Origin of the sequence: Arthrobacter sp. E44 (assembly GCF_041877125.1) — a bacterium.
Lineage (GTDB): Bacteria > Actinomycetota > Actinomycetes > Actinomycetales > Micrococcaceae > Arthrobacter.
The window spans coordinates 1-57,671 of sequence record NZ_JBHDJA010000019.1; the positions used below are offsets into that span (position 1 = coordinate 1).

Genomic DNA, 57,671 nt, shown 5'->3' on the forward strand with positions numbered 1-57,671 from the left:
TCGATCAAGGCTCGTAGCTCCTGACTTGATGAATGCGTAGAGAACATCCATCACAGCAGGGCTACGAGCCCTTCAGCTTTCAAGACACGAACCTGTTTCACCATCAACCACGAAGAGCCGCTAAACCCGGGAGCAAAAAAGCCCAGATAGAAAAAGCCTGCTCCCACAACCAGCGCCATTACTCCAAAAACGCGCACAAAAAACATCGAAGCCAGCAAGGACTTGGAGTAATCCACACCAAAGGGGTGGTAATTCTTAATGCCCTCCACTAACCCGCTGGCAGCCCCGTTGATGTTGGCGATCACGCACAGGCCCAACAGGAATAGGACGACGCCCATGCTGCCAGACGTCCAGCGGACGTATTCAACAAGTTTGAAGGCCACGGCAATCATGTTCACGATGAAAACCAGGAAAAACACGAGGTATAGGCTTTTCAGTGGTTGGGGCAGGGCCCCAATGAACTCCCGCATCGCTCCCCCGTTACCTTCGCGCCGGTTTCTCCAAAGAATAGGGGAATTAGCGTCGAGGAAGAAGCATTATGTTGCGCGGCTGTCGCCCAGCCCACCCGAACCCCGCCAGAGGCACGCGTCCACGTCGAACGGCAGCAGCTGATCCTGCTGCGCCATTAGGGACGCACCGTGCGCCGTGACCCGCCGCATGAAGTGGCGCCGGCACAGCGTCTCGTATCCCACCACCGGAAGGTGCCCGGCCTCCGGGGCGGCGGCCTCGACCACCATGTCCACGTCGCCAACCACCACCTGCGCGCCCTCGGTGACCATGACGCCGTCCACCGTCCTGGCATTGTGTGTGGCCCTGCGGCCACACCAGCACAGCGCCTCCACTTGAAGCACCTGCACCCGGTCGGCGAGCTCTATCAGGCGCTGCGAACCCGGGAACAACCGGGTTCGGAAGTCGGCGGTGATGCCGAAAGCGAAGACGTCCACATCGATCTCGTCCACCACCTTGGCCAACTGCTCCACCTGCTCGGGAGTATAGAACTGGGCTTCGTCGCAGATCAGGTAGTCAACCCGCTGGCCTTGCGTGCGCCGGACCATGACTTCCTCCCAGAAGTCCGTGCTGTCCAGCACCTCCACGGCATCCGTCTCCAGGCCGAGGCGGCTTGAGATCCGGGACTCGCCGGCGCGGTCGTTGCGGCTGAACCGTACGCCGCCGCGCCCGCGGGCCCGGTGGTTGTAGTCCATCTGCAGGGCCAGGGTGGATTTGCCGCAATCCATGGTGCCGGAGAAGAAGATCAGCTCAGCCACGACGGTTCCTTCCCTGGGCGGTAAAGCAGAGCAGCGGAACCTCCCGCTCGGCCTTCGTCAGCGAGCCGTGCTGGCCCACCACTTCCATAGCCGTGGGTCGCATGCGCCGGCCGTCGTAAAGCGCGACGGCGTCACGCGCCGCGATCATGACGTCACCGATCCTGCCTTCAACAGCAGGCCGCACGTCGCCAAAGAGCCCACCGGCAACGGCCTCCTCCTTGGTGAAGGCCCACACCCGGTCACCGAACCGGGCTTTCCACGCGGCCAGGAGCCGGTCGCGGGCACCGGCGGCGGACTCCACGTACCCCTCGTCGAGGTACAGGTGCACCATGCGCGGTTCACCGGCCGTGTGGCGGACTCCGTCCACCAAATCCGGATCCTTGGAGAAATCAATACGCTGCGACTCGGGGACGTCCAGCATCCCGTGGTCCGCAGTCAGCAGGATGGTGGTGCCGGCTGGCAGGGAGGAGCTAAGCCGCTTGACGGTGGCGTCGAGCTCTTCCAGCTGGTGTTCCCACTGTTCGGACTTGCAGCCGTAGCGGTGCCCTGCCTTGTCGAGTTCATTGACGTAGAAATACATCAGGGACCGGCCGGAGCCGGCCATGGCCTCTGCCGCTGCGGCGGTACGCGCGTGGGAGGTTGTCCCGGAGATGAACCTGCCGCCCCGAAGCGCTGCCCGTGTCATGGGCGAACTGTCGAACTGGGCAAGGCTGACCGTGCTGACATCCACCTCTTCGGCGATCCGTTCAAAGACCGTGGGGAAAGGCTGCCACGTCGACGGATCGACACCCGGATCCCAGTTTCCCAGCAGGTTGACCACCTTGTCCTGGTCCGGGTCCAGCACGTCATAGCCCACCATGCCGTGCTGGCCGGCCGGAAGACCGGTCCCAAAGCTCGACAATGCCGCGGCGGTGGTGGAGGGAAAGGCGGAGTCCAGCCACACCGGAACCTCGCCCTGTCCCGCCTGCACCACCGAGCGCAGGAAGGGTGTGTGCGCGGCCTTTTGCTTCAGGAGGTTCCGGCCCAGGCCATCCGCGAGCACAACGCAGATTTTGGCGGCGGAGGGGAGGCCGAGGGTGTTGGCGAAGCTGTCCACGCCAAGGCTGGCTGCCGCGCTGGTGAGCACTTCGGCGATGGAGCGGTGCCCATAGGCGGGAGCGGGCGGAAGGTCGGGGGCTTGTACTGAGTGGTTGGGGTCTTCCGGCATCTCAGCGCTGCTGGTGCCCGCGGCTGAGCCGGTTGCCAAACACTCCGGAGCGCGTCCGGGGGCCCATGGACTGCACATGCGGGACCGGCGCGGCGGAGCCGGTATTGACTGCCCGCAGGGCCCGGGCAAACAGCTTGGCGTCCTGCACGGCCTGAAGGCCATCCGCCTCGGCGCTGATGCGGAGCACGATGTCTTCCTGCGCGATGGTTCCTGTGTAGCCGTGGTCCGCTTCGCACTGCGGATCGCCGCAGCTGGCCGGCCCCATGTCCAGCCGTTGGCCGCCGGACCACGCGATGGACAGGGTCAGTTCGCGGACGGGGTCCGACGGCTTGTAGTTCTGCGGCTGGGCGTACATGTAGCTCAGGACCACGGACCGGATTTGGGCCACGGGAACGGACTCGGTGGAGATCTGGGCGACGATCTGCTCCCCCGCCTCGTCCAGTTGCTGGTCGTCCACGTGGGTGATCACCAGCATGTCCGCAGTGAGGACCAGCACGGTGATGTGGCGGCGGACCTCGGCCCGGTCGAAGTGGGTCTCCAGGTGCACCAGGTGGGCCACGCAGTCCCGGCCGTCCAGTGCGTCGTCGACGACGTCCGAGACAAGGCGCGGGTAGAACCCTGCCTTCTGCAGTGCGTCTTCCAGGCTCTGGCCCTGCACTCCGTGGTTGTGTGAGCTGTGGTGGCGGACGGCCTGGTTTTCATTGCCGGGCGTTTCGGGCGCCGACGCGGGAGGCTGGAAGCTCATGCCCCCATTTTCACAGATCGCCCGGTCACTTGCTAACCGCGTCAGCCCAGCATGGCCCGTCGCGCGCTGTCCGTGCGCTGCGCGGCGTTGCCGATCCGCACGTCGGCGGCGAGAATGGTCACCCCGGTGGTGCCGCACAAAACCGGGTTAAACTCCACCAGCGCGATCTCCGGATGGTTGTCCTTCATCCAGGCCAGCCGCCCGGCAAGGTCCTCCAGGGCAGCGACATCAACGGGCGGCAGGCCCTGGTAGCCGAAGAGCTTTCGGGACGCCCGGGGGGAACGGATGAAGTCGTGCACGTCGGCGGCGGAGAGCGGCGGGACGCGGTGCGCCCAGTCGTCGAGCAGGTTGACGGCGTCACCGGCAAGGCCGAACGAGATGACGGGGCCCAGCAGCGGATCCTCGATGGCACGGAAGGTGCACGCCTGCCCCACCGGCGCCATCGCCTGCACTTCGAGCGCAGGGTCTCCGTAGGCTGCGAGCGCCCGCCGCATCTGCACCACGTTTTGGCGCAGCGACTGTTCATCCTCGATGCCCAGGCGCACCCCGCCAAGATCCAGGCGGTGGCGGAGGGCCGGGGCGGTGGTCTTCAGCACCACCGGCCAGCCCAGTGCGTCAGCGGCCGCCACGGCCTCATCAGGGGTGCTGAAGGGCAGGGAGGGCAGGACCGAGATGCCGTAGTGCCCCAGCAGGGAAGCAGTCGCCGCCGGTTCCAGCTGCTTGAGCTGGTCACCGGTGACGTCCCGCAGCAGTTCGTCGAGCTCAGCCTCGGCCTGCCGCGGGTCGCAGCCTGCGGGTTCCACAAACTGCCCCTGGTCGCGGGCGGCCCACTCCGCGTACCGCACCACGGCGGCGAGCGCGGCGACGGCGGCTCCGGGGTTGGAATAGCAGGGGACGGTGCAGCCGTCCGCCCCCAACAGGCCTTCCACATTGATGGCCGGGTCCAGGATGCCGGTGAAAGCGGCCACCACCGGTTTGCGGGCGCTGGCCGAACATTCGGCCAGGACCTGCGCCACGGCATCGGGTGTCAGTCCGCGGGCCGGCAGCAGGGCAGCGACGGCGGCATGCACGGCATCGGAGGCCAGGGCATCGAGGAGGGCCTTCCGCAGTGCGGGAAGTGCCACCGACTGGCCGGCGTCGAGGTCCAGTCCGGAGACCACCTGCGCCACCCCCAGCCCGTGGGCCACAGCACTGTCCGCCACCACATTGCCCAGCGCCTGGGAGTTGCTGAAGATGGCAACATCCGGTCCCGCGGGAAGCGGCCGGCCGGAGACCACCTGCGCCACGTCCACCAGCTGCTCCACGGTTTCCACCCGGATCACGCCCGATTGCCGGAGCATGGCATCCAGCGCCCCGGCCGGTGCCTGGGTGGTCCGGACGGCATGGCCGGGCGGCAGCCGCAGGCCCATGGTGTCCGACTTCGCCACGATCACGGGCTTGGTGCGGGCCAGCCGGCGGGCGATGCGGGAGAACTTGCGGGGGTTGCCGATCGACTCAAGGTACAGGCCCACGGCGGAGGTATCGGCGTCGTCCTCCCAGTACTGCATCATGTCATTGCCCGAAACGTCCGCCCGGTTGCCTGCCGAGAGCAGGCTGGACACTCCCACCCGGCGCCGGCTGGAGGCGGCGTAAAGCGAGACGCCGATGGCCGCGGACTGGCTGAACAGGCCCAGGCCGCCGCGCAGCGGCATGGTGGGGGCCATGGAGGCGTTCAACGCCACGTCGGGGTGGGTGTTGGCGATGCCGAGCGACGCCGGCCCGATCACCCGCATGCCGTTCGCCCTGGCCTGGCGCACCAGGGCGCGCTGCCGCAGCAGGCCGCGTTCGCCGTCGTCCGCGAAGCCTGCCGAGGCGATCACGACGCCCTTAACGCCCGCAGCGGCGCACTCCGCCACAACCCCGGCCACCTCCTCGTAGGGGACGGCGATGATGGCCAGCTGGACGGGTTCGGGGACCTCTGAGAGCTTGCCGTAGGACATCATGCCCGCGAGCTCCAGCGCTTCCGGGTTGATGGCGTAGACGGAGCCGTGGAAGCCGCCCTCGATGATGTGTTCCAGCAGCTGGTACCCCACGGTCCCCCACCTGCGGCTGGCACCGATTACAGCAACGGACGACGGCGCCAGCAGCTCCCGGACGCTTCTCGCCTCTGCGCGGTGCTCGCGGGATTCCATGACGGCCCGCGATTTTTCGGTGGGGTCGATGTTGAACTCGAGGCTCACGACGCCGTCGTCGAAGTGGCGCTTGACGTCGTAGCCGGCGTCGGAGAAGACCATCAGCATCTTCCGGTTTTCCGGCAGCACCTCTGCGGTGAACTTCCGGATCCCGTTTTCGTGCGCAGCTGCGGCCAGGTGTTCGAGCAGGATGGAGCCGATGCCCCTTCCCTGGTGGGCGTCGGCGATGTTGAAGGCGACCTCGGCCTCAGTGGGGTTGGGGAGGCGGTCGTAGCGTCCGATGCCGATGATTTCCCCGTGGATGGTGATGACGAACGCCACGCGGTCCTTGTAGTCCACCTCGGTGAAGCGCTTGAGCTCCTTGGCGGACAGCCTGGCCTTGAAGGCGAAGAAGCGCATGTAGATTGAATTCTGCGACTGCCCGGTATGGAAGGCCTGGACAGCATCCTCGTCCGACGGGTGGATGGGCCGCAAATGCGCTGTTCCGCCGTCCCGCAGGACGACATCGGCTTCCCAATGTTCCGGATATTCGCCGTCCCCGGGCTGATCCACCATAGGCTTAGCCTAGCCAAAAACTCCCGCAGCACACCCCAACGGCTGCGCAGTAACCCCAGAAGGATTCACCACACCCCATGGCCCGCCGCCAAAGTCCAGCCCCGATCGCAGACGAGAACTACACGGAAAACATCGTCGATATCGATGTCACCTCCGAGATGCAGGGCTCGTTCCTGGAGTACGCGTACTCAGTGATCTACTCGCGCGCGCTCCCGGACGCCCGTGACGGGCTCAAGCCAGTGCAGCGGCGGATCCTCTACATGATGAGCGACATGGGCCTGCGCCCCGACCGCGGCCACGTCAAGAGCGCCCGGGTGGTGGGCGAGGTCATGGGAAAGCTGCACCCGCACGGCGACGCCGCCATTTACGACGCCATGGTGCGCATGGCGCAGGACTTCTCGCTGCGCCTCCCCCTGATTGACGGGCACGGCAACTTCGGCTCGCTCGACGACGGCCCCGCAGCACCGCGGTACACGGAAGCGAGGCTGGCGGCGGCCGCCCTCACGCTCACCAACCACCTCGACGAAGACGTGGTGGACTTCGTCCCGAACTACGACAACCAGCTCACCCAGCCGGACGTCCTGCCTGCCGCTTTCCCCAACCTGCTGGTCAACGGCGCCACCGGCATCGCCGTCGGCATGGCCACCAACATGGCCCCGCACAACCTGGTGGAAGTCATCTCCGCCGCCCGGCACCTGATCGCCAACCCGGACGCCACCCTGGATGACCTCATGCGGTTCGTTCCGGGCCCGGACCTGCCCAGCGGCGGCCGGATCGTCGGCCTGGACGGCATCCGCGACGCCTACGCCACCGGCCGTGGATCCTTCAAGACCCGCGCCAAGGTGGAGATCGAACAACTTTCCGCGCGCCGCACCGGCCTGGTGGTCACGGAACTGCCGTACATGGTGGGCCCGGAAAAGGTGATCGAAAAGATCAAGGACGCGGTCAACGCCAAGAAGCTGACCGGCATCAGCGACATCGTGGACCTGACCGACCGCAAGCACGGGCTCCGGCTGGTCATCGAGCTCAAGAACGGCTTCAACCCCAACGCCGTGCTGCAGCAGCTTTACCGGTACACGCCGATGGAGGACTCCTTCGGCATCAACAACGTCACCCTGGTGGACGGCCAGCCGCAGACTCTGGGCTTGGTGGACCTCTTGTCCGTCTACGTCAACCACCGCATCAACGTGGTCCGCCGCCGGACCGTGTTCCGCCTGGGGAAGAAGAAGGACCGGCTGCACCTGGTGGAGGGCCTCCTCATCGCCATCGTGGACATCGACGAGGTCATCCAGATCATCCGGTCCTCGGACGAGGCTGCTGCGGCCCGTGAACGGCTGATGTCCATCTACGACCTCACCGAGGTCCAGGCCAACTACATCCTGGAACTGCGCCTGCGCCAGCTCACCAAGTACTCCCGGATCGAGCTGGAAAAGGAACAGGACGAACTGCGCCGCGAGATCGCCGAGCTGCAGGCAATCCTGGACTCCGAGGAACTGCTGCGCACGGTGGTCTCCGACGAACTCGGCGCCATCGCCGAGGAGCACGGTACGCCCCGCAGGACCGTCCTGCTGGAATCCGAGGCCGTCTCCCCCACCGTGGCCGCCGAACTTGCCGGGGCCAACGGGAAGAAGGGCAAGCCCACTCCACTGTCCCTGGAGATTGCGGACGACCCCTGCTGGGCCATCCTCACAGCCTCCGGGCAGGTGGCCCGCACCAGCAACCAGGAACCGCTGGCCGAGGCCGGTCCCCGCAGCAAGCACGACGTCTACACCTCGGTGGTGAAGACGTCGGCCCGGGGCGAGATTGCGGCCGTCACCTCGCTGGGCCGCATGCTCCGGCTGCAGGTCATGGACATGCCCGTGCTCGCGCCCATGGCCGGGCTGCCCAACCTCGCCGGCGGCGTTCCGGCCAAGGAGTTCCTCACCCTGGTGAAGGGCGAGTCCCTGGTGGCGTTCGTGCGCCTGGACGAGGTCCTGGCCATCGGCACCGCCCAGGGCGTGGTGAAACGCGTCCAGCCGGACTATCCGCTGAACCGCGAGGACTGGGAAGTCATCACCCTCAAGGACAAGGACTTCGTGGTGGGCGTGGCTCCGGCCAGCGCAGACGACGTCGACCTGGTGTTCCTCACCCGGGAGGCCCAGCTGCTGAAGTTCCCCGCATCCGCCGTCCGTCCCCAGGGGCGTACCGCCGGCGGCGTGGCGGGAATCAAACTGGCCGCGGGTGACCAGGTGATCTTCTTCGGTGCCGTGCAGCCCAAGGACGAGGCCGCCGTCGTGGTAACCATCGCCGGGACCAACGGCGCCCTCCCTGGCACGGCTCCAGGCACGGCGAAGGTCACCGCCTTCTCCGAATACCCGGCCAAGGGACGCGCCACCGCCGGGGTTCGGTCACACCGTTTCCTGAAAGGCGAGGACATGCTGCTGCTCGCCTGGGCAGGACACGGCCCGGCGAAGGCGTCATCCGCCGCCGGCGTGGCAAGGTCCCTGCCCCAGGAGCACGGCCGCCGTGACGGATCGGGCGTCCCGCTCTCCCAGGCCGTGGAAGCGGTGGGCCCGGCCATGGCCTGGCCGGACGGAGCATCCGAGGACGACTAGTGCGGGCGGGACTGAGGCGCGGCCGCCTCCAACAGTGCAGCTGCGCTCAACCCGCCACGTCCCTGCGCCGAAAGCCCGCGACGGCGAGCGCCAACAGCACCGCAATGGTGAGGGCGGACACCAGCACGCTGTCCCACGCGGGCCCCTGCCGCAACGGGTCCTGGCCAACGTACTGGTAGAACGGTGAGGCCTTTTGGATCCGGCGGAAGGCTTCCACCAGCGGTGCAAGCGCGTTGACGATGTAGGCAAGAACCGCCAGCACCGCGGGGATTCCGCGGCTGAGGCCGGTCCGCCCTGTGGACGCCGACAAGGCGAGGGCCAGGGATCCGAAAACCACGCCCAGCAGTGCCAGGTGCAGCATGGCGGCAGCCACCTTGTCCGGCGGCAGGACAAGGTCCGCCATGTTGCCCTCAATCACCAGCGACAGCCCCATGACGGCGGCCAGCAGGAAGGTGCCCAGCACCATGGCGAAGAACTTGTCCACCACCACCCTGCCCCGGCCCACCGGGTTGGCAAGCAGCAGGTCCATGGTGTCCCGGTCCTCTTCCCCGCCAATCGACCCGGCCCCGGCGCTGATGGCGTAGATCAGCACGGCGATCGGCCCCATGAAGGACAGCAGCTCCACCTGGATATAGCCCGTGGGAGTGGACATGTCGGCGCTGGATGTGGCGAACAGCGACCGGAACGCCTCCGGCATTTGGTCGATGAAGTCACTCATGGACGGCTGCGACTTCACGGACGGCCAGATGGCTGCGTACGTGGCCACAATCAGCGCCAGGGAGACGGCCCATGCCAGCAGCACCCTCCCCTGGTCCCGGAGCGTCTTCAGCAGGACGTTAACCAGCATGGCCCACCGCCGTTCCGGACACGCTTTCCGTCTCGGCGGCGGACGTATGGCCGGGTTGCTGGTCAATCCCGTAGTAGCTCAGGAACATCTCCTCCAGCGGGGCTTCGGAACATTCGAAGTCCTCCACTTCCCTGGCGCTGACCAGCTTGAGCAGTGCATCCAGGGCAGCCTGCGGGGCGTTGCAGCTCAACGTGCGGCCGTCAACCTGCAGATCCCGCACCCCGGGAACACCGGCAAACTCCGCCGCAGAGACCCCGTCGGTGAAACGGGCCCTCACCCGGTGCAGGGAGCGGGCGGCAAGGTCCTGCAACCGTTCCACCGCCACCAGTTTTCCACCGCGCACCACTCCGATTCGGTCCGCCACACGCTCCGCCTCGCCCAGGACGTGGGAGGAGAACAAGGCTGAACCGCCGTCGGCAGTGTGCTCACGCAGGATGGAATGGAAAACCTGCTGCACCAGCGGATCGATTCCGCTCGTTGGTTCGTCCAGCACCAGCAGCCGTGGCCGCGACATCACGGCCAGGACCACGGCGAGCTTCTGGCGGTTCCCGCGCGACAACGTGCGGGCCGGCCGGTCCAGGTCCAGGTCCAGCCGGACCGCGACCTCCGCTGCCCGTTTCCGGTCATCGCGGTGCCGCAGGTGGGAGCAGTAGGCGACGTGCTGGTTGCCGGTGAGGCGGTCGTACAGCGCCGGCTCGCCGGGCACGTAGCCCACCAGGCGGTGGACGTCCCGCGACTGCCGCCAGGCATCCAGTCCCAGTACGGCCGCTGTTCCCGCAGAAGGCCGCAGCATCCCCACCAGGAGCCGGATGGTGGTGGTTTTGCCTGCCCCGTTCGGGCCCAGGTAGCCAAACACCTCGCCTGGCCCGATGGTGAGGCTGACGTCGTCGAGCGCTGCGTTCCGGCCAAACCGCTTGGTCAGGCCGGCCAGCCGCACCATGCTTTCCCCGTCCGTGCTTTGCGCGCCCATGCTCGTTTCCGGGCTCATGCTGCGACGCTAGCCGGGCCGCTGCGTCCATCCCAGAGTCTTTTGGCCCGCACCGCTTAGACTGCTCCCATGCCTATCGTTCCCGATGCCAAGGACTGGACCTGGGTCCTGTCCCGCCCCTGCCCGGAATGCTCCTTCAACGCCTCCTCAGCCACACCGGCAACGGTCCCGGGCAGCATCGAAAGCATGATTCCGCGATGGCTGGCCGTCCTGCGCCGGCCGGACGCGACCCAGCGCCCCAACGACGACACCTGGTCCGCGGTTGAGTACGCCTGCCACGTGCGGGACGTCTTCACCCTGTTCGTCCAGCGGCTGAACCTGATGCTCACGGCGGATGATGCCCGCTTCGCGGACTGGGACCAGGACCGGACAGCGGTCGAAAAGGACTACGCCAACGCCGACCCGTCGGAAGTGGGCCCGGAACTGGCGGCAGAAGGACACGAGGCGGCCGAGTCGTTCGCCGGCGTCCCCGAAGAGGACTGGGGACGCAAGGGGCTGCGCAGCAACGGCTCGGAGTTCACCGTCCTGACGCTCTCCCAATACTTCCTGCACGACGTCTTCCATCACCTGCACGACGTCAACGGCTAGGGATACAGGCTTCCCGGCCCCTTTCCGGCTTTAACGGGAGGGGCGTCAGCGCAAACGCGCCAGCGGTGCCCGCGCCTGTCCCGAGAATTCCGACAGGTCAAGGCGCCCGTCACCGGCCTGGATGTCCGCCGGGTTGTGGGTGACCAGCACCACCGTGCGGTCCCGCAGCCCGGAACGCAGGTCCGCGAGCATGGCGGCGGCGGACTCCGCGTCCAGGTGGGCGGTGGGCTCATCCAGCAGGATCACCTCCGCACCGGTCAGCAGGGTCCGGGCCACAGCCAGGCGCTGGCGCTCGCCGCCGCTCAGGAAAGCACCCCCCGGGCCGATCCGCGTGTCCAGCCCCGCCGGCAGCCGGCCAACCAGCCCGGCCAGTCCGACGGCGGCCAGGACGGCGTCCAGCTCTTCGTCACGTCCCGCAGAGGCGCCGCCGGTGGACGGCCTGCCCAGCAGCAGGTTGCCGCGGATGGTGGAGTCGAACAGGTGTGCATCCTGCGGGCACCACGCCGCCCGGCCGGTCACCCTCACCTGGCCGGAAGCGGGCGGCAGGAAACCCAGCAGCACCGAGAGCAGCGTGGATTTGCCGGAGCCTGAGGGTCCGGTGACCGCCAGCCAGCGCCCGGGTGCTGCCTCCGCATCCACGCCCGAGAAGACCGGGGAGCCACCCGGCCAGGCCGCAGCCAGGTCCACCAGTTCGATGCCTGGCGCACCGCCGGCCCTGGCGGGAACGGGCTGCAACCCGTCGGACGCGTCGCCGCCTTCTTCAAGCGCCCCCGACTCCCCCACCCGGCGCATGACGGCACGGAGCGCCGGGAACTGGCGCACCGCCGTCGTCATTGCTGCGAAGGGTTCCACCAGCGCCAGCAGCAGGAGGACCACCACGGCCGCGATGGCCGGGGCAACCCTGGCTGCAAGGACTTCGGGCCCGGCCAGCCAGGCTGCAGCCAACGCGGCAGCACCGCAGGCGGCCGTGGCGACGGCGTGTCCCAGCCCGTCGGCCCAGGCGGACCGTTGGGAGGCGCGGGTGGCGTCCCGGTCCTCGGCCAGCAATGCGTCAAGGACGCGGGGCGCCACACCGTTGGCGTGCAGTTCGGCCCGTGCGTCCAGGGCTGCCGTGACGCGGCGCAGGACGCCGGAGCGCAGGGCCTGCTCGGCACTGGCGGACTTCCGGTCACCCCACAGGGCGGCTGCGGGCGCCAGCAGCAGGCCACTGACCGCTGCCCCAACCACTGCGGGAAGGGCGGCCGGCACCAAGGTTCCGGTGGCGGCCACGGCAAGGACGGACACCGCAAGCGCCGTGACCGGCGGCAGGACCACGCGCGGCAGGAGGTCGCGGACGGTGTCGACGTCGTCGATCACCGTACCCAGCACGTTGCCGCCCTGCAGGAGCCGGCGCAGCGACAGCGCCCTGCGGCTCAGGGACTCCCACAGCCGTCCGCGCAGGCGGGTCAGGGCGGCGAACACGGCATCGTGCAGCAGCAGCCGCTCCCAATAGCGGAACACGGCGCGGCCGATGCCAAAGAACCGGACGCCGACAATGGCCGTCAGGAGGTAGAGGATGGGCGGCTGCTCGCTGGCGCGGATGATGAGCCAGCCAGACAGGCCGGAAAGCGCGACGGCGAAGACGGCCGCCAGGGTGCCGACGAAGGCCGCCGCCGCGAACTTGCCCCGGACCGGTGCCAGGAGTGCGGCCAGGAGGCGCGCGGCCCGGGGATCGGCGCCAGGAGCGGCACTGCGGGCGGGGCGGACGGGCCTGGCGCGCCTGGCGTCCGTTCCGCCGTCGGCACCGGTGTCTGTGGCGGGCGTGCCATTCGACCTTGTGCTGCCGGCGGTGCCGGCGTCATCTGCCAGGAGCGCGGAAATGCCGGCACGCGGTACCTCCGGTGTCGTGCCGGCAGGGCCGACCGGCACCAGGACGTCTGCCAACTGCCGGGTGCGCTGGTTGTGGGCCACCAGGATCACGGTGACCTCGCCGCGGAGCCGCCGGATGGCGTTCTCGACGATGACGGCCGAGGCGTCGTCCAGGTGCGCCGTGGGCTCGTCCAGCAGCAGGAGGGTGGCACCCGCGTCGATCCGGGCCAGGCCTCGGGCCAGTGCCACGCGCCGCAGCTCACCCGGGCTCAGCTCCGCCTGGTGCTTCCCGGCGAGGTGGCCGGCTCCTGCGCGTTCCAGGCAGCCGCGGGCGGCGCTTTCGGCCGTGAACCGGTCCGGGCCGTGGCCGGCGTCCGGTGAGAGGTACAGCAGCACCTCGTCCAGGACCTTTCCGGCGACCATGACCGGATGCTGCGGCACCCAGGCCACGGCGCCACGGTCCAGGCCGTTGATGTACCCGGTAATGCTGGTTCCTGCCGCATCCGGTTCGCCGCCGTTGCCGATGGTGCCGGCCAGTACACCCAGGACGGTGCTCTTGCCGGCGCCGCTGGGGCCGTCCAGGGCGGTGATCCTGTCCTGGGGTGCGGTGAAGGAGAGGGGTCCTACGGCGGCTCCGGACCGCCCGGGATAGGTCACCGTGAGGGCGGTGACCTCCAGCGGGGCGCCCGGCCTGCCGGCCTTGGCGGCCGGCAACGGCGCCGGTTCAGGCGCATCCGTCACGGCGGCTGTTTCCGCGAGCGCCACCCGGCCGTCGTCGCTGGCGTGGTGGGCGGTGCCCAGTTCCCGCAGCGGAAGGTAGCAGTCCGGGGCCAGGAGGAGTGCCAGCAGGCCCGCCTCCAGCGGCATGCCGCCGTGGACCAGCCGGACGCCAATGAAGACCGCCACCACGGCCACCGAGATGGTGGCGATGAGTTCCAGGGCCAGGGCGGACAGGAACGCGGTCCGGAGGGTGCCCATGGTGCGCGAGCGGTATTCCTCGGAGATCTCCTCCAGGGCCTTGCGCTGCGCGGTGGCCCTGCCCAGTCCCACCAGGACCGGCAGGCCCTTGGCGAGCTCCAGCATGTGGCCGGACAGCCGCGCCAGCGAGGCCTGGGCCTGCCGCACGTTGTCTTCGGTGTAGCGGCCGATCAGCACCATGAACACCGGGATCAACGGGACCGTCAGCACGATGACCAGCGCGCTGACCCAGTCTGCGAAGAGGATCCGGGCCCCGAGCAACAGCGGAACGGCGGCGCAGTTGACCAGCGCCGGGAGGAACTGGGTGTAGTAGCTGTCCAGCGCATCCAGGCCGCGGGTGGCCAGGACGGCCAGGCCGCCGTCGCCGGGACCGGTTCCCCGCACCCCGCTTCGCAAGGCCCGCTCCAACAGTTCGGCGCGAAGCTCCTCCTTGACCCCCAGGGCTGCGCGGCGGGCGGCGACGGCCTGCCCCCAGACGGTCAGGGAGCGGAGGACGACGCCGACGGCACCTGGAGTGAGCTGCTGTGCCCAGGCCTCGTTCCCCTCGGCGAGGCCGGCCAGGACGGAGGCCACCGCCTGGCCGATGAGGATCAGGGACAGGGCCTTGAGCGCGGCCAGCAGTCCCAGCCAGTAGATGGCGGACCGGGTGGCCGGGCCTGTGGGGAAGGTTGGCCGCACGTCAGCCCTTGGTGGTGAAGGCTTTGGCGGCGATGGCAGGGAGGAAGCTGTGGGCTTCGGGAATGTGCGCAGCGCTGACGCGGCGGCGGAACACCCAGTAGGTCCAGGCCTGGTAGGCGATCACCAGGGGAAGCCCAAAGGCCGCCACAATGCTCATCAGCCCCAGGGTGTAGTCCGAGGATGAAGCGTTGGAGATGGTGAGGTCAAAGGCGCTGTCCAGCGTGGAGGGCAGCACCACCGGGAACACGGCCCCGAAGATGGATGCGGTGCCCAGGATCAGGAAGGCGCCAAGGGCCAGGAAGGCCCTGCCTTCGGAGCCGTTCCGGGCCAGCAGCCAGGCGGTGGCGGCAGCGCCAACGGCCAGCACGACGGCGGCCCAGGTCCACGGCTTGCCGTCCAGGAACTGGATGGCCGAGGCCCATGCGGCGATGGGCAGGAGCAGGACCGGCAGCAGCCGCACGAACCACTGGCGGGCACGGTGGCGGACGTCGCCGTCGGTCTTGAGGGCCAGGAAGGCCAGGGCGTGGAGGAGTGAGAAGCCCACGACGGCAAGGCCGCCCAGCAGGGCGTAGCCGCTGAACCAGGCCATGGGGCCGCCTTCCCGGTCGCCGTTGGCATTCAGCGGAAGCCCGGTGGTGGTGAGGGCCAGGGCGGCGCCCACGCCGAACGCCGCGAAGAAGGAGCCCAGCGCGATGGCCCAGTCCCAGCGGTTCCGCCAGCTGTCCGTGTCCACTTTGCCCCGGTATTCGAATGCGACCGCCCGGAAGATCAGGGCCAGCAGGACCACCAGGAGGGGGAGGTAGAGCGCGGAGAACAGCGAGGCGTACCAGAGGGGAAAGGCGGCGAAGGTGGCGCCGCCGGCGGTCAGCAGCCACACCTCGTTGCCGTCCCACACAGGCCCGATGGTGTTCAGCAGTACCCGGCGCTCGGTGTTGTTGCGGGCGAAGAGCTTCATCAGCATCCCGACCCCCAGGTCGAAGCCTTCCAGGAAGAGGTAGCCGGTCCACAGCACCGCGATGGCGATGAACCATATGGTGGGAAGCAGTTCCATTGTTTGTTTCCTCTGCTAGTAGGCGAAGGCCAGGACGTCGTCGGCAGGTTTGGGCCCGGTGTTGCCGCCGGAACCGGGTGTTTCGTCCTCGTTCTCGTCCGCCGGTGCGTGGCCGAGTTCCGGCATCGCGGACACCACACCCCCGCGGATGTACTTGACCAGCAGCTTGACTTCCACCACCAGCAGGACGGCGTACACGGCGGTCAGTGCCACCAGCGAGGCAATGAGTTCCCCTGCGGAGACACCCGGGGATACGGCGGCGGCGGTGAACATGAACACCTGGTCGATTCCGCTGGGGTCCGGGTTGGGCGCCACGACGAAGGGCTGGCGGCCCATCTCGGTGAAGATCCAGCCGGCGGCATTGGCGCCGAAGGGGGCCAGGATGCCGAAGACTGCCAGACGCATGAGCCACCGGGATTCCGGCACGGTCCCCTTGCGGGTGAGCCAGAGGGCCACCAGTGCTGCCAGGGCGGCGAGGCCGCCAAAGCCGATCATCATCCGGAAGCCCCAGTAGGTGACTTCCATGACAGGGACGTACTGGATTTCCTGGCCTGCGCGCTCGCCGTAGATCGGGTTGTCCGGCAGGTGGGTTCCGTAATTGGCCTGGTACTCCGGCAGCAGGGTGTTGACGCCCTTGACCTCGGTGGTGAAGTCGCCCTTGGCTAGGAAGGACAGGATGCCCGGAACCTCGATTACGGCCACCACGTCGTCGCAGTTCCTGGAGCCGACGTTCCCGACGCTCAGGACGGAGAAGCCGGTACCGTCGTGGCAGGCGGCCTCCGCCGCGGCCATCTTCATGGGCTGCTGCTGGAACATCAGCTTGCCCTGGAGGTCGCCGGTGACGGCGGTGCCGGCGAACGAGATCATGGCGACCACGGCACCGATGCGCAGGGAACGGATCCAGACGTTGTGATCGGCGCGGTCGCGGCCGGGAATGCGGACGTCTTCACCGGGGATCACCCGGCCGTCTGCACCCACGGTGTCAACGCCGTCGTGCCGCCGCCGCCACAGGTGGTACCAGGCGATGCCCAGGAGGAAGCCGCCTGCCACGGCGAGGGCGCCGAACAGGGTGTGCGGAACGGCCACAAGCGCGGTGTTGTTGGTGAAGACGGCCCAGGCGTCGGTCATGACGGGCCGGCCGTTGATCATTTCCACCCCTACCGGGTGCTGCATCCAGCTGTTCGCCACGATGATGAAGTAGGCGGAGAGTGCTGATCCGATGACGGCCACCCAGAGGCAGGCCAGGTGGATGGCCGGCTTGAGCTGCTTCCAGCCGAAGATCCACAGGCCGAGGAATGTGGACTCCACGAAGAAGGCCAGGAGCGCTTCCAGGGCCAGGGGCGCCCCGAACACATCCCCCACGAAGCGGCTGTACTCGCTCCAGGCCATACCGAACTGGAACTCCTGCACGATGCCCGTGGCCACGCCCATGATGAAGTTGATGAGGAACAGCTTTCCCCAGAACTTGGTCATGCGCAGGTATTCGGGCTTGCCGGTGCGGTACCAGGCTGTCTGGATGACGGCCACCACGAGGCCCAGGCCGATGGTCAGCGGCACCATCATGAAGTGGTAGACGGTGGTGATTCCGAATTGCCAGCGTGCGATTTCCAAGGCGTCCATGGCGGTCCCTACTGTTAGCCGATGTAGTTTTCTACGCTTCGTAGAACTTCAACTTCTACAAAGTGTAGAACATCCTTGACGGCGGATGAAAACCCTCCCGCCCTCACCTAGCATCCCGCGGCGGGCCACGCCGCGCCAGATGTTCTACTCCATGTAGAACGTTGGCCGGTTTCGGGGTAAATTAGTTCTGTAGTTGAACAACAGTGGGACGTAACCGTGCACCGAAAGTGCGCGGCGCGGGGAAATAAAGGAAAAGTGAAATGGCTAGTCTTGGTGAACTGGAACGGGCGGTCATGGACCTGCTCTGGGCGGGCCAGGAAGCGGCTACGGCCAATACCCTGAGGGACCAGTTGGCGCGCACGTCGGCGGCACAGGGCGGGCCGGGCCATGAAGGCAAGGAACTGGCCGTCACAACGGTACTGACCGTACTTTCACGCCTGGAGAAGAAGGGGCTGGTGGAACGCGAACGCGGCACCCGTCCCCACCGCTACCAGGCGGTGTCCAGCCGCGCAGACCACACCGCGGAACTCATGCATGAGGTCCTCGGGTCAGCACCGGACCGCGAGGCCGTCCTGGCCCGCTTCATCGGGTCGGTGTCCGAAGGTGAAGCCGAGACGCTGCGCAAACTGCTGGGCCGCGTCTAGCACACCATGTTCTGGGCCTCATACCTGCTGGCGGTCCTTGCGATAATCCTGGCGTGGCCGGTGCCGATCCTCCTGTCCCGGGCCCAGTGGCCGGCCAGGTCGCCGTTCACGGCCATGCTGCTGTGGCAGGCGATCGCGCTTGCAGGTGGGTTGTCAATGATCGGCGCCATGCTGGTCTACGGCCTGGAACCTATTGGAGACAACCTGATTGCAGGCCTCCGCGGCCTCGCCGGCATGGTATTTTTCAACGCGCCCACCACCGCGCTGGGGTTCTGGCACATCTTTGCCCTGTCCGCTGCTGCCCTGCTCACCGTCCATCTGGTGTTCACCCTGCTGCTGACGTACTACAAAATCCAGCGCCAGCGGCGGCGGCACCGGGAAATGCTGGCCCTGCTGGCGTCACCCTCCGGCCAGGATGCCGGAACCCTGGTCATCAGCCACGACTCACCCGTGGCGTACTGCCTTCCGGGCGGCGCGCGTTCGGTGACGGTGCTGTCGGACGGCCTGATGGCGGCGCTCGAACCGGCAGAGCTTCGGGCGGTGCTGATTCACGAGAACGCCCACCTCAACCAGCGGCACCACCTCCTGCTCTGGGCCTTCGCCGCGTGGCGGCAGGCCCTTCCGTGGCTGCCCACCACCCGGCTTGCCCAGGAGTCCGTGAACTCCCTCATCGAGATGCTGGCCGATGACGTGGCCCTGCGGACCGAGAGCAAAGCCACCCTCATCAAGGCCATCGCCATCGTGGCCAGCGGTTCAGCCGCGGAGGCCGGCGCCGGTGTCCGGCCCTCCTCGCCAACGCTGGCCCTGTCCGGGCTTGAGGCAGCATCAGGCGGAGCCGGCTCGGACGCTGTCCGTACCGCAGCTTCCCGCGTCAGCCGCCTGCTGACGCCCCAGCCTCCGCTTCCTTCCGCCGTCCGCAGCGCCGTCATGGCAGGCAGCGTCCTGCTGCTCGCGCTGCCCACCGCACTCCTGCTGGTTCCCGGACTGCTCGGCTGACCAGCCGCCGTCGTGCCCTGTCCAACGAGCCTGCCGTGCCCTCCCGCGCCTTCCCAGCCAGGTGCCAGCCGCCTGCCCCCAATTGCGAGGCCGTACGCCGCTGTCAGGCGTCGATGCGCTCCCGGTCCAGGCTGGAGGCGCCGGCGATGATGAAGTCCTTGCGCGGCGACACGTCCGAACCCATCAGCAGGTCGAAGATTTCCTCCGCCTGCTGCGCGTTCTCGATCCCCACCTTGCGCAGCGTGCGGTGCCGCGGGTCCATGGTGGTTTCGGCCAGCTGCTCGGCGTCCATCTCCCCCAGGCCCTTGTACCGCTGGATCGGTTCCTTGTACCGCTTGCCTTCCTTGGCCAGGCGGGCCAGCAGCACGTGCAGTTCAGCTTCTGAGTAGGTGTAGATCATCTCGTTGGCCTTCTGACCGGCGTTGATGACCTCCACGCGGTGCAGCGGAGGCACCGCAGCGAATACCCTTCCCTCAAGGATCATGGGACGCATGTAGCGGAAGAACAGGGTCAGCAGCAGTGTCCGGATATGGGCTCCGTCCACGTCGGCGTCCGTCATGAGGATGACCTTGCCGTACCGGGCCGCGCTGATGTCGAAGCTGCGGCCGGAGCCTGCGCCCACCACCTGGATGAGGGCCGCGCATTCGGCGTTGGAGAGCATGTCCCCCACCGACGCCTTTTGGACGTTCAGGATCTTGCCCCGGATGGGCAGCAACGCCTGGAAGTCGGAGGATCGCGCCAGCTTGGCAGTGCCAAGTGCGGAGTCACCTTCCACGATGAACAGTTCGGAACGTCCGACGTCGTCCGTCCGGCAGTCGGCGAGCTTGGTGGGCATCGAGGAGGTTTCCAGCGCGTTCTTGCGCCGTTGGGTCTCCTTGTGCACCCGGGCCGAGATGCGGGACTTCATCTCGCTGACGATCTTTTCCAGCAGCAGGGCGGACTGGGCCTTGTCATTCTTGCTGGACGACGACAGCTTGGCGGAGATCTCCTTCTCCACCACCCGGGCCACGATGGCCCGGACGGCGCTGGTGCCGAGGATCTCCTTGGTCTGGCCCTCGAACTGCGGTTCCGCCAGCCGCACGGTCAGCACCGCCGTCAGGCCCGCGAAGATGTCGTCCTTTTCGATCTTGTCGTTGCCGGCCTTGAGCTTGCGGGCGTTTGCCTCCACCGCTTTGCGGAAGGTCTTGACCAGCGCCTGCTCGAAGCCGGACTGGTGGGTGCCGCCCTTCGGGGTGGCGATGATGTTCACGAAGCTGCGCACGGTGCTGTCGTAGCCGATGCCCCAGCGCAGCGCCACGTCCACTTCGCAGTCACGCTCTACCTCTGCCAGCTGGCTGTGCCCGCGTTCGTCCAGGACCGGGACCGTCTCCTTGAACTTCCCCGACCCGTGCAGGCGCCACACGTCGGTGACGGCAGGATCGGCGGCGAGGAACTCGACGAACTCGGAGATGCCGCCGTCGTGGTGGAAGACCTCCTCATGGGGGCCGGCCTCACCAGGCGTCCCGGCGACCCTGCGCTCGTCCCGCACCGTGAGCTTGAGTCCGGGCACCAGGAAGGAGGTCTGGCGGGCGCGGGCCACGAGGTCCTCGTAGGAGAACTTGGCATCGGGGGTGAAGATCTGCCGGTCCGCCCAGTAACGGATGCGGGTTCCGGTGACGCCGCGCTTGGCCTTGCCCACGATGTCCAGCACCGAGTCGTCGACGAACGGTGTGAAGGGCGCTGCGGGGTCCAGGCGGGATCCGGCGTCCTTGAACCGCCCGGGTTCGCCCCGGCGGAAGGACATCCGGTAGGTCTTGCCGCCGCGGTCCACTTCCACGTCAAGGCGTGAGGACAGGGCGTTGACCACCGAGGCGCCAACGCCGTGGAGTCCGCCCGAGGCGGTGTAGGAGCCGCCGCCGAACTTGCCGCCCGCGTGCAGCTTGGTGAAGACCACCTCGACGCCGGTGAGCCCCGTCTTGGGCTCCTTGTCGATGGGGATGCCACGGCCGTCGTCGTGGATCTCCACGGAGTTGTCCGCGTGGAGGATGATGCGGATGTCGTGCCCGAACCCGGCCAGGGCCTCGTCCACGGAGTTGTCGATGATTTCCCAGAGGCAGTGCATGAGGCCGCGCGAGTCGGTTGAGCCGATGTACATGCCCGGGCGCTTGCGGACGGCTTCGAGGCCCTCCAGGACGGAAAGGTGCCGGGCGGTGTAATCAGAGCTAGGTGCCACTGGTGATGAACTCCTTCAGGGACGTGTGCGCGGCGCTGGAACCGCATCTTCTAGGGTAATCGGCTGCGGCGGCTGGAGCCGTCTGCCACACCCGCCCGCGGCTGTGCGGCACGCCACCAGCCCCAGTGATGGGCGGAACTTGCCCATTCTTGATTGAACCTTGCGGCTACGCGCACAGCGAACTTGCCCCATCCTTGCGATGGTTTGGATACGAATGCTGGTTATATAGATGTACTGATCTACTAAGGAGGCCGACATGACAACAGCAGTGGCAGACCGCACGCTCAACGCACTCGACCGGTGCGACCGTTGCGGAGCCCAGGCATATGTGCGGGTTGTACTCGAGTCCTCCGGCGGTGAGCTGCTGTTCTGCGGCCACCACGCCCGTGCAGTCGAGGCGACGCTCAAGCCGTTGAGCTCCGACTGGCACGATGAGACGGGAAAGCTTCACGAGAAAGCTGCCGTGGAAATCGACTAGATGAGGCATCGGTAACAACGAACCCTGCGGGGCCCTTCCACTACGGAAGGGCCCCGCAGGCGTTTAACCACATGCCACCGCGAAGTTCGCGGCGCGAAAAAGCAGCGAAAAACAGGGGCCGTGCCGGAGCCACCCGAAGGTGGGTTCGGCACGGCCCCTGCAGGGTCCCGTAAGTGGAGTCCGGTGGACCTAGTCCAGGTAGTCCCGCAGGACCTGCGACCTGGAGGGGTGGCGGAGCTTGGACATGGTCTTTGATTCGATTTGCCGGATCCGCTCGCGGGTGACGCCGTAGACCTTGCCGATTTCGTCTAAAGTCTTCGGCTGTCCGTCGGTCAGGCCGAACCGCATGGCAACCACGCCGGCCTCGCGTTCGGAGAGGGTGTCCAGCACGGAGTGCAGCTGCTCCTGGAGGAGGGTGAAGCTCACGGCGTCGGCCGGAACAACGGCCTCGGAGTCCTCGATCAGGTCACCAAACTCCGAGTCGCCGTCCTCGCCCAGGGGCGTGTGCAGCGAAATGGGTTCGCGGCCGTACTTCTGGACCTCGACCACCTTTTCGGGTGTCATGTCCAGCTCCAGTGCCAGTTCCTCGGGCGTGGGCTCTCGGCCCAGGTCCTGCAGCATCTGGCGCTGGACGCGGGCCAGCTTGTTGATGACTTCAACCATGTGCACCGGGATGCGGATGGTGCGGGCCTGGTCGGCCATGGCGCGGGTGATGGCCTGGCGGATCCACCAGGTGGCGTAGGTGGAGAACTTGAAGCCCTTGGTGTAGTCGAACTTCTCCACTGCGCGGATCAGGCCCAGGTTGCCTTCCTGGATCAGGTCCAGGAACAGCATGCCGCGGCCGGTGTAGCGCTTGGCCAGGGAGACCACTAGGCGGAGGTTGGCCTCCAGCAGGTGGTTCTTGGCGCGCTTGCCGTCGTGGATGATGAATTCGAGTTCACGCTTGTACTTCGGATCCATGGAGCCGTCGTCCGCGGCGATCTTTTCCTCGGCGAACAGCCCGGCCTCGATCCGCAGCGCAAGGTCGACTTCCTGCTCGGCGTTGAGCAGTGCGACCTTACCAATCTGCTTCAGGTAGTCCTTGACGGGGTCAGCCGTGGCGCCGGCAGACATGACCTGCTGCACGGGGGCATCGTCATCATCTGCGTCGGAGTAGACAAAGCCCTTGCCGCTGCCCACTGCGCCCTTGACGGGATCGGCGTCGGTATCGGCATCCTCTACTGCGTCCGGCCCTTCGAGGACGTCGAGGTCTTCCTCAGCGTCCTCAACCTCGTCCGCGTCAACGGCGGACTTTCCTGCAGCCTCTGCTGCAGCCTTGGCGCCAGGCTTGGGCCCACGCTTCTTGGGCTCGCGCTTGCCGTCCGCTGGAGCCGCGCCGGCCGAAGCCTTGTTGGCTGCCCGCGTAGCTGCCCGCTTGGCATTGGTCGCGGCCTGCTTCTCCTCAGGGGACAAGACATCCTGGGCGGCGGAATCCTTCTTCGTGGAAGACGGGGTCACAGAAAACCTTTCTAGCGGTGGTCTGTGGAATCACCATACGGGCAACACCACTATGACCCTGTCAAGTCCGTGATGAAAACCAAGCGCCACCACGGCCGGCAGAGTCACTTAAGACAACTCCCGGAGCGGCTGTAATGTTCCCTTGCGGGCCCATTCCAAGCACTCGATGCACGGACCCAACCGGGTCTCGGCATCTATTGTCTCATGATTTGCCTGGATCCGGCCTCCCCCGCTTCGATCCGGTCCGGCCACCTGCTGAAGGTCTTGCCCATGCCGGGCGGCGCATCCCGCTCCTTACTCCGGCCGGGCGCCCCTCACAGCTCCCACTTTCACCCGGCAGTGTCCTCCCCGAACTTCTGCCAGGCGGCCTCCTTTCTCGCCGCCCAGCCACAGAGCGTGCCCCTGCCAACGAGGTCCAGCAGGAGTTCCGCAAGCCGGTAATCCGGGTCAAGTTCGAGGGCCTGTCCCAGGTGTTCAGCAGCATAGGAACCCCGGCCGCGGCACCATGCCACCCAGCCACGCATGGTCAACGCCGCCGCGGCAGCCTGCCCACCCAGCACAGCCAGATTTCCCAGGATCCGGTCCAGCGCGTCCAGGCCTTCCCAGTCGGGGACGTTCGGCGCCACGCCCATAAGCACCTCGCCGTACCCGGCAGGAACGGGACCGGGGCCGACCGGGGTGCCACTCCCGGCAGGAACGGAGCGTAAAGGGGCCCCGTTCCCCGTCCGGCGCGGCGGCCCCAGGGCAGGCGCCCTTCCTCCCGCCTCTTCCGCCGCTGCCGCCCCCGGTTTGCCCGCCGCCGAGGCCCGGTGTGGGTTCGGCGGCAGCACCGGCAGGGACACGACGGCCTCATCGGCACCGCCCCCGCCATTTCCGTCAGCAAATACCTTGAACTGTTCAGCCCCGGCTTCCGCAGCGTTCCTGCCCGCCGCAGCCATCACCATCACGGCGTCCCGCCACGTGGGAACCAGCAGCGTGGCCCGAAGAAAGGCATCCCGCTCGATATCAGGCAGCCAGGCAACCGGTGGGGTCCGGTCCAGCAGCATCTGCCAGAAGCCGAGCACGGCAGAGAACTGCGCGCGGCTTCGGGACAGCCCGCCCAACTCCTCCTCCCAGCCGACCTGTGCTTCACGGACCGCTGCCAGGTGCATGGCAGGCACCGGCGCTTCCGGCACGCTGCCTGACCTTGGCGCCGGCCCCACGCTGCTGCCGCGGTAGACCATCTCGGCGTTCAGCATGCTGTCCCTGATCTCCTGCACGGGCCGCCCCGGCAGCGGACAACACGAACCGTCGCTGCACAGGGCATCCCGCCAATAGACATCGCCCACGAACCAGGCAGCACGCACCGGCATCCCGGCCTGCTCGAGGGAACACTGAACGGTGGAAATCAGGAGGTCGTAGGCACTCGGCGGGACCATTCCTGCGTCGCTGGTGAAGACGGCCAGCAGCGCGCCGTCGGCATCCTGGTCCGACTCAAGGTAACGGCGGACGGCGTCGGCGAACCCGAAAGGAGCGGCCTGCCCTGCAGGTGTCGGAAGGTCAAGCCGCAGTGTGGCGCCAAGGGTAGTGCCGTGCAGCGTCATGGCCACCAGGCTGGAAGCCGGCCAGTACCCCAGGCTGTGTGGAATGAAGCCAAGAATGTCTTCCGGCCCGCGGACTGTTAATCGTTCTGGAGCTGTCATGGCTCCAGCTTTCTCCGACCACAGCACGGGCTGGCAGGGCTCAGTTCAGCTATGTGGGCAAACAGTCCGGTGGAGGAACAGTGGCAGAGGAAGGAACAGGCATGCCTCAGTCGTCGCTGCGCACTGGCTGGCGGCGGCGCGCCAGGCTTTCCCGGCGCTGCCGGGCCAGGGCACTGCGCAGCGGCGGCACCACAATCCCCTGGGCGGCCATCTGCCGGCGCACCTTCCGCCGCGAGGCCACGATGGCGGCGGCGCCCAGGGCCAGGAGCAGGAACTGGACGCTCAGGGCCAGCCGGAAGGGATCCAAACCGTACAGCACCCCCTGCGAGAATCCGGTGGCGTAGAGGAGGTCCAGCACCAGGCCGATAAGGAAGATGGACACCAGGGCAGCAATGAAGCCGCCAACGTTCACGATCCCGGTGGCGGTGCCGATCCGGTGTGCCGGATTAAACGTCCGGGCGAAATCGAAGCCGATCATCGAACCGGGGCCGCCGATGGCAAGCACCACCACCAGTCCCGCCAGCAGCCACAGCGGAGCCCGCCCGGGCAGGATCAGTACCGCAGCCCAGGCCACTGCGGTGGCGCCGGCAATCAGCAGCACCATGGTGGAGCGGCGCAGTGGGTGGCGCGAGACGAAACGTCCGATGAAGGGGCCCGCCGCCATGGCCGCGGCGACATAGAGCGCCATCAGGGCGGCAACAGTGCCTGCGTCCAGGCCCTGCCCGGAAATCAGGAACGGGTAGCCCCAGGTCATGGCAAAAACGGTGCCGCTGAACTGGATGGTGAAATGGCTCCACATCCCCAGCCGCGTGCCGGGCTGCCGCCAGGCCCGGGCCAGCGATGCCCCCGTTGCCCGGAGCCCCTGGCGGGCCTGCGGCCGCTCGGTGCCAGGGGGAGCGTCCTGGAGCAGCAGGACCACCAGTACGACGGCGAGCGCGGACATCCCTGCCAGCATCAGGAAAGCGGGGGTCCAGCCGGACAGGTGCAGGACCATGGCGAAGGGCAGGACACTGAACAGCTGTCCCAGCTGGCCGGACATACCGGTGAGCTGGGTCACGAGCGGGACGCGGGCGGGGGCGAACCACAGCGGGATCAGCCGGATGACGGAGATGAACGTCATTGCATCGCCGGCACCCACCAGGACACGGCCCAGGACTCCCCCGGGAATACTGTCCGCAAACGCCAGCTGCAGCTGTCCCAGCCCCATCAGGACCGCACCGCCGGCAATCATCACCCGCGAACCAAGCCGGTCCACCAACAGGCCCACGGGAATCTGGAGCCCGGCGTAGACCAGCAGCTGCAGGACAGTGAAAAAGGAGATGGCGGACGCCGTGGCGTGGAAGCGCTCCGTGGCTTCAAGGCCCACCACGCCGAACGAGGTCCGCTGCGCCACGGCCACCAGGTACCCGAAAATTCCAATGGTCCAGATAAGCCAGGCGCGGGGTGCAGTCACCACTACATTATGCCCGGCGGGACGCCGCTTTCCCGGAAGTTGTGACCAGCGCTACTGCCCCGGGTTCTCCCTGGCCAGGTAGGCCTCCACGGCGGCGCCGAGGTCGTCGGCGTCGGGCAGCTCGTCGTTCTCGTTGGCCAAAAGCGACCGGCGCACGATGCCGTCCGATTTTTCGTCGTACCGGGTTTCGAGGCGGGACACCACCTGCTGGACTTCCTCCGACGCTTCGATCTGCTCGGCGATCTGGCGGCTCACTTCGCGGCCCGATTCGCGGAGCCGGTCAGTGGGCAGCATCAGGGACGTGGCGGCGCCCAGGTACTCCAGACCGGCGACGGCGGCAGTGGGGTACTCGGCCTCGGCAAGGTAGTGGGGCACGTGGATGACGTAACCGGCGACGTTGCGTCCGGCTTCCACCAGCCGCAGCTCCAGGATGTGGCCGACGGCGGCGGGAACTTCAACGGTGGGCTTCCACACTGAGATGCCCTCGATGAGTTCGGGCCGGTTCCCGTGCACCGTCACCCCCACGGGGCGGGTATGTGGCACGGGCATGGGGATGGAGTGGATCCAGGTGACGAGGTTGACGTCCAGCTTCTCCACGATGTTTACGACGGCGCGGGCGAAGCGTTCCCACTGCAGGTCGGGCTCGAAGCCGGCCAGGAGCAGGAACGGCTTTCCCAGTCCGTCCACCAGCCGGTAAAGGGCCAGCCGGGGCTCCTGGTAGTCCTGGATGTGGTCCTCGACGAAGCTCAGGTGCGGGCGCCGTGACCTGTAGTCGATCAGCTGGTCGGCATCGAAGACCGCAACGGGCTGGGCGTCGAGGGAGTCCAGCAGCTCGGCATTGATCTGCTTCACCACGTGGCCGGCATCGGCAAATCCGGTGAATCCCATCACCAGGTTCAGCCCCTGGAGTTCCGGGCTGTGGAACAGCTCGATGTTGCTGGCATAAAGCGCGTCGGGGTCCAGCAGGGAGCCGGAAATCCGTTCAAGCACGGCATGTTCCTTTCAGGGGTGCGGGTGGACATAATTCATAACGCTGCAGTGACACCCGGCATTCCATCGGCCGGTGTGGCGCACCTCTCAGGAAATTCTCCCGCGGTGCCGGGGAAGGGCTACGATCGGAACTGGCCTGCCAGGCGGGCTTGCACGCACCCGTGAACCGTCCAGAACGGCCGGATCCGGGCCACCATGGCAGAGCGCCCAACATGCATCCCTGCCCGAACGTTTCGAGAATTGAGGACTCATCCCTGTGGTCAAGAATACTGAAGTCAACCTTAGTACCGTCGCGCGGGACCTTAAGAAGAACCCCAGTGATGCAGTGGTCATCGGGGTGGGCCAGGGAACCGACGGCCCCGTCCTGTTGGAGAATCCCCTGACGGCGAAGTCCGCGGAGGCCCTCGGGGACTCACTCAAGGCGCTGGGTGTCACCGGCGCCGCGGACCAGCTGGTCCGCCTGCCGGGCCTGCCCGAAACCGGGGCAGGCATCCTGGTCCTGGCCGGCGTCGGCAAGGTTCCCGCCACCGGACCGCTCACGGGCGAGTCGCTCCGCCGGGCAGCAGGATCGGCCGTCCGGCAGCTGGCCGGCCTGCCCACGGTCACTTTGGCATTCCCGACGGCGACGGTGCAGGACGTCACGGCCGTCGCCGAGGGCGCCGCGCTGGGCGCCTACTCCTTCACCGAGTTCCGGTCTTCCTCCGACGGACTTAAGGACCCGGTGCGCAATGCCGTCATCTTCACCGAACTGGCCGGCACCCCGGAGCTGGAGGCGGCGCTGAAGCGGGCCGGCCTGGTGGCCAAGGCTGTTAACGCCACCCGGTCCCTGGTCAACACCCCGCCGAGCCACCTATACCCCGAATCGTTCGCCGAGGCCGCCAAGGACCTGGCCAAGGGACTGCCCGTCAAAGTCACGGTCTGGGACGAGAAGCGCCTCGAGAAGGAAGGTTTCGGCGGCATTATGGGCGTGGGCAAGGGATCCACGCGCCAGCCGCGGCTGGTCAAGGTCGAATACTCCCCCGCCAAGGCCACTGCCAAGGTCGCCCTCGTGGGCAAGGGGATCACGTTCGACACCGGCGGAATCTCCCTTAAGCCGGCCCTCAACATGGGCGACATGAAGAGCGACATGGCCGGTGCCGCCGTCGTACTTAACACTGTCCTGGCCATCGCCGGCCTGGGCCTGCCCGTTAAAGCGACCGCCTGGCTCTGCATCGCAGAAAACATGCCCGGCGGCGGCGCCTCACGTCCTGCCGACGTCCTGACCATGTTCGGTGGCAAGACGGTGGAGGTCCTCAATACCGACGCCGAGGGCCGCCTGGTCATGGCGGACGGCATTGTCGCCGCGAGCCGCGAATACCCGGACGCCATCATCGACGTCGCAACCCTCACCGGCGCGCAGCTGATCGCCCTCGGCAACCGCACCGCCGGCGTCATGGGCTCGGACAGCGTCACGGGCGCGCTCAAGGCGGCGGCGGACCGTGCAGGCGAGCTGGTCTGGCCCATGCCCCTGCCGGAGGAACTGCGACCCACCCTGGACTCCCAGGTGGCCGACCTGGCCAACATCGGCGAACGCCACGGCGGAATGATGACCGCCGCCGTGTTCCTGCGCGAGTTCGTGGGTAAGGACAAGGCAGGCGAACAGATCCCCTGGGCGCACATCGATATTGCAGGACCTTCCTTTAATAATGGCAGCCCGTACGGCTACACGCACAAGCAGGGCACCGGCTGCACCGTCCGTACCCTGGTTGCCTACGTGGAGGACATCCTGGCCGCCTCCTAGGTGCCCCTGGGCAGTTACAGCCACTGCCACGCGGCCCTGCGGCGCAGGTGATTCCTGTGCCACAGGGCCGCGTGACACTGGACACAAGCGCTCCACAAACGCAGTGCCAAGGTGGAGCATGGATAGGTGGTTCGCTAAGGTGAACCACGGTAGTCACAAATGCAAGAGAGTTGCCCTGCTGACATAATCACGGCAGTGCAAGTTCCAAGACCAGATGATGCGCGCTGATCGCGTCATCGTTCACGCGAGGGAGCGTTTAAGTGGCCGATCAGGCAACTGCGCAAGAATTCGACATCCTGGTACTCGGTGGCGGCAGCGGCGGATACGCTGCAGCGCTGCGTGCGGTACAGCTCGGCCTCACCGTCGGCCTCGTGGAGAAGGCCAAGCTGGGCGGCACCTGCCTCCACAACGGCTGCATCCCCACCAAGGCCCTGCTGCACTCCGCAGAGCTGGCCGACCACGCCCGTGACTCCGCCAAGTACGGCGTGAACGTCACCCTCGACGGCATCGATATCAACGCCGTCAACGCGTACAAGGACGGCATCATCGCCGGCAAGTACAAGGGCCTGCAGGGCCTGATCAAGTCCAAGAAGGCCATCACCGTCATCGAGGGTGAAGGCAAGCTGCAGGGCACCGACACCATCGTGGTGAACGGCACCGCCTACAAGGGCAAGAACATCGTCCTGGCCACCGGCTCCTACTCGCGCACCCTTCCCGGCCTGGAAATCGGCGGCAAGGTCATCACCTCCGACCAGGCCCTCACCATGGACTTCATTCCGAAGAGCGCCATCATCCTGGGCGGCGGCGTCATCGGCGTCGAGTTCGCCTCGGTGTGGAAGTCGTTCGGCGTGGACGTGACCATCGTCGAAGGCCTGCCCTCCCTCGTTCCCAACGAGGACGCCACGATCGTCAAGAACTTCGAGCGTGCCTTCAAGAAGCGCGGCATCAAGTTCTCCACCGGCGTCTTCTTCCAGGGCGTCGAGCAGAATGACGACGGCGTCAAAGTCACCCTGGTGGACGGCAAGACCTTCGAAGCGGACCTGCTGCTGGTCGCCGTCGGCCGTGGCCCCGTCACGGCCAACCTGGGCTACGAGGAAGCCGGCGTCACCATCGACCGCGGCTTCGTCATCACCAACGAGCGACTGCACACCGGCGTGGGCAACATCTATGCCGTCGGTGACATCGTCCCCGGCGTGCAGCTGGCCCACCGCGGCTACCAGCAGGGCATCTTCGTGGCCGAGGAGATCGCCGGCCTGAAGCCCGTGGTGGTCGAGGACATCAACATCCCCAAGGTCACCTACTCCGAACCCGAGATCGCCACCGTCGGCTACACCGAGAAGGCTGCGAAGGAAAAGTTCGGCGAGGACCAGGTGCAGACCCAGGAATACAACCTGGCCGGCAACGGCAAGAGCTCCATCCTTGGCACCTCGGGCCTGATCAAGCTGGTCCGCCAGAAGGACGGCCCCGTGGTGGGCGTCCACATGATCGGTGCCCGCATGGGCGAGCAGGTGGGCGAGGCCCAGCTGATCGTGAACTGGGAAGCCTACCCGGAGGATGTGGCACAGCTGGTGCACGCCCACCCCACCCAGAACGAAGCCCTCGGCGAAGCCCACCTGGCGCTGGCCGGCAAGCCGCTCCACGGCTGATTTTCGCCAGCATTACCAGGCCCGGTGCACCCGGTCGCGCAGACCGGGTGCACTAGGCTTCCAACAAGGCAGCAACCATTCGCACTAAAGATCAATAAGGAGAACGGGGACGACATGTCTGAATCCGTTAACTTGCCCGCCCTCGGTGAGAGTGTCACCGAAGGAACCGTCACCCGCTGGCTCAAGCAGGTAGGTGACCGGGTAGAGGTGGACGAGCCGCTGCTCGAAGTCTCCACCGACAAAGTAGACACTGAAATCCCCTCTCCTGTAGCTGGCGTGATTGAAGAAATCCTGGTCGCTGAAGATGAGACCGCCGAGGTAGGTGCGCCGCTGGTGCGCATCGGTGACGGCTCCGGCGGCGGTTCCGCACCCGCTGAAGCTCCCGCGGCTGCCCCCGCCGAAGAGGCACCTGCAGCTGCTCCCGCACAGGAAGCACCCGCCGAAGCAGCCCCCGCGCAGGAGGCACCCGCCCAGGAAGCACCCGCTGCAGGCGGCGGCGAAAGCCACGAGGTCACCCTCCCCGCACTCGGCGAAAGCGTCACCGAAGGCACCGTGACCCGCTGGCTGAAGGCCATTGGCGATTCCGTCGACGTTGACGAGCCGCTGCTCGAAGTCTCCACCGACAAGGTGGACACCGAGATCCCCTCCCCCGTTGCCGGCACCCTGCAGGAAATCCGTGTCAACGAGGACGAAACGGCCGAGGTGGGCTCCGTACTCGCCGTCATCGGCTCGGGCGCTCCCGCTGCCGCGGCTCCGGAGGCTGCACCCGCCGCTCCCCAGCAGGAAGCCCCCAAGCCCGCACCGGCAGAGTCCGCTCCCGCGCAGACCGCTCCCGCCCAGGCTGTTCCTGCCCAGCAGGCCCCCGAGCAGGCTGCACCGCAGGCTGCCCCGGCTCCCGCCGCCCAGGCTCCCGCTGCTCCGCCAGCCCAGGAAGCAGCTCCGGCCGGCGGATCCGAGTCCGGCTACGTCACCCCCTTGGTCCGCAAGCTTGCCAACCAGCACGGCGTGGACATCTCCAGCCTCTCCGGCACCGGTGTTGGCGGCCGCATCCGCAAGCAGGATGTCATCGCCGCCGCCGAGGCCAAGGCTGCCCCCGCTCCCGCCGCTGCTCCGGCAGCAGCCCCCGCCGCGTCCGCCCCGGCTGCAGCCGGTGCAGCCTCGTCGCTGCGCGGCACCACCCAGAAGGCTCCCCGCATCCGCCAGGTCATCGCCCGGCGCATGCGCGAGTCGCTGGAAATCTCCACCCAGCTGACCCAGGTCCACGAAGTGGACATGACCAAGGTCGCCAAGCTTCGTGCCCGCGCCAAGAACTCGTTCCAGGCCCAGAACGGCACCAAGCTGACCTTCCTGCCCTTCATCGCCAAGGCAGTTGCCGAGGCCCTCAAGCAGCACCCCAAGCTCAACGCTGCCTACGACGAGGAAAAGCAGGAGATCACCTACCACAACGCCGAGCACCTGGCGATCGCCGTCGACACGGACAAGGGCCTCCTGGTTCCGGTCATCGCGGACGCCGGAAACCTGAACCTCGCCGGCCTGGCCGGCAAGATCGCCGACGTTGCTTCCCGCACCCGCGACGGCAAGATCGGTCCGGATGAACTGTCCGGCGGCACGTTCAGCATCACCAACATCGGTTCGGTTGGAGCGCTGTTCGATACCCCGATCATCAACCAGCCGCAGGTCGGCATCCTGGGCACCGGCGCCATCGTCAAGCGCCCCGTGGTGGTTGCTGACGAAAACGGCGATGACTCGATCGCCATCCGCTCCATGATGTACCTGTCCCTGACGTACGACCACCGCCTGGTGGACGGCGCCGATGCAGGCCGGTTCCTCCAGACCCTGAAGGCACGCCTGGAGGAAGGCGCGTTCGAAGCGGACCTGGGACTGTAACCAACAAAGGGTCCAACGACGGCGGCGCCGGCGCGGGTGGGAAACCTCCCGCAGCCGGGGCCGTCGTCGTGGTTTAACCCAAACTCCCGCCAGCCCGCCGCGGTCCGGGAACCGCGTGGCTTTGCTACAGGCGGTAGAAATGACTGGCTAAGCTGGAGCCATGAACATTCTCTTCAACATCCTGGTCTTCCTGCACGTCGTCGGGGCCGCCATGATCGTGGGCTACTGGATTGCCACGATGCGGACCCCCACCGTGCATCCGCGCCAGCGTGACGGCGCCTTCCTGCAGCTGCTCACCGGCATCGCCATGATGGGCATCCTCCCGTTCCTGCCGGACTCCAATCCGAACTACGCCAAGCTGGGCATCAAGTTCGTCATCGCCATCGTGGTGGCAGTCCTGGCGGTCATCGGCTCACGCAAGGTCAAGAACGGGCAGCCCGTCTCCACCGGACTCGCGCACGGCGTCGGTGGCCTGGCGCTGCTTAACATCGCCATTGCCACCATCTGGCAGTAAGCCCATGACGGGGAGCCGGTCATAATCCTCTGAGAGCGGACAACCCGTGCACCGGGGGTGGCTGGTCCCTAGGATGGGAAACGGTGGGGCCGGCAGCGGCTGCCGGCCCCGGATCGAACCGACGTTGAGGAGAGACATGGCTACAACACGCAACGCCCACACTGTATGGACCGGAAGCCTGACCGAGGGCTCGGGCAACACCACCCTGGACAGCTCGGGCCTGGGCACCTTCGATGTCACGTGGAAGGCCCGCACCGAAGCTGCCGGCGGCAAGACCAGCCCGGAAGAGCTCATCGCCGCAGCCCATTCAGCCTGCTTCTCCATGGCCTTCAGCCACGAACTGAGCCAGGCCGGCTTCACGCCCGAGGAGGTCAACACCAAGTCGGAGGTTGGTTTCCAGCCGGGCACCGGCATCACCGGCAGCCACCTCACCCTCAACGCCCGCATCCCCGGCATCTCGCAGGACGAGTTCCAGCGCATTGCCGAGGCCGCCAAGAAGGGCTGCCCCGTATCCCAGGCCCTGGCCGGCATCGAGATCACCCTCGACGCCACGCTGCAGTCCTAGCAGTCCCGGGCCCACCGGCCCTGCATAACGCGAAGGCCCTGTCCTTCCGGGAAACCGGAAGGACAGGGCCTTTTTGTTGTTCCTAGCGTCCCTGCGGGCGGGCCGGCAGCGGCGCAGGCAACAGCTTGCGGTAGCCGGAGCGGGCCGGCGGCCGGTCCGTGGGCAGCTCCTGGATCATCTCCTTGAGCGCCCCGATGCCGTTTTCCAGCTGGGGATCGCGACCGGCCGCGTAGGCGTGCGGCGGGTAGGTCACTTCGATGTCGGGGTCAACGCCGTAGTTCTCCACGCTCCAGCCAACGCCGCCGCTGAACCAGTTGGCATAGCGGGGCTGGGTGACTCCGGTGCCGTCCGCCAGCGCAAACCGGTTGTCGATGCCCACCACACCGCCCCAGGTGCGCGTGCCGATGACCGGCCCGATGCCCCTGAGCTTTGACACCTGGGTGATGATGTCGCCGTCGGATCCGGCAAACTCGTCAGCCAGGATGATCACCGGCCCCCTCGGCGCGTGGTGCGGGTACGTGCGCGGCTTCTCCCCGCGCGGCATGCTCCACCCGGTCACCTTGCGGCCGATCAGTTCCGCGACGAGCTGCGAGGTGTGACCGCCACGGTTGCGGCGTACGTCCACGATGAGGCCGTCCAATGCTGTTTCCGTGTCGAGGTCACGGTGCAGTTGCGCCCAGCCGTTGGCCATCATGTCCGGGATGTGCAGGTAGCCAAAGGTTCCGTTGGAGGCTTCACGGACGGTCCGCCGGTTGCCGGCGACCCATTCCTGGTAGCGGAGGCGCTCTTCATCCTTGACAGGCACGACGGCGACCCGGCGTTGGGTGCCTTCGGCAGCACCGTGCCCGGAACCGTTGAGGAGGGTCAGCTCCACCGCGCGGCCTGCCGCTCCCACCAGCTGCATGGCCGGGGTGGTGCTTTCGGACAGCGGGACACCGTCAATCGCCAGCAGGATGTCCCCCGCTTTGGCGCCTACACCGGGCCTGGTCAACGGGGAGGTAGCCAGCGGATCGGAGGACTCGCCGGCCAGGATCCGGGTGATTTCCCAGCCCTTGGCCGTGTGCGCGAGGTCGGCACCGAGGCGGCCCTGTCCACGGCTGCCGCGTTCGGTGACGGCGGCCGGACGAACGTAGGCGTGGGACGTCCCCAGTTCGCCGTGCAGTTCCCACAGCAGGTCCACCAGGTCGTCATGCGAACCCAGCCGTTCCACGATGGGGCGGTAACGGGCGTGGATGGAATCCCAGTCCTGCCCGGCCATGTCTTCGGTCCAGAAGAAGTCGCGCTGCAGCCGCCAGGCTTCGTCGAATGCCTGGCCCCAGACGCTGAGCGGGTCCAGCAGGACGCGGATCCGGCCCAGGTCAACCTTGACCAGCTTGCCCGATTCCTCGTCCGCCTTGGCGTCCGAAGGCACCACGGTCACCTGCTTGTCGGAAACCAGCACCACCTTGCTGCGGTCACCGGTCAGCCGGTAGCTGTCCACTGCATCGACCAGCGTGGTCTGCTTCCGCCGGACGATGTCGTAGCGGACCAGGCCTGGGCGGGCGTCCTTGTCCTCCTGGCTGGCCTTTCCGTCGCCGGTCACACCTGCCAGGACGGAATCGAGCCAGAGGAGTGCGCCGTCGACGGCCGCCAGCGAGCTGTAGTTGCCCTGCGGAACCGGAACTCCGATGACGCGGTGCGCCAGGCCCTCCGCATCCACTCGGACGCCAGGAGTGTCCTTCTCCCCTGCCTCGCCCTCGTCCGTGCCCTCCGCGTCCGCTTCCGGCTCCCCGCCGGCGGGGTCAACCGATGGACCGAAGGGCGACGGCGTGTCAGCGGCGAGTGCCACCAGGTACGGCTTGATGGGGCTGGGGAAGGAGAGGTCGAACGAATGCCCGTCGTACACGGGGTCGAAGCTGCGGTTGGACAGGAAGGCGAGGAACTTGCCGTCTGGAGTGAAGGCCGGTGAGGCATCGCGGAAGCGGCCGTCGGTGACGTCCACGGGGTCGGCGTCGAGCCGCTCCACAGTGGCCAGCCGAAGCCGGCTGCGCGAGCCAAAGGACGTGACGGGCTCGGACCACGCCAGCCAGCGGGAGTCCGCAGACCATGCCAATTCGGAAATACTGCCTTCACCGATGCTGGCCACCGGGCTGAGGTGGCCGCTGCGGGTGTCCAGGACGTGCACGTCGCCGAAGGAGGTCCCAAGGGCAATCCACCGGCCATCCGGGCTGGGTTCGAGGGAACTGGCGCGCGAGGGCGTGGGAACAGTGATGCCTGCCTCTACTGCGGGCGGCAGGGCCTCCGCGGCGGTGGCCGTATCCTGTGGCGCAACGTCGGCCTGCTGCTCGTCGTCTGCCGGAGCGTGTGCTGCACTTCCCGCCAGCACCGCAGCCCCGGCTGCAGGAACGGGCTGGGGCAGGCTGACCGTTTCCAGCCCCTGGATGTCCTGCTTTTCCGCGTCCGGGGAATCGGGGGCTACGGCTGGAGCGCCGGACTTGCCGCTCCCTGCCGCCACCTGGGCAGCGGTGTGCGGCACAGGCGCTGCGATGTCCTTGATGTGGATGGCTTCAACACCGCCGTGATCGGCGATGTAGGCGATCCGGCCGTCGCCGAGGGGCCTGGGCAAGCGGCCCCGCACTCCGGGCGTTGCCTCGACGATCCGGGACGGCCCATCCTTGTGCCGCAGCCAGGAAATGGTCCCGTGCGATTCCACCGCGCTGGCGGCCCCTGTTGTGTCCGGGGCAACGGCGCCCAGGTGCTTGACGGCGTCGAGAAGGGCAGGACGCCTGGTCTGCGAGGCCGAGCCGAGGGTGATATCCAGCTTTTCCGCCTCCGAGCCGAGGTCCGGGAGTACCCAGAGTTCACCGGCGGACTCGAAGATGACGCGTTTGCCGTCGGTGGCGGCGTGCCGGACGTAGAAGTCCTGGTGGTCGGTGTGCCGGCGCAGGTCTTTTCCGTCGGGAAGCACCGAGTACAGATTGCCGTAGCCTTCGTGATCGGACAGGAAGGCGATCCGGCCGTCCACCCAGAGGGGGTCGGTGAGGTTGCCGTCAAGGTCGGGAAGGAGGCGCTCGAACTCACCGTTGCCGTCGCGGTCGATCCACAGCTTCCCGGCCGTGCCGCCGCGGTACCGCTTCCACCACGCCGGTTCCCGGGACAGCACGCTCGCCAGCACCACGGGGCGTTCATCGCCTACTTCGGGTCCATACGCCACTGACTCCACCGGGCCATAGGGAAGTTCCTGCGCCCAGCCGCCTTCAAGCGGAACGCTGTAGGCGTGGGTGTGCCGGCTTTCAGCCTGGCGGAAGGCGCTGGTGACCACCACGGCGCCCCCGGCGGTGAATCCCTTGACCTTTGTAGTGCTGTGGCCAAAGTACGTGAGCTGCCTGTACCCGCCGCCGTCGACCTCTGCTGACACCACCTCCGGAGCCGTTCCCTGCACCACGGTCCACACCAGCCGCTTGCCGTCGGGGGTGAATCGCGGGTTGCGGGCAGGCAGCTGGAGCGACGAGACGCGCCAGGCACGGCCGCCGTCCAGGGGCGCAATCCACACGTCGTCCTCGGCCACGAAAGTGACCAGATCGCCGTGCAAATGCGGGAAACGGAAGTAGCTCGAAGAGGTCATCGTTCGATCATAGTCAACCCCTCCCCTGCCCCGCGGGAGGTACACAACCCGCGCTGGCGTGGTGTGATGGACCATGCACATTGTCATGGCCGGCGCCTCCGGGCTCATCGGCACCTCCATGTCCGCAGCCTTTCGCGATGCAGGCCACTCCGTGGTGACCCTGGTCCGGCGGCCACCTGCCGGCGCAAGCGAAGTCCGCTGGGATCCAGCGGCGGGCGTCCTCGACCCCTCGTCACTGGCCGGCGCCGACGCCGTGGTCAACCTTTCCGGCGCCGGCATCGGCGACAGGCCCTGGACGCGGAAGCGGGTGGAGGAGCTGTTCAGCTCCCGGTTGGGCCCCACCAGGACCTTGGTGCAGGCCATGGCGCGCATGGATACGCCGCCGAAAACCTTCATCAGCCAGTCGGCGTCTGGTTACTATGGCGACGCCGGCAATACGGTCCTGCGCGAGGACGCACCTGCACGTTCCGGCACCTTGGCGCAGATCTGCGTCGAGTGGGAGCAGGCGGCGTTGTCGGCGCCGGCAGGTGTGCGCGTGGTGCTGGCACGCACGGGGGTGGTCTTCAGCCGTTCGGGCGGAGCGCTTGGCAAGCTGCTGCCACTGCTGCGGCTGGGCGTTGGCGGGCCCTTTGGCAACGGACGCCAGTTCTGGCCTTGGGTCACCCTTCCGGATGTTTCGGCTGCCTTCCTCTTCCTCCTCGACTCCACGGTCTCCGGTCCGGTCAACGTGACCGCACCTGAGCAGGCTGACGTCAACACGATTGTCGCGGCCCTGGCCCGCGCCCTGCACCGGCCTGCCGTGTTGCGCGTTCCGGCGCCTGTGCTGCGCACAGTGATGCCGGGCCTGGGCGAGGAGCTCCTGCTGTTCAGCCAGCGGATGGAGCCGGCAGCGCTGTCATCCGCCGGTTTCCGGTGGCAGCACGGGAGCCTGGAGGAGGCGGCACGCTGGGTGACGGCCAAGGACGGCCGGGCCTAGCTGAACTGACCCCGGTTGGAGGGTGGCGGCCTTCCGCCGGAAGATGCGCCGTCCGGCAGGAATCACTGCCCGGCAAGAATCACTGCCCGGCAAGGATCTCGCTGACGCGCCACTGGCCGTCCACGGAGACCAGGACCAACCGAAGGGGCTGCGGCCGGCTGGGTTCCCCGGTGGCAAGCACACTGTTCTCCGCGTTGACCGTGCTGTAGCCGGAGGTGGCGGACACCAGCCGGACGACGGCATGGTCCCGGGTGGCACCGCCTTCCGTTGCCACCTCGGCGAGTGTGGTGGTGAAGCCGGCCAGGCGGTGCCCGGTGGGGCGGAGCTGCGAGGCGATGCGCTCATCGGCTGCAGCTGCCGCGGAGTCTGGCGCGTTCACGTCCGCCAGCAGCTCAAGCCGGCCGCTGCTGAATGCGTGGTCCCGCAGCGCCGCCAGGCCCTCCACAGCAACGGCGGGATCAGCCGCAAGGGCCTCCTGCCTGGCGCGATCAACCGGCGCGGCGGCTCCTGTTCCTCCGTCCGAAGCGGTTTCGGTCGGGCGCGCAGCTGCCGGCAGCGAACCCGTTGCGGCAGTTTCTGACCACGGCGGCTGTCCGACGGCTGACAGCCACCACAGTCCGGCAGCCGCTGCGGCGATAGCCGGCAGGAGGGCACGTACCAGAGTCCTGGCCCGGGTCCTCCGCCCGGTTACGTGCCCGTCGGCGTGTTTCCCGTGGGGGACGGCGACGGGTCTTCCAGCATGTTTCCCCTGCGGCACAAGCGCGGCTTTCTTATCGACAGGCGGCAGTTGCTGGCCCATGGGCTGGCGTTTGGACCGGCCCGCGGGCGGCATGCCGGATGACAGGGTAAAGGACAAGGCGCTCCAAGGGGACGTCGCGATGCGGCGGCGCAAAGCCTGCAGTTTGGTCCGGATACCGCCGCCCTTTGTACCAGGGGCAATGCGCCGCCGCGTCAGCAGCTCAGGCAGGACTGTGGGGTGTACGGCATCGGAGAGGTCCACCGGCTCCGGATCTGCACTGCGGTACACAGCCGTAGCCAGTGCCACTGCATTGGGGCGCAGCCGCCGGTCCTCGTTCAGTCCTGCTTCCAGGGCTGCCGCGAGCTCCTTGGGGACGCCGGGAACCAGGAGGGACAGCGGCGGGCGGTCAGCAGTACGGCCGGGTGCAGCACCTGTCAGGCAGAACCAGCCAAGCGCGGCAGCGGAGTAGACGTCGCGTTCAGGCTGCAGTCCGGCGCGGACGGCATCGACCGGGGACGGATCAAGGAAGCCGGCCGTCCCTGCAGTCTCCGGACTGGCAGGATCCCCGAGCATCCGGGCAAAGCCCAGGTCCGACAGCATGGGTTTGCCCTGCCCGGTAAACAGTACGTTCCCTGGGGAGACATCGGAGTGGGTAAACCCCTTGCCGTGAAGGTAGCCCAGGGCCTGTGCGATGGGCGTCAGGACGGTGACGGTCTCGCCCACGGTGAGCCTGCCACGGGCCGCGACCAGCCGCGCCAGGGAGCCTCCGGCAGCGTAGTCCATGGTCAGCGCCGTGCCGCCGCCCGCATCGCCAATGCGCACGGCGTCATGGGCGCTGATCAGGTGCTGGTGGTCCAGGACCGAAAGGATCCGGATCTCCCGCCGCATTTCCTCCTCGGTGATGGCAGCGCTGCCCCTCGTCCTGCTGCCGGCGGTCCGGAAGTACTTGAGCGCTACATCCCTGCCGGTCCGCCGTTCCCTGGCCAGCCACACGTCTGCGCTGCCGCCCCGTCCCAGGAGCCGGCCGACGTCGTAACCGGGGACCTCAGGTGCCTGTGCATCGTCCATGGTCCATGTCTAGCCGAATCCCGGCCCGGCTGCAGAAGTTATCCACAGCCTCGATTGCAGCAGTCACAATGGGGACGGCGGTGAGCTTGGACACTAAACCGGGCCAGCCCGGCTGCGGGGTCTAAGCTGGATGCCATGACTCTTGAGTTTTCACAGCTGGGTCTTGCCCCCAACTTTGTTGATTACATGGAAGGCTGGGATGCCCAGCGCGAACTCCATGACAAAGTTGTCGCCGGAGTTGCCCCCAGCACAGTCCTGCTTTTGGAGCACGCCGCCGTCTACACGGCCGGCAAGCTGACAGAGGACCATGAGCGCCCGTTTGACGGCACACCGGTGGTTCCGGTGGACCGCGGCGGCAAGCTCACCTGGCATGGGCCGGGACAATTGATCGCTTACCCCATCCTGAAGCTGAAGAACCGCTCCGGCATCCGGGATTATGTGGAGCGCCTGGAAGAAATCATGATCACCGTCCTGGCGGATTACGGCATCAAGGCAGAGCGCATCAAGGGGCGGGCCGGCGTGTGGATTAAGGCAGATGCCAAGGGCCCGGACCGCAAGATCGCGGCCATCGGCATCCGCGTGCTCAACGGCGTCACCATGCACGGCGTGGCGATCAACTGCAGCAACGACCTGGCACCCTACGGTCAGATCATTGCCTGCGGCATCACCGACGCCGGGGTGACCACCATGTCCCTGGAAACGGGGCGGGAGATCACGCCCGCGGACATCGTGGACCGGTTCGTAGCGGAATTCCGCAAACATGAAGAAGCATTGGTTTCGAGCCCTGAAGGAGCTCTACTGTGACATTGGCACCTGAAGGCCGGAAGATGCTGCGGATCGAGCAGCGCAATGCTGCGGTCCCGGTGGAGCGCAAACCGGAATGGATCAAGGCCAAGGTCCAAATGGGCCCGGAGTTCGTCGGGCTGAAGAACCTGGTGAAAAAGGAAGGCCTGCACACCGTCTGCGAGGAAGCCGGCTGCCCCAACATCTTCGAATGCTGGGAAGACAAGGAAGCCACCTTCCTGATCGGCGGCTCCGAATGCACCCGCCGCTGCGACTTCTGCCAGATCGACACCGGCAAACCCTCACCCCTGGACCGGTTCGAACCCACCAAGGTGGCCCGCTCCGTCCAGTCCATGCAGCTCCGCTACGCCACCGTCACCGGCGTCGCCCGCGACGACCTCGAAGACGAAGGCGTGTGGCTCTACGCCGAAACCGTCCGCAAGATCCACGAACTGAACCCCGGCACCGGCGTCGAACTGCTCATCCCGGACTTCTCGGGCAACCCCGAGCACATCAAAGCGATCTGCGACTCCAAACCCGAAGTCTTCGCCCACAACGTCGAAACCGTGCCCCGGATCTTCAAGCGCATCCGGCCCGCGTTCCGCTACGACCGCTCCCTGGACGTCATCACCCAGGGCCGGGCCCATGGGATGGTCACCAAATCCAACCTCATCCTGGGCATGGGCGAAACCCGCGAGGAAATCTCCGAAGCCCTCCGCGACCTCCACGCAGCAGGGTGCGACCTGATCACCATCACCCAGTACCTGCGCCCCTCCGAACGGCACCTGCCCGTGGACCGCTGGGTCAAACCCCAGGAATTCGTCGACCTCCAGCACGAAGCCGAAGAAATCGGCTTCCTCGGCGTCATGTCCGGCCCCCTGGTCCGCTCCTCCTACCGCGCCGGCCGCCTCTGGGCCACCGCCATGCGCAAAAAAGGCCGCGACATCCCCGCCGAACTCGCCCACATCGCCGACGGCATCCAGGACTCCGGCACCACCCGCCAGGAAGCCGCCACCCTCCTGGCCGCCCACTCCTGACCTCGGTTTCTTGAACTGGCCAAGGGCCGGACGCTGGAAGATTCCAGCGTCCGGCCCTTGCGTTTAAGTCACGTAGAATTGAGGCACTATGGCGAAATCCCCTGACTCCAGCAACTCCTCCTCCGCGGGCTCAAGCGCGGTGAAGCGCAGCATGTTCACGCGCAAGCCGAAGGAAGCAAAGGCCAAGAAGCCCAGCAGGCTCAAGCAGATCGGCGAGGTCTTCACCATGACCCGCCGCCACGACCCCATGGTTCCGTGGCTGATGCTCCTGGTCTTCCTGGGCGTTGTGGCTGTGAGCTTCCTGGTGGGCTTCTGGCTGGACAACTGGATCACCGGCCTGATCATCGGCATTCCGCTCGGCCTGCTGGCCGCAACCTTCATCCTGTCCCGGCGCGCCGAACGTGCCGCGTTCGCGCAGATCGAGAACCAGCCCGGCGCCTCCGGCGCTGCCCTGGGAACGCTCCGGAGGGGCTGGATCACCGAGGAACAGCCGGTCGCTGTCAACCCGCGCACGCAGGATGCCGTGTTTCGTGCGGTTGGCCGTCCCGGCGTCGTCCTTGTCAGCGAAGGCCCCACCCACCGGGTGAAGCCGCTGCTCGATGCTGAGCGCAAGCGCTTGGCGCGTATCCTCCCCAACGTTCCCGTGCACACGATCCAAACCGGGCGCGGCGAGGGGCAAGTGCCGCTGAGCCAGGTGGCCAAGCAGATGGGCAAGATGAAGAACGAACTGACCAAACTGGAAGTCAGCACCGTGTCCAAGCGCATCGCGTCCATGGGCAACAGGCTTCCCATTCCCAAGGGCATCGATCCCTACAAGGCCCGTCCCAACCGCGGGCGCTAGCCACGAGGACGCCCCGGTACCGGCACAGCCGGCCGCCGGGGCGTTTTTTCTTGCGCCCGGGCCTCATCCGAAATCAAGCTACGACAGGACTTAGACCATGCGCCTCAGGACATCCGTGATCCGCATCTTCCGCATCCTCGCCATCGCCGAGGCTTGCAGCTGGGCCGCGCTTCTGGTGGGAATGTACTTCAAGTGGATTGCCGGCACCACGGAGCTTGGTGTCGAAATCGCCGGGCCTGTCCACGGTGCGCTGTTCATCGGCTACGGGGTCGCCGCGCTCACGCTGTGGCGCCTGCAGCGCTGGCCGTTCCTGGTGGCTGCCCTGGCTGGCCTTTCCGCGGTCTTCCCGTTTGCCACCATCCTTTTTGAACGCTGGTCCGGCCGGCGCGGCCACCTAACAGCTTCACCAGTGGAAACGGCCGACGCTGGCCTTGAGCCCAGCCGGGCGTAGCCGAAAAGGACCCCGTAACTTGGAGTCGGTTAAGACAGGAAAGGATCCGGTGAAGGGCAGCCAGGGCCGCCGTCGGGTGGTGGCAGTCCTCTCCCTGCTCGGGGCCACGCTCTTCTGGGCGGGCAACTACGTGGTGGGCGCCGGCGCGGTCCAAAGCATCGACCCCCTGAGCTTGGTGTTCCTGCGGTGGGCCATTGCGCTGGTGCCGCTGCTGGTAATTGCCCAGGTGGTGGAGCGGCCGTCCTGGCGGTCCGTGCTGGCCGCGTGGCCCTGGCTGCTCGCGTTGAGCGTCTGCGGCCTGCTCGGCTACAACCTCCTCCTGTACTTGGCCCTGGAGCATACGGACGCGTTCAACGCATCGCTGATTAACGCGTTCAATCCGGCGCTGATCACGCTGGCCGCCGCGGTCTTCCTGCGCGAACGGCTCACCCCGCTGGCGGTGGCGGGCGTCCTGATGGCTCTGGCGGGCGTCCTGGTGGTCATCAGCGGAGGGAACGTAGGGCGCTTGATGGACACCGGTTTCGGCACCGGTGAGGTACTCATGGTGGGCGCCATCATTGTTTGGACGGCTTATACCATCACCGGCCGCTTGGCACCGAAGATTCCGCCCATTACCGCGACTGCGGTCCAGGCAGCGGTGGTCGTGGGCATTCTGGGCCCGGTCCGCTTCGCCACGGGCGGCCTGGCGCTTCCCTCGACGGGCAACGCGCTGGCATCACTGCTCTTTATCGCCATCTTCCCGTCAGTGCTGTCCTACCTGCTGTGGAACCGGGCCCTGACGGTCCTGCCTGCGGCCGGTGCGGGCGTCTTCCTCAACCTCATCACCGTCTTCACCGCGATCCTGACAACCCTCGGCGGACAGGTCCACACGATCGCCCAACTGGTGGGCGGCGCCGTCGTCATCGCCGGCGTAGTGGTGACCAACGCTCCGGCCTTCCGGCGGCAGGGACGGGCCAGGGAACGGCCGGAGGCGTAAGCGGGACCGGCTAGCGCCGGATCAGGAGCGTGTTCATGGCTTTGTCGTGCAGGCCGCGCTGGTCCGGGTCGAAGATCACGGCAGGGATCACCAGGCACAGAAGCACTGACCTGACCAGGGCCGCGAGTGGGCCAGGGGCACCGCCGCCGGGTTTGATCACAGCAATGCCCATTACGCGGTGGCCGATGCTGTAACCGAGGGTCCCCACCAGCAGGATCTGTTCAATGGCGAACACCGCCAGGGTGGCCCACGAGTCGCCGCCAAAGGCGAAGTTGCTGATGAGCAGTGCGATGCCCCAGTCGATGCAGAGGGCCACGATGCGCCGACCTGCCCGGGCGATGGACCCGGGACCGGACTCCGGGAGACCCAGCCGCTCCCCCGGATATTTCGAGATGCCGGAGGTGTCCGGTCCGCTGAGCCAGGAGCCAATATCTTTGCGATCTACCACCGTCCAAGTTTACCGATCAGGGAAGTATCGACGCGCCCACACTGTGGATGGGAGTCGACCAAAATGTGGACGGACGATAGCGTGGTCATAGCAGGGCATTCTGTAACCTGCCCGAAACAATGCGGACACGGACGGGAAATGCCGTATCCATAGGCTGTTAGCAGTTTCAAGCAATCCCCCGGCAGGTACGCGCAGCAGGGAAAACCCCGCGTTCTCCCTGCTTTTGGATTGCGCTGGATCATATGGCTTGCATGCCAGATATTTACATATGCGTTAGGAGCATAGATGTTCAAGACTGCGGACGAAGTCCTCAAGTTCATCAAGGACGAAGATGTAAAGTTCGTCGATATTCGCTTCACCGACCTCCCGGGCGTCCAGCAGCACTTCAACGTCCCCGCCAAGAGCGTCGACGCGGACTTCTTCGTCAACGGTCAGCTCTTCGACGGTTCCTCCATTCGCGGCTTCCAGGGCATCGCCGAATCTGACATGCAGCTGATCCCGGACGTCACCACCGCGTTCCTGGACACCTTCCGCATGGAGAAGACCCTCGCGCTGAACTTCTCGATCGTCAACCCGCGCACCGGAGACCCCTACCACCGCGACCCCCGCGGCGTGGCTGAGAAGGCTGAGGCCTACCTGGCCTCCACCGGCATCGCCGACACCGCGTTCTTCGCTCCCGAAGCCGAGTTCTTCGTGTTCGACAACGTCCAGTACCAGTCCTCGCCCCAGGGCAGCTTCTACAAGATCGACTCCGAGGAAGCCCACTGGAACACGGGCCGCGAGGAAGAGGGCGGCAACCTGGGCTACAAGACCCCCGTCAAGGGCGGCTACTTCCCGGTCTCCCCCACTGACAAGCAGGCTGACCTGCGCGACGCCATGTGTGTTGCCCTGGACGAAGCCGGCCTCGAGGTCGAGCGCAGCCACCACGAAGTTGGATCCGCCGGCCAGGCCGAGATCAACTACAAGTTCACCACCCTGACCCACGCTGCGGATGACCTGCAGAAGTTCAAGTACGTCATCAAGAACACCGCTGACGCCTGGGGCAAGTCCGTCACCTTCATGCCCAAGCCGGTCTTCGGCGACAACGGCTCCGGCATGCACTGCCACCAGTCGCTGTGGAACGGTGGCGAGCCGCTGTTCTACGACGAGAAGGGCTACGCCGGCCTATCCGACACCGCCCGCTGGTACATCGGTGGCCTGCTCAAGCACGCTTCCGCCGTCCTGGCCTTCACCAACCCGACGGTGAACTCCTACCGCCGCCTGGTCAAGGGCTTCGAAGCTCCGGTCAACATGGTCTACTCGCAGGGCAACCGCTCCGCCGGTATCCGTATCCCCATCACGGGTTCCAACCCGAAGGCCAAGCGCATCGAATTCCGCGCGCCGGACCCCTCCTCCAACCCGTACCTGGCGTTCGCTGCCCAGCTGATGGCCGGAATCGACGGCATCCGCAACCGCATCGAGCCGCCCGCTCCGATCGACAAGGACCTCTACGAGCTGCCCGCCGAGGAAGCCAAGGACATCCCCAAGGCTCCGGGTTCGCTTGAGGAAGCACTCGAGGCACTGCGCGAGGACAACGAGTTCCTGCAGGCCGGCGGCGTCTTCACCCAGGACCTGATCGACACCTGGATCGAGTACAAGTACGAGAACGAGATCCGCCCGCTGTCCCTGCGCCCGAACCCCTACGAGTTCGAGCTCTACTACGGCGTCTAGTCTGCGGCCTGCCCCGCAGGACTGCTGAGACCGCGAAGGCGGCCACCGGTGCATCCGGTGGCCGCCTTCGTTGTGTCCGGCCGCCGTCGCGGCGAACAGAGGCGTTAAGGTGGGGGCCCGCCTCCAGACGTGCTGAGACCGGGAGCCGGACCCCCTGACGAATGCCCCCCGAGACGAAGACTTATCCAGCCTTCCCCCCAACAAGGTTGGAGAACACCGCCAATCCACATAATCGGGCAAACGCTTGCTGAGCGCAATGCCGGCACGGCGGGTTACGTCAAACGCGTTACTGCTGCGGGGTGGCGGGGAAGCTGTGGAACATGGTTCGCTGCGGTCCCGCCGTGCCGCCCAGGTACCGTCCTGCGTCGAGAAAGCCGGACCGGCGGTAAGCGGAAAGTCCCGCAGGGTTTTCCTCGTTGACGGAGAGTACGACGCCGGTCTCGCGGCTTTGGTCCCGAACGGTGAGTTTGCGGGCTGCCTCCACGGCCGCTGCCGCTGCCAGGGTCCCCAGCCCCTTGCCCTGGTGCCGCCGGTCGATGAGAAAGCCACGCAGCAGCCAGGCCGACTCGTCGTCAGGCCAGCCGGCAAGCCCCGCGGCCCCCGCCTGCAGCGTCAAGAGGCCGACAGCGGCACCCCCGGCCTCCACGACGTAGGGCCGGCGTGATTCTTCTGCCAGTCCTGCCAGGGCCATTCGCAGCGGGTCGCCCACGAAGCGGTCCTGGCCGGGCAGCAAGGACATGTCCGCGATGGCGCCGAGCTGGATGGCGCGGGCATCGGCGTCCAGGTCCCGCAGCGGGATGAGCCAGACCCAGTCAACGCCCATAGAAGACACGCTCGAAAACAGCCCGCGCCCGCCGGCTCACCCGCAGGTAATCCTCCTCCAGCGCGGCTGCATGCCCGGGCTCATACCCGCACCAGCGTGCCACGGCCTCCAGGTCACGGCGGGAGGAAGGAAGAAGGTCGGAGGCCTTTCCGCTCCAGATGACATTGGCGGACCGGATGCGGCTGGCAAGCCGCCAGGCATCCCCCAGCAGCCCGGCGTCGGCAGCATCCAGCAGGCCGAGGTCCGCAGCGGCGGCAAGGGCCTCCAGGGTGGACGTGGTCCGGAGCTCCGGATGCTTTCCGGCGTGCTGGAGCTGGATCAGCTGGACCAGCCACTCGACGTCGCTGAGGCCGCCGCGTCCCAGTTTGAGGTGCCGTGCGGGGTCGGCACCGCGCGGCAGCCGCTCAGACTCCACCCTTGCCTTGATGCGCCTGATCTCGCGTACGTCCTGCTCCGACACCGATTCCGGGTACCGGATTGGGTCGATGAGGGAGAGGAAGTCGGCGGCCAGGGTGTCGTCGCCTGCCATCGGCCGTGCGCGCAGCAGGGCCTGGGCTTCCCAGATGAGGGACCAGCGGCGGTAGTACTCCGCGAAGGAGTCCAGGGAGCGCACCATGGCCCCGTTCTTGCCCTCGGGCCGTAGGTCGGCGTCCATCTGGAGGACGCGTTCAGCCATGATAGCCGGCTTCAGCGGCTGGGTGAGCAGGCTGGACACCTTCGCCACGATGCGCGCGGCCTGTTCCTGGGCTTCGGCGTCGGAGAAGCCGGGAAGGGCACGGTGGACGTACATGACGTCGGCGTCCGATCCGTACCCGATCTCTCGGCCGCCCTGGCGGCCCATGGCCACCACCAGGACCGTGGTCTTGAGCGGCCCGCCGGCGGAGACGATGCCTTCCGCCACCCGCAGGGCTCCCAGGACAGCCGCCCGGTCCGTGTCCGCCAAAGCCCTGCCTACCTGGTCCTGGTCCAGGAGGCCAGCCGAATCAGCGATGGCGATGCGCAGGATTTCCCGCCGGCGGATCAGCCGGATGAGGCGCATGGCGCTTTCCGGGTCCGAGTGCCGGGACATCTTGGCGGTGATTTCCTGCCACTGCGCTTCGAAGCCCAGCGGCAGCAGGTCCTTGTCCTGTCCCAGCCATGCCACGGACTCCGGCGAGACCTCCAGGAGGTCTGCGATCAGCCGGGAATTTGAGAGCATGTGGCACAGGCGCTCTGCGGCGGCATTGGAATCGCGAAGCAGGCCGAGGTACCAGTGCGTGGTGCCCAGCGCCTCGCTGATGCGGCGGAAGGCAAGCAGCCCCGCATCGGGGTCCACGCCTTCGGCCAGCCAGTCGAGCAGGATGGGCAGGAGCTGGCGCTGCAGGGCGGCGCGGCGGCTCACGCCCGCTGTGAGCGCCTCGATATGCCGCATCGCTCCCTGCGGATCGCGGTATCCCAGGGCGGCAAGCCGGCCCTGCGCCGCCTCGGGGGTCAGCCTGGCGTCCTCAGTGCTGAGCTTGGCCGCCGAGTTCAGCAGTGGCCGGTAAAAGATGCGCTCGTGCAGTTCGCGCACCGAGCGCTTGGTGCGCTGCCACGCGGAAAGCAATGAGTCCGGGGTGGGCCGTTCGTTGGAGAACGGCCCCAGCACGGCCTTGGCCAGGGAGCGCAGCGCCGGCTCGGCCACCGGCATGAGGTGGGTGCGGCGCAGCTGGAACAGCTGGATGCGGTGTTCCAGCAGGCGCAGGTAGCGGTAGGCGTTGTCGAAGGCTGCGGCGTCGGAACGGCCGATGTAACCTCCGGCCGACAGCGCGGCGATCGCGGAGGTGGTGTCCCGCCGTCGTAATGACTCGTCTGCCTTGCCGTGCACCAGCTGGAGCAGCTGCACGGTGAATTCGACGTCGCGCAGGCCGCCGCGGCCCAGCTTGATCTGGCGCTGCTCCTCAGCGGCGGGAATGTGCTCGGTCACCCTGCGGCGCATCGCCTGGACGGACTCAACAAATCCCTCCCGGCCCGCGGAATTCCAGATCAGCGGCGCCACGGCATCCTCGTAGGCCCGGCCCAAAGCGGCATCGCCGGCGATGGCACGGGCCTTGAGCAGCGCCTGGAACTCCCAGCTTTCCGCCCATCTGGCGTAGTACGTTTCGTGGGATGCGAGGGTGCGCACCAGCGGCCCGGATTTTCCCTCGGGCCGAAGGTTGGCGTCCACCTCCCACAGGCCGGGTTCCCTGGCAACAGAGGAGATGGCGCGGGAGATGCCGCTGGCCAGGGCGGTGCCGATGGTGTTGGCGTGTGCGTCCTCCAGGCTGCCCGGGTCCACCACGTAGATGACGTCGACGTCGGAGATGTAGTTCAGTTCCCGGGCTCCGCACTTGCCCATCCCGATCACAGCCAGGCCGACATCGGCGACCTCGGCACGGCTGTGCTGCTCCGCCGCTTCGGCCCGGGAGACGGCCAGGGCGGCCTCGATGGCGGCCGCAGCCAGGTCCGCCAGCTCACCGCCCACCGACGGCAGGAAGTCCAGCGGGTCCGCGGCGCACAGGTCCTTGACGGCGAGGTCCACCAGGCCCCGGCGGTAGGCCGTGCGCAGGGCCGCGTAGGCCTCCACCCCTGTGGTGGCGGCAACGGGCCTGCCGGCGCGGGGATCTGCCCCGACGGACTGCAGGAGCGTGGCGCGCAGCCGGTCCGGGTCGGCCGGCAGCGGCTCTGGACTGGCCCGGACCCGGAAGGCCTCCAGGTGCTCCGGGTGCCGGATGAGGAACTCCCCCAGCGCCTCCGAGGCGCCGAGGACCCGGTACATGGGCTCGCTGGCCTCCGGCTCGGCGGCGGCCAGGTCGCGCAGCTGCGGATGCTTCTCGATCAGCCGGACCAGGGACTGCAGGGCAGTATCCGGGCTGGCCGCCAGCTGCAGCCCGGCAAAGAGCCTGTCCTGGTCCAGTCCCTCGAGTTCGCGCGCGGCCAGGAAGCGCTCGCCCTTTTCCAGGTCGCTGAATCCGGCCGCGATGAGGCGGCGCGCCAGGCTCACGCCCGGCACCTAGAGAATGCCGAGGTTGCGCTGCAGCTCGTAGGGCGTCACCTGCAGCCGGTAGTCCTGCCATTCGGCGCGCTTGTTGCGCAGGAAGTGCTCGTAAACCTGTTCACCCAGGATCTGCGGCATCAGCTCCGAGTCCTCCATGGAGCGGATGGCGTCGTGCAGGCTTGCCGGCAGCGGATCGTGGCCCATGGCGCGGCGTTCGGCCGAGCTCAGCGACCAGACGTCGTCCTCGGCAGCGGCCGGCAGGTCGTAACCTTCCTCGATCCCCTTGAGGCCGGCGCCCAGCAGGACGGCGTAGGCCAGGTAAGGGTTGGCGGCCGAATCGATGCCGCGGTACTCGATCCGGGCCGACTGGCCCTTGCCGGGCTTGTACAGCGGCACGCGGACCAGCGCGGAACGGTTGTTGTGGCCCCAGCTCAGGTAGCTGGGCGCCTCGCCGCCGCCCCACAGCCGCTTGTACGAGTTCACGAACTGGTTGGTGACGGCGGTGAACTCCGGGGCGTGCTTGAGAATGCCCGCGATGAACTGCCGCGCGGTCTTGGAGAGCTGGAACTCGGCGCCGGCCTCGAAGAAGGCGTTGCTGTCACCCTCGAACAGGGAGAAGTGCGTGTGCATGCCGGAACCGGGGTGGTCCGTGAACGGCTTGGGCATGAAGGTGGCGTAGGTGCCCTGCTGCAGCGCCACTTCCTTGATGACGGTGCGGAACGTCATGATGTTATCCGCGGTCTGGAGCGCATCGGCGTAGCGGAGGTCGATCTCGTTCTGGCCGGGGCCGGCCTCGTGGTGGCTGAACTCCACCGAGATGCCCACTGATTCCAGCATGGTCACGGCGGTGCGGCGGAAGTCCTGGGCCACGCCGCCCGGGACGTGGTCGAAGTACCCGCCTTCGTCAACCGGCACCGGAGCGCCGTTGGGGCCCGGCTCGTGCGACTTAAGCAGGTAGAACTCGATTTCCGGGTGGGTGTAGCAGGTGAAGCCCATGTCCGCGGCCTTGGCCAGGGTGCGCTTGAGCACGTTGCGCGGGTCCGCCGCGGAGGGTTCGCCGTCAGGGGTGAGGATGTCGCAGAACATCCGCGATGTCTGTTCGGTCTCGCCGCGCCACGGGAGGATCTGGAAAGTGGCGGGATCGGGCTGGGCCAGCATGTCCGATTCAAACACCCGGGCCAGGCCCTCGATGGAGGAGCCGTCGAAGCCCAACCCTTCCTCGAAGGCGCCTTCGACTTCTGCCGGCGCCAGCGCCACGGACTTCAGCGACCCCACGACGTCGGTGAACCACAGGCGTACGAACCGTACGTCGCGCTCTTCGATTGTGCGCAGGACAAACTCTTGCTGGCGGTCCATGATGGCCTCTTCTCCGGTCAACGTCCATGCTCCGGGCCCATGCAAGGGGAAAGCCGGCAGCAGTTCATCAACACTGTACTAATCATTCTGCGCCGATGCCGAAGCCTGCGCCGTGCGTAACACAGCATTAACCTTGCGACGCCTTGATCCTGCCTTTAGTCCACCCCGGGTCCCGCTCCCGGCACCACTGCTGCCGGCAGCCGCCCCGCCCATGACACACATCACTGCTGGCGGGCCGGGGGGCGCGGTAGCTAGGACGGCCGGTATCGCATTACGCTCATCCCATGGCCTCCAACAGCTCCGACTCCAGCGCGTCCGCAGAAGTACCCGCCCCCTACGGCAGCGGCCCCGGCCTGCCCGCCCCGGCCGAACGGAAGCCGGCGAAGGTCCGCGTCCACCACCTCCAGCAGGCCAAGCGCGACGGCACCAGGTTCGCCATGCTTACTGCGTACGAGCAGTACACCGCCGAGATTTTTGATTCCGCAGGCATCGAAGTGCTCCTGGTGGGAGACTCGGCCTCCAACAATGTCTTTGGCAACGAGACCAGCCTTCCGGTGACTGTGGATGAGCTGCTGCCCCTGTGCCGCGCGGTGGCACGGTCCGCCAAACGCGCGCTGGTGGTGGCGGACCTGCCCTTTGGCAGCTACGAGGTCAGCGCCGAACAGGCCGTGGCAAGTGGCGTGCGGTTCCTGAAGGAAGGCCTGGCGCACGCGGTCAAGATGGAGGGCGGGAAGTACTACGCACCGACGGTCCGGGCCATGGTGCAGGCGGGCATTCCCGTCATGGCGCACATCGGCTTCACCCCCCAAAGCGAGCACGCCCTGGGCGGGTACCGCGTGCAGGGCCGCGGCGACGACGCCCAGCGGCTCATTGAGGATGCCCGCGCCCTCGCTGACGCCGGAGCGTTCTGCGTGCTGATGGAAATGGTGCCGGCAGAGACGGCCGCAGCGGTCGATGCGGCCGTGGACGTCCCCACGGTGGGGATCGGCGCAGGCAACGCAACCACCGGGCAGGTCCTGGTCTGGCAGGACATGGCCGGGCTTCGGGGCGGCCGGATGGCCAAGTTCGTGAAACAATACGCGGACCTGCGCAACACACTGCTCGACGCCGCCACCGCCTATGGCGACGACGTCCGGTCAGGCGAGTTCCCCGGCCCGGAACATTCCTTCTAGGCCGGCACTCACCCGTTCAGTCGTCGTCGCCCTTTTCCCAGGCCTCGTTGCGTGCCTTCACCTTCTCCAGCGCGTGTTCGGCTTCTGCCCGGGTCTTGTACGGCCCAATGAGCTGGCTCCAGTCCGACAGCCGGTCCTCTTCCACCTCGTGGGTTTTGATGTTGAACCAGTACTCAGTCATCGTTGCTCCTTGTTCCGGCGACAGGGGAAGCGCGAGGTGATCCACGTAACACAAACACTTACGCGTGCCTCCGCCGCTTGTCGGTTGTTAGGCGTTCTGCAGTGCCTTATATGATCAATCTATGCCTTCCCTTGCCTCGACTGCACCCATTGGCACCCTCACCCCGGGTACCTTGAGTCCGCAGCGTCCCGTCCCGGCGTCCATCCCCCGTCCGGAGTACGTCGGCAAGCCCGCGCCGGCCAAGTTCACCGGCTCCGAGGTCAAGTCGGCCGAGACCATCGAAAAGATCCGGATCGCCGGGAAGATCGCAGCGCAGGCCATCGTGGAAGTGGGCAAGCACATCCAGCCGGGTGTCACCACGGATGAGCTGGACAAAGTGGGCCACGAATTCCTGCTGGACCACCATGCCTACCCGTCCACCCTCGGCTACCGGGGCTTTCCCAAATCCCTGTGCTCCTCGCTGAACGAGGTCATTTGCCACGGCATTCCGGACAGCACGGTGGTCCAGGACGGCGACATCCTCAACATCGACATCACCGCGTTCATCAACGGCGTCCACGGCGACACCAACTACACCTTCCTGGTGGGTGACGTGGATGAGGAATCGCGGCTTCTGGTGGAGCGCACCCAGGAATCGCTGAACCGCGCCATCAAGGCGGTGGCGCCGGGCCGGGAGATCAACGTCATCGGCCGGACCATCCAGTCCTACGCCAAGCGCTTCGGCTACGGCGTGGTGCGTGACTTCACCGGACACGGAGTGGGCGAGGCCTTCCACACCGGGCTGATCATCCCCCACTATGACGCCGCCCCCGCCTACAACACGGTGATCGAAACCGGCATGGTGTTCACCATCGAACCGATGCTCACCCTGGGCACCGTGGAGTGGGACATGTGGAGTGACGACTGGACCGTTGTCACCCGGGACCGCAAGCGCACCGCCCAGTTCGAGCACACCCTGCTGGTCACCGAGACCGGTGCCGAGGTCCTCACCCTGCCGTAACCTGTCCCATGCCCCAGGGCATGGCTGCCGGTGCAGACCGGACAACTGTTTTGGGCCCAGCCGGCCCCTTTTCCTGCCCGCCCCTGTCAAGAACGGAATCCCATTGGCCAACAAGGACGAGAAGTCGCACAAGAACGCACCGCTGATCGGCATCGACATCGGTGGTACGGGCATCAAGGGCGGCATTGTCGACCTGAAGAAGGGCAAGCTCCTGGGCGAACGCTTCCGCGTGCCCACTCCCCAGCCTGCCACCCCGGAGGCGGTCGCGGAGGCCGTGGCCCTGGTGGTGGCCGAACTCTCGGCACGCCCTGAGGCCCCGGAGGCGGGCTCCCCCGTCGGTGTGACCTTCCCCGGGATCATCCAGCACGGCGTGGTCCACTCCGCTGCCAACGTGGACAAGAGCTGGCTGGATACGGACATCGACGCCCTCCTCACCGCCCGGCTGGGCCGCCCCGTGGAGGTCATCAACGACGCCGACGCAGCCGGCCTGGCCGAAGCCCGTTACGGTGCGGGCGCCGGGGTGTCCGGCACCGTCCTGGTGATCACCCTTGGCACCGGCATCGGTTCCGCGTTCATCTTCGACGGAAAACTCGTGCCCAACGCGGAGCTGGGCCACCTGGAAGTTGACGGCTTCGACGCCGAATCCAAGGCGTCCGCCGTGGCACGTGAACGGGACGGGCTGTCGTGGGACGAGTACAGCGTCCTGCTGCAGCGCTACTTCTCGCACGTGGAGTTCCTGTTCTCGCCGGAACTGTTCATCGTGGGCGGCGGCATCTCCAAGCGTGCCGACGAGTACCTTCCCAACCTCAAGCTGCGCACGCCGATTGTTCCGGCCGTCCTGCGCAACGAGGCAGGGATCGTGGGGGCTGCGCTGGAAATCGCGCTGCAGCACAAACTGGCGAAATAGGAGTGGTGCCGGTGGCGGCTGCGGCTTCCCCTCCGCTGCCGCCACCGGAGTCTAGAGGGGGCTCTTCTCGGAGCTCTTGGCGCCGGCCGCGCCCTTGGCGTCTTCCTCGGCCTCGTGGCGCAGCAGGGCAATAGCCGTTTCAAAATCCTCGAGGGACTCGAACGCCTGGTAGACGCTGGCGAAGCGCAGGTAGGCCACCTTGTCCAGCTTCTGCAGCGGTCCGAGGATCACCAGCCCAACCTCGTGCGCGTCGATCTCGGCGGCACCGGAGGCGCGGATTTGCTCTTCCACTTCCTGCGCCAGCATGGCGAGGTCGTCCTCGCTGACGGGGCGGCCCTGGCAGGCCTTGCGGACACCGTTGATCACCTTGCTGCGGCTGAAGGGTTCGCCCACGCCGGACCGCTTGATGACAGACAGGCTGGTGGTTTCCACGGTGGTGAACCGGCGGCCGCATTCGGGGCACTGGCGGCGCCGGCGGATGGCCGAGCCGTCATCGGCCATGCGGCTGTCCACAACACGGGAATCGGGGTTGCGGCAGAACGGGCAGTACATGGCGTTCCCCCTTTTCGGTTGTGGTGTGCAACGTCAGTGAAAGCCAACAGCACCGCCGGGGGGCGATGCCGTGGCAACTTTCAGTTTACGGGCAGATGTGGGGTAATAACAATCCTGTAATTACTACATGTAGTGGTGTCAGCCGAGGCCGGGAAAACGGGCCGTGACGGCGTCACCGTGGGCAGGCAGGTCCTCGGCCCGGGACAGGCTCACGATGTGCCCGCTGACCTCGGCGAGGGCTTCCCGGCTGTAGTTGATTACCTGGATGGCGCGCAGGAAAGTGGTGACGTTCAGCCCGGAAGAGAAGGCTGCGGTACCGCTGGTGGGCAGCACGTGGTTGGAGCCCGCACAGTAGTCACCCAGGCTGACAGGGCTGTAATCGCCCACGAAAATAGCCCCGGCATTGCGGATCCGCGCAGCCACGGCAGCCGCGTCCCGGGTCATGATTTCCAGGTGCTCCGCGGCGTAGGCGTCACAGGCGGCGATCCCCTGCTCCAGGCCGTCCACCAGCACGACGCCGGACTGCGGGCCGGACAGCGCCTCCTGCACCCTGGCCGAATGCTTGGTGGCGGCGGTCTGGAGCGCCAGTTCCGCCCGCACCGCCGCAGCCAACTCCTCGGAATCGGTAATGAGGACCGATGCCGCATTGGGGTCATGCTCGGCCTGGCTGAGCAGGTCCGCGGCAACCAGCGCCGGCTGGGCCGAGTCATCGGCCAGGATGGCGATTTCCGTGGTTCCCGCCTCGGAATCGATGCCCACGACGCCCTTGACGAGTCGCTTCGCGGTGGCCACGAAGATGTTGCCGGGCCCGGTCACCACATCCACGGGTTCCAGAGCCGGACCGGCTTCAGTGGCTTCGACGCCGTAAGCGAAGGCGGCGATGGCTTGGGCACCGCCGATGGCATAGACCTCGGTAATGCCCAGCAGCGCCGCCGCCGCCAGGATGGTGGGGTGCGGAAGTCCCCCGAACTCCTTCTGCGGGGGCGAGGCCAGGGCAATGGATTCCACGCCCGCCGCCAGTGCGGGCACGACGTTCATGATCACCGAGGATGGGTATACGGCAAGGCCACCGGGAACGTACAGTCCCACGCGGGCCACGGGCACCCAGTTCTGGCTCACCACGGCGCCGTCGCCCAGTTCAACGTCCACATTGCGTGGACGCTGCCCGTCGGCGAACTTCCGCGCCCGGCTGATGGATTCCTCCAGCGCAGCCCTGACGGCCGGGTCCAGCTGGTCGAGGGCCTCGACGATGGCCTTGCGGGGTACCAGCGGGTGGTGCTGCGCCACGCCGTCGAACCTCTCGGCAAGCTCGGCCAGGGCAGCAAAACCGCGCTGCCGGACGTCGGAGATGATCTGCAGGACCTTGTCCTCGGCGTCCGCCACGGTCTGGCCCTTGGCGCGGGGAACAGCCGCGCGCAGGGCTGCGAGGGTGAGGTTGCGGCCCCGAAGATCGATGGTGCGGAAGTCGACGGCGGCTGTCACGGGGGCGGGAAAGTCCGGGGAAGTGGTCACCCGTCTATTTTACGGGGCTGATGGTGCCGCCGGTTCCGGGACCGCCGGTTTGGGGCTTCCTGCCCGCCGCGCCCACCAGTTCCAGGACGAAGACCGACACGGCCGTGGCGGCCGGCCACAGCAGCAGCACCGGCCACGCCCGCAGCGAGAAGGCAATGCTCGCGTTGGCGGAGGCATCCACTGCCGGGCCCCACAGCCGGGCTGCCAGGATGCCTGTCCCCCAGCCGACCAGGCTGCCCGCCGCCGCTCCGACCAGGCCGGCCAACAGCGCCGCCTGCGGGTCACGGCGCTTGCCATCTGCCAGGAACACGGCCAGCAGGCAGCCTGCCAGCACCAGGATGCCGGCGAGGGTGAGGTCGCGCGGCAGCCAAACCAGGGGTGCGGTGCCGGAGGCCAGCGCAGGATCCCGCGTAATCAGGTTCAACCCGCCCGGGGCCAGGAGCCACCAGAGGAGGCCGGCCGGAATTCCGGCCGCCGCCGGGACCAGGAGCAGGGACCATGGCAGCGGCCGCCCGGCAGGGCCGGCGAAGTTTGTCATGCAACACACCTTAACAAAGGTTCCTGCAACGCCATCCTGCATGCTGAAGGCGCCGCCGGTTTTCCCGCCATGACCGCTGGCCAATACGCTTGGAGGAAGAGTTAAGCCCCCTAGTCCAGGAGTTTCGGTGACAGAGAAAAGCGAGCCGTTCGAGCAGACCTTCAGGGAGATGTTCCGCCGGCACGCTGCGGGCGTCGCGATCATCACGGTGAACTGCCAGGACGAGCCCTACGGTTTTACTGCCACCTCCGTGGCATCGCTGTCCGCCAAGCCGCCGCGCTTCACCTTCAACATGGCCCGCAGTTCCAGGTCCTGGCCAGCGGTGGCCAACACGCAGTATCTGGGCGTGCACATGCTCGGGCTGGAGAACCAGGAGCTGGCGGCACGCTTCGCCCGCCCGGGCAACCGGTTCGAAGGCAACCACTGGGAGGCCGGCCCGCACGGGGTGCCCATCCTGAAGGATGTCGCCGGGTGGCTGATCGGCGAGGTGCAGATGCGGCTGCCATTCGAGAACAACGCCGTG

Annotated in this window: 46 protein-coding genes (1 of these 46 running past the window's edge); 21 read left to right on the forward strand and 25 right to left on the reverse strand. The window is 67.2% G+C overall.

Going from position 1 to position 57,671, the window contains the following annotated elements:
- Positions 1-50: 50 nt before the first annotated feature.
- The 5 genes from ACETK3_RS16020 to ACETK3_RS16040 form a co-directional block, all read right to left on the reverse strand.
- Complete coding sequence (locus ACETK3_RS16020; RefSeq protein ID WP_373993177.1) at positions 51-470, reverse strand: hypothetical protein; 420 nt, start codon at positions 468-470, stop codon at positions 51-53.
- A gap of 66 nt (positions 471-536) precedes the next feature.
- Positions 537-1,265: a thymidine kinase gene (locus ACETK3_RS16025; protein WP_236802071.1), complete on the reverse strand. Its 729-nt coding sequence runs from the start codon at positions 1,263-1,265 to the stop codon at positions 537-539.
- Positions 1,258-2,472: an alkaline phosphatase family protein gene (locus ACETK3_RS16030; RefSeq protein ID WP_236802070.1), complete on the reverse strand. Its 1,215-nt coding sequence runs from the start codon at positions 2,470-2,472 to the stop codon at positions 1,258-1,260. Before ACETK3_RS16030 ends, ACETK3_RS16025 begins: the two co-directional genes overlap by 8 nt.
- A 1-nt stretch (position 2,473) precedes the next feature.
- Complete coding sequence (locus ACETK3_RS16035) at positions 2,474-3,217, reverse strand: DUF5998 family protein (protein ID WP_236802069.1); 744 nt, start codon at positions 3,215-3,217, stop codon at positions 2,474-2,476.
- A gap of 41 nt (positions 3,218-3,258) precedes the next feature.
- Complete coding sequence (locus ACETK3_RS16040; protein ID WP_236802068.1) at positions 3,259-5,943, reverse strand: bifunctional GNAT family N-acetyltransferase/acetate--CoA ligase family protein; 2,685 nt, start codon at positions 5,941-5,943, stop codon at positions 3,259-3,261.
- Between the two features lie 77 nt (positions 5,944-6,020).
- On the opposite strand from ACETK3_RS16040, the gene ACETK3_RS16045 reads away from it, so the two are divergent.
- On the forward strand, positions 6,021-8,537 hold the full coding sequence (locus ACETK3_RS16045) for a DNA topoisomerase (ATP-hydrolyzing) subunit A (RefSeq protein WP_236821812.1): 2,517 nt from the start codon (positions 6,021-6,023) through the stop codon (positions 8,535-8,537).
- 46 nt (positions 8,538-8,583) lie between these two features.
- On the opposite strand, the gene ACETK3_RS16050 is transcribed toward ACETK3_RS16045, so the two are convergent.
- Both ACETK3_RS16050 and ACETK3_RS16055 read right to left on the reverse strand, forming a co-directional pair.
- On the reverse strand, positions 8,584-9,384 hold the full coding sequence (locus tag ACETK3_RS16050; protein ID WP_237430264.1) for an ABC transporter permease subunit: 801 nt from the start codon (positions 9,382-9,384) through the stop codon (positions 8,584-8,586).
- Complete coding sequence (locus ACETK3_RS16055) at positions 9,374-10,372, reverse strand: ABC transporter ATP-binding protein (protein WP_237430263.1); 999 nt, start codon at positions 10,370-10,372, stop codon at positions 9,374-9,376. The genes ACETK3_RS16050 and ACETK3_RS16055 overlap by 11 nt, the downstream gene beginning before the upstream one ends.
- A gap of 69 nt (positions 10,373-10,441) precedes the next feature.
- Here ACETK3_RS16055 and ACETK3_RS16060 point away from each other — a divergent pair, with 69 nt between their 5' ends.
- A complete protein-coding gene (locus ACETK3_RS16060) occupies positions 10,442-10,960 on the forward strand; it encodes a DinB family protein (protein ID WP_236802064.1) in 519 nt (172 codons plus the stop codon).
- Between the two features lie 45 nt (positions 10,961-11,005).
- On the opposite strand, the gene cydD is transcribed toward ACETK3_RS16060, so the two are convergent.
- From cydD to ACETK3_RS16075, 3 genes are read right to left on the reverse strand one after another with little or no spacing between them, the layout of a single operon-like run.
- On the reverse strand, positions 11,006-14,464 hold the full coding sequence (gene cydD, locus ACETK3_RS16065; protein ID WP_236802063.1) for a thiol reductant ABC exporter subunit CydD: 3,459 nt from the start codon (positions 14,462-14,464) through the stop codon (positions 11,006-11,008).
- Between the two features lies 1 nt (position 14,465).
- Entirely contained in the window at positions 14,466-15,515 is a 1,050-nt protein-coding gene (cydB, locus tag ACETK3_RS16070) for a cytochrome d ubiquinol oxidase subunit II (protein ID WP_236802062.1), read from the reverse strand.
- Positions 15,516-15,530: 15 nt separating this feature from the next.
- The gene (locus ACETK3_RS16075) at positions 15,531-17,135 is read right to left on the reverse strand and encodes a cytochrome ubiquinol oxidase subunit I (protein ID WP_236821807.1); all 1,605 of its coding nucleotides are present in this window, start codon (positions 17,133-17,135) and stop codon (positions 15,531-15,533) included.
- A gap of 260 nt (positions 17,136-17,395) precedes the next feature.
- On the opposite strand from ACETK3_RS16075, the gene ACETK3_RS16080 reads away from it, so the two are divergent.
- Positions 17,396-17,779 carry a BlaI/MecI/CopY family transcriptional regulator gene (locus tag ACETK3_RS16080; protein ID WP_142134261.1) on the forward strand — a complete coding sequence of 128 codons (384 nt, stop codon included), beginning with the start codon at positions 17,396-17,398 and terminating at the stop codon, positions 17,777-17,779.
- Positions 17,780-17,785: 6 nt separating this feature from the next.
- Positions 17,786-18,775: a M56 family metallopeptidase gene (locus ACETK3_RS16085; RefSeq protein ID WP_237430262.1), complete on the forward strand. Its 990-nt coding sequence runs from the start codon at positions 17,786-17,788 to the stop codon at positions 18,773-18,775.
- A 103-nt stretch (positions 18,776-18,878) separates the two neighbouring features.
- Here the strand turns inward: ACETK3_RS16085 and ACETK3_RS16090 are convergent, their stop codons facing one another.
- The gene (locus ACETK3_RS16090) at positions 18,879-20,987 is read right to left on the reverse strand and encodes a type IIA DNA topoisomerase subunit B (RefSeq protein WP_236802059.1); all 2,109 of its coding nucleotides are present in this window, start codon (positions 20,985-20,987) and stop codon (positions 18,879-18,881) included.
- A 256-nt stretch (positions 20,988-21,243) separates the two neighbouring features.
- Here ACETK3_RS16090 and ACETK3_RS16095 point away from each other — a divergent pair, with 256 nt between their 5' ends.
- A complete protein-coding gene (locus tag ACETK3_RS16095; protein ID WP_013600696.1) occupies positions 21,244-21,465 on the forward strand; it encodes a hypothetical protein in 222 nt (73 codons plus the stop codon).
- Positions 21,466-21,654: 189 nt separating this feature from the next.
- Here ACETK3_RS16095 and ACETK3_RS16100 read toward each other — a convergent pair whose 3' ends face one another.
- The 4 genes from ACETK3_RS16100 to ACETK3_RS16115 form a co-directional block, all read right to left on the reverse strand.
- Positions 21,655-22,962, reverse strand: a complete 1,308-nt coding sequence (locus tag ACETK3_RS16100; RefSeq protein WP_142134267.1) for an RNA polymerase sigma factor — start codon at positions 22,960-22,962, stop codon at positions 21,655-21,657.
- A 329-nt stretch (positions 22,963-23,291) separates the two neighbouring features.
- A complete protein-coding gene (locus tag ACETK3_RS16105; protein ID WP_306969817.1) occupies positions 23,292-24,644 on the reverse strand; it encodes a DUF4192 family protein in 1,353 nt (450 codons plus the stop codon).
- Between the two features lie 106 nt (positions 24,645-24,750).
- Positions 24,751-26,097 carry a nitrate/nitrite transporter gene (locus ACETK3_RS16110; RefSeq protein WP_236802057.1) on the reverse strand — a complete coding sequence of 449 codons (1,347 nt, stop codon included), beginning with the start codon at positions 26,095-26,097 and terminating at the stop codon, positions 24,751-24,753.
- Positions 26,098-26,148: 51 nt separating this feature from the next.
- Positions 26,149-27,087 (reverse strand): proteasome assembly chaperone family protein, encoded by a 939-nt coding sequence (locus ACETK3_RS16115; protein ID WP_237430260.1) that lies wholly within the window; start codon positions 27,085-27,087, stop codon positions 26,149-26,151.
- 256 nt (positions 27,088-27,343) lie between these two features.
- Between ACETK3_RS16115 and ACETK3_RS16120 the strand changes: the two genes are divergently transcribed.
- From ACETK3_RS16120 to ACETK3_RS16140, 5 genes are all read left to right on the forward strand, one after another.
- A complete protein-coding gene (locus ACETK3_RS16120; RefSeq protein WP_237430259.1) occupies positions 27,344-28,867 on the forward strand; it encodes a leucyl aminopeptidase in 1,524 nt (507 codons plus the stop codon).
- Positions 28,868-29,127: 260 nt separating this feature from the next.
- Complete coding sequence (gene lpdA / locus ACETK3_RS16125; RefSeq protein ID WP_236802054.1) at positions 29,128-30,513, forward strand: dihydrolipoyl dehydrogenase; 1,386 nt, start codon at positions 29,128-29,130, stop codon at positions 30,511-30,513.
- 114 nt (positions 30,514-30,627) lie between these two features.
- The gene (gene sucB, locus ACETK3_RS16130; RefSeq protein ID WP_236821800.1) at positions 30,628-32,400 is read left to right on the forward strand and encodes a 2-oxoglutarate dehydrogenase, E2 component, dihydrolipoamide succinyltransferase; all 1,773 of its coding nucleotides are present in this window, start codon (positions 30,628-30,630) and stop codon (positions 32,398-32,400) included.
- Between the two features lie 160 nt (positions 32,401-32,560).
- Positions 32,561-32,914 (forward strand): hypothetical protein, encoded by a 354-nt coding sequence (locus ACETK3_RS16135; RefSeq protein ID WP_236802052.1) that lies wholly within the window; start codon positions 32,561-32,563, stop codon positions 32,912-32,914.
- Positions 32,915-33,050: 136 nt separating this feature from the next.
- A complete protein-coding gene (locus tag ACETK3_RS16140; protein ID WP_236802051.1) occupies positions 33,051-33,479 on the forward strand; it encodes an OsmC family protein in 429 nt (142 codons plus the stop codon).
- Positions 33,480-33,561: 82 nt separating this feature from the next.
- On the opposite strand, the gene ACETK3_RS16145 is transcribed toward ACETK3_RS16140, so the two are convergent.
- Positions 33,562-37,083 (reverse strand): S41 family peptidase, encoded by a 3,522-nt coding sequence (locus ACETK3_RS16145; RefSeq protein ID WP_237430258.1) that lies wholly within the window; start codon positions 37,081-37,083, stop codon positions 33,562-33,564.
- 73 nt (positions 37,084-37,156) lie between these two features.
- On the opposite strand from ACETK3_RS16145, the gene ACETK3_RS16150 reads away from it, so the two are divergent.
- Positions 37,157-38,059, forward strand: coding sequence for a TIGR01777 family oxidoreductase (locus ACETK3_RS16150; RefSeq protein WP_236802049.1), 903 nt, complete (start codon positions 37,157-37,159; stop codon positions 38,057-38,059).
- Between the two features lie 79 nt (positions 38,060-38,138).
- On the opposite strand, the gene ACETK3_RS16155 is transcribed toward ACETK3_RS16150, so the two are convergent.
- On the reverse strand, positions 38,139-39,866 hold the full coding sequence (locus tag ACETK3_RS16155) for a serine/threonine-protein kinase (protein ID WP_236802048.1): 1,728 nt from the start codon (positions 39,864-39,866) through the stop codon (positions 38,139-38,141).
- 135 nt (positions 39,867-40,001) lie between these two features.
- On the opposite strand from ACETK3_RS16155, the gene lipB reads away from it, so the two are divergent.
- From lipB to ACETK3_RS16180, 5 genes are all read left to right on the forward strand, one after another.
- Positions 40,002-40,670 (forward strand): lipoyl(octanoyl) transferase LipB, encoded by a 669-nt coding sequence (gene lipB / locus ACETK3_RS16160; protein ID WP_236802047.1) that lies wholly within the window; start codon positions 40,002-40,004, stop codon positions 40,668-40,670.
- Positions 40,667-41,686 (forward strand): lipoyl synthase, encoded by a 1,020-nt coding sequence (lipA, locus tag ACETK3_RS16165; protein WP_236821796.1) that lies wholly within the window; start codon positions 40,667-40,669, stop codon positions 41,684-41,686. The genes lipB and lipA overlap by 4 nt, the downstream gene beginning before the upstream one ends.
- A gap of 88 nt (positions 41,687-41,774) precedes the next feature.
- Complete coding sequence (locus ACETK3_RS16170; RefSeq protein WP_236802045.1) at positions 41,775-42,527, forward strand: DUF4191 domain-containing protein; 753 nt, start codon at positions 41,775-41,777, stop codon at positions 42,525-42,527.
- Between the two features lie 97 nt (positions 42,528-42,624).
- Positions 42,625-42,978, forward strand: a complete 354-nt coding sequence (locus ACETK3_RS16175) for a DUF3817 domain-containing protein (RefSeq protein ID WP_236802044.1) — start codon at positions 42,625-42,627, stop codon at positions 42,976-42,978.
- Between the two features lie 49 nt (positions 42,979-43,027).
- Positions 43,028-43,954 carry a DMT family transporter gene (locus tag ACETK3_RS16180; RefSeq protein ID WP_373993178.1) on the forward strand — a complete coding sequence of 309 codons (927 nt, stop codon included), beginning with the start codon at positions 43,028-43,030 and terminating at the stop codon, positions 43,952-43,954.
- Between the two features lie 10 nt (positions 43,955-43,964).
- Here ACETK3_RS16180 and ACETK3_RS16185 read toward each other — a convergent pair whose 3' ends face one another.
- Complete coding sequence (locus tag ACETK3_RS16185; protein ID WP_236802042.1) at positions 43,965-44,402, reverse strand: RDD family protein; 438 nt, start codon at positions 44,400-44,402, stop codon at positions 43,965-43,967.
- A gap of 285 nt (positions 44,403-44,687) precedes the next feature.
- Here ACETK3_RS16185 and glnA (ACETK3_RS16190) point away from each other — a divergent pair, with 285 nt between their 5' ends.
- Complete coding sequence (gene glnA / locus ACETK3_RS16190) at positions 44,688-46,112, forward strand: type I glutamate--ammonia ligase (RefSeq protein ID WP_142134301.1); 1,425 nt, start codon at positions 44,688-44,690, stop codon at positions 46,110-46,112.
- A 286-nt stretch (positions 46,113-46,398) separates the two neighbouring features.
- On the opposite strand, the gene ACETK3_RS16195 is transcribed toward glnA (ACETK3_RS16190), so the two are convergent.
- The 3 genes from ACETK3_RS16195 to glnA (ACETK3_RS16205) are packed head-to-tail and all read right to left on the reverse strand — an operon-like array spanning position 46,399 to position 51,286.
- The gene (locus ACETK3_RS16195; RefSeq protein ID WP_236802041.1) at positions 46,399-46,935 is read right to left on the reverse strand and encodes a GNAT family N-acetyltransferase; all 537 of its coding nucleotides are present in this window, start codon (positions 46,933-46,935) and stop codon (positions 46,399-46,401) included.
- Positions 46,925-49,936, reverse strand: coding sequence for a bifunctional [glutamine synthetase] adenylyltransferase/[glutamine synthetase]-adenylyl-L-tyrosine phosphorylase (locus ACETK3_RS16200; RefSeq protein ID WP_236802040.1), 3,012 nt, complete (start codon positions 49,934-49,936; stop codon positions 46,925-46,927). The genes ACETK3_RS16195 and ACETK3_RS16200 overlap by 11 nt, the downstream gene beginning before the upstream one ends.
- A gap of 9 nt (positions 49,937-49,945) precedes the next feature.
- Positions 49,946-51,286, reverse strand: coding sequence for a type I glutamate--ammonia ligase (glnA, locus tag ACETK3_RS16205; RefSeq protein WP_141160830.1), 1,341 nt, complete (start codon positions 51,284-51,286; stop codon positions 49,946-49,948).
- 284 nt (positions 51,287-51,570) lie between these two features.
- Between glnA (ACETK3_RS16205) and panB the strand changes: the two genes are divergently transcribed.
- A complete protein-coding gene (gene panB, locus ACETK3_RS16210) occupies positions 51,571-52,458 on the forward strand; it encodes a 3-methyl-2-oxobutanoate hydroxymethyltransferase (protein WP_237430256.1) in 888 nt (295 codons plus the stop codon).
- A 16-nt stretch (positions 52,459-52,474) separates the two neighbouring features.
- Here the strand turns inward: panB and ACETK3_RS16215 are convergent, their stop codons facing one another.
- On the reverse strand, positions 52,475-52,639 hold the full coding sequence (locus ACETK3_RS16215) for an SPOR domain-containing protein (RefSeq protein ID WP_110544584.1): 165 nt from the start codon (positions 52,637-52,639) through the stop codon (positions 52,475-52,477).
- 121 nt (positions 52,640-52,760) lie between these two features.
- On the opposite strand from ACETK3_RS16215, the gene map reads away from it, so the two are divergent.
- Together map and ppgK are read left to right on the forward strand one after the other, a co-directional pair.
- Positions 52,761-53,639 (forward strand): type I methionyl aminopeptidase, encoded by an 879-nt coding sequence (gene map / locus ACETK3_RS16220; protein ID WP_236821790.1) that lies wholly within the window; start codon positions 52,761-52,763, stop codon positions 53,637-53,639.
- Positions 53,640-53,742: 103 nt separating this feature from the next.
- A complete protein-coding gene (gene ppgK, locus ACETK3_RS16225; RefSeq protein WP_236802037.1) occupies positions 53,743-54,546 on the forward strand; it encodes a polyphosphate--glucose phosphotransferase in 804 nt (267 codons plus the stop codon).
- A gap of 51 nt (positions 54,547-54,597) precedes the next feature.
- Here the strand turns inward: ppgK and nrdR are convergent, their stop codons facing one another.
- The 3 genes from nrdR to ACETK3_RS16240 form a co-directional block, all read right to left on the reverse strand.
- Positions 54,598-55,098: a transcriptional regulator NrdR gene (gene nrdR, locus ACETK3_RS16230; RefSeq protein WP_236802036.1), complete on the reverse strand. Its 501-nt coding sequence runs from the start codon at positions 55,096-55,098 to the stop codon at positions 54,598-54,600.
- 138 nt (positions 55,099-55,236) lie between these two features.
- On the reverse strand, positions 55,237-56,610 hold the full coding sequence (hisD, locus tag ACETK3_RS16235) for a histidinol dehydrogenase (protein WP_237430255.1): 1,374 nt from the start codon (positions 56,608-56,610) through the stop codon (positions 55,237-55,239).
- Between the two features lie 4 nt (positions 56,611-56,614).
- On the reverse strand, positions 56,615-57,148 hold the full coding sequence (locus tag ACETK3_RS16240; RefSeq protein WP_237430254.1) for a hypothetical protein: 534 nt from the start codon (positions 57,146-57,148) through the stop codon (positions 56,615-56,617).
- A gap of 127 nt (positions 57,149-57,275) precedes the next feature.
- Here ACETK3_RS16240 and ACETK3_RS16245 point away from each other — a divergent pair, with 127 nt between their 5' ends.
- Positions 57,276-57,671, forward strand: partial view of a flavin reductase family protein gene (locus tag ACETK3_RS16245; protein ID WP_237430253.1) — the 5' portion only. It continues 105 nt past the right edge of the window; only the first 396 of its 501 coding nucleotides appear in the window; its start codon is at positions 57,276-57,278; the stop codon falls past the right edge of the window.

What these genes read in the sequence shown, in the direction of transcription:
- glnA (WP_142134301.1), top strand. Translation starts at nt 44,688, where the DNA reads ATGTTCAAGACTGCGGACGAAGTCCTCAAGTTCATCAAGGACGAAGAT.
- ACETK3_RS16145 (WP_237430258.1), bottom strand. Translation starts at nt 37,083, where the DNA reads ATGACCTCTTCGAGCTACTTCCGTTTCCCGCATTTGCACGGCGATCTG.
- ACETK3_RS16035 (WP_236802069.1), bottom strand. Translation starts at nt 3,217, where the DNA reads ATGAGCTTCCAGCCTCCCGCGTCGGCGCCCGAAACGCCCGGCAATGAA.
- nrdR (WP_236802036.1), bottom strand. Translation starts at nt 55,098, where the DNA reads ATGTACTGCCCGTTCTGCCGCAACCCCGATTCCCGTGTTGTGGACAGC.
- glnA (WP_141160830.1), bottom strand. Translation starts at nt 51,286, where the DNA reads ATGGACCGCCAGCAAGAGTTTGTCCTGCGCACAATCGAAGAGCGCGAC.
- ACETK3_RS16075 (WP_236821807.1), bottom strand. Translation starts at nt 17,135, where the DNA reads ATGGACGCCTTGGAAATCGCACGCTGGCAATTCGGAATCACCACCGTC.
- sucB (WP_236821800.1), top strand. Translation starts at nt 30,628, where the DNA reads ATGTCTGAATCCGTTAACTTGCCCGCCCTCGGTGAGAGTGTCACCGAA.
- ACETK3_RS16060 (WP_236802064.1), top strand. Translation starts at nt 10,442, where the DNA reads ATGCCTATCGTTCCCGATGCCAAGGACTGGACCTGGGTCCTGTCCCGC.
- ACETK3_RS16055 (WP_237430263.1), bottom strand. Translation starts at nt 10,372, where the DNA reads ATGAGCCCGGAAACGAGCATGGGCGCGCAAAGCACGGACGGGGAAAGC.
- lipB (WP_236802047.1), top strand. Translation starts at nt 40,002, where the DNA reads ATGACTCTTGAGTTTTCACAGCTGGGTCTTGCCCCCAACTTTGTTGAT.
- ACETK3_RS16030 (WP_236802070.1), bottom strand. Translation starts at nt 2,472, where the DNA reads ATGCCGGAAGACCCCAACCACTCAGTACAAGCCCCCGACCTTCCGCCC.
- ACETK3_RS16095 (WP_013600696.1), top strand. Translation starts at nt 21,244, where the DNA reads ATGACAACAGCAGTGGCAGACCGCACGCTCAACGCACTCGACCGGTGC.
- ACETK3_RS16175 (WP_236802044.1), top strand. Translation starts at nt 42,625, where the DNA reads ATGCGCCTCAGGACATCCGTGATCCGCATCTTCCGCATCCTCGCCATC.
- ACETK3_RS16170 (WP_236802045.1), top strand. Translation starts at nt 41,775, where the DNA reads ATGGCGAAATCCCCTGACTCCAGCAACTCCTCCTCCGCGGGCTCAAGC.
- ACETK3_RS16240 (WP_237430254.1), bottom strand. Translation starts at nt 57,148, where the DNA reads ATGACAAACTTCGCCGGCCCTGCCGGGCGGCCGCTGCCATGGTCCCTG.
- ACETK3_RS16150 (WP_236802049.1), top strand. Translation starts at nt 37,157, where the DNA reads ATGCACATTGTCATGGCCGGCGCCTCCGGGCTCATCGGCACCTCCATG.
- ACETK3_RS16105 (WP_306969817.1), bottom strand. Translation starts at nt 24,644, where the DNA reads ATGACAGCTCCAGAACGATTAACAGTCCGCGGGCCGGAAGACATTCTT.
- ACETK3_RS16080 (WP_142134261.1), top strand. Translation starts at nt 17,396, where the DNA reads ATGGCTAGTCTTGGTGAACTGGAACGGGCGGTCATGGACCTGCTCTGG.
- ACETK3_RS16045 (WP_236821812.1), top strand. Translation starts at nt 6,021, where the DNA reads ATGGCCCGCCGCCAAAGTCCAGCCCCGATCGCAGACGAGAACTACACG.
- ACETK3_RS16195 (WP_236802041.1), bottom strand. Translation starts at nt 46,935, where the DNA reads ATGGGCGTTGACTGGGTCTGGCTCATCCCGCTGCGGGACCTGGACGCC.
- ACETK3_RS16085 (WP_237430262.1), top strand. Translation starts at nt 17,786, where the DNA reads ATGTTCTGGGCCTCATACCTGCTGGCGGTCCTTGCGATAATCCTGGCG.
- ACETK3_RS16140 (WP_236802051.1), top strand. Translation starts at nt 33,051, where the DNA reads ATGGCTACAACACGCAACGCCCACACTGTATGGACCGGAAGCCTGACC.
- ACETK3_RS16040 (WP_236802068.1), bottom strand. Translation starts at nt 5,943, where the DNA reads ATGGTGGATCAGCCCGGGGACGGCGAATATCCGGAACATTGGGAAGCC.
- cydB (WP_236802062.1), bottom strand. Translation starts at nt 15,515, where the DNA reads ATGGAACTGCTTCCCACCATATGGTTCATCGCCATCGCGGTGCTGTGG.
- panB (WP_237430256.1), top strand. Translation starts at nt 51,571, where the DNA reads ATGGCCTCCAACAGCTCCGACTCCAGCGCGTCCGCAGAAGTACCCGCC.
- ACETK3_RS16155 (WP_236802048.1), bottom strand. Translation starts at nt 39,866, where the DNA reads ATGGACGATGCACAGGCACCTGAGGTCCCCGGTTACGACGTCGGCCGG.
- ACETK3_RS16050 (WP_237430264.1), bottom strand. Translation starts at nt 9,384, where the DNA reads ATGCTGGTTAACGTCCTGCTGAAGACGCTCCGGGACCAGGGGAGGGTG.
- ACETK3_RS16215 (WP_110544584.1), bottom strand. Translation starts at nt 52,639, where the DNA reads ATGACTGAGTACTGGTTCAACATCAAAACCCACGAGGTGGAAGAGGAC.
- map (WP_236821790.1), top strand. Translation starts at nt 52,761, where the DNA reads ATGCCTTCCCTTGCCTCGACTGCACCCATTGGCACCCTCACCCCGGGT.
- ACETK3_RS16020 (WP_373993177.1), bottom strand. Translation starts at nt 470, where the DNA reads ATGCGGGAGTTCATTGGGGCCCTGCCCCAACCACTGAAAAGCCTATAC.
- ACETK3_RS16135 (WP_236802052.1), top strand. Translation starts at nt 32,561, where the DNA reads ATGAACATTCTCTTCAACATCCTGGTCTTCCTGCACGTCGTCGGGGCC.